The organism is Methylobacterium sp. D54C (assembly GCF_053345595.1).
Genome location: NZ_JBKFAK010000027.1, coordinates 1 through 57,671, shown reverse-complemented (window position 1 = coordinate 57,671; position 57,671 = coordinate 1). Strand labels below are relative to the sequence as shown.

General features: G+C 66.5%; 46 protein-coding genes. 28 read left to right on the top strand and 18 right to left on the bottom strand.

Annotation, left to right across the window (positions count from 1 at the left end; all coding sequences use genetic code 11):
• Positions 1-19: 19 nt before the first annotated feature.
• Positions 20-1,639: a cache domain-containing protein gene (locus tag ACLBYB_RS28655; protein ID WP_447700812.1), complete on the top strand. Its 1,620-nt coding sequence runs from the start codon at positions 20-22 to the stop codon at positions 1,637-1,639.
• 245 nt (positions 1,640-1,884) lie between these two features.
• Here ACLBYB_RS28655 and ACLBYB_RS28650 read toward each other — a convergent pair whose 3' ends face one another.
• A complete protein-coding gene (locus ACLBYB_RS28650; protein ID WP_447700811.1) occupies positions 1,885-4,569 on the bottom strand; it encodes an MHYT domain-containing protein in 2,685 nt (894 codons plus the stop codon).
• 473 nt (positions 4,570-5,042) lie between these two features.
• On the opposite strand from ACLBYB_RS28650, the gene ACLBYB_RS28645 reads away from it, so the two are divergent.
• Entirely contained in the window at positions 5,043-5,537 is a 495-nt protein-coding gene (locus ACLBYB_RS28645; protein WP_447700810.1) for a hypothetical protein, read from the top strand.
• Between the two features lie 2 nt (positions 5,538-5,539).
• Positions 5,540-5,980 carry a DUF421 domain-containing protein gene (locus tag ACLBYB_RS28640; RefSeq protein WP_447700809.1) on the top strand — a complete coding sequence of 147 codons (441 nt, stop codon included), beginning with the start codon at positions 5,540-5,542 and terminating at the stop codon, positions 5,978-5,980.
• Between the two features lie 432 nt (positions 5,981-6,412).
• Here the strand turns inward: ACLBYB_RS28640 and ACLBYB_RS28635 are convergent, their stop codons facing one another.
• Positions 6,413-7,618, bottom strand: coding sequence for an L-dopachrome tautomerase-related protein (locus ACLBYB_RS28635; RefSeq protein WP_447700808.1), 1,206 nt, complete (start codon positions 7,616-7,618; stop codon positions 6,413-6,415).
• A gap of 306 nt (positions 7,619-7,924) precedes the next feature.
• Here ACLBYB_RS28635 and ACLBYB_RS28630 point away from each other — a divergent pair, with 306 nt between their 5' ends.
• Entirely contained in the window at positions 7,925-8,623 is a 699-nt protein-coding gene (locus tag ACLBYB_RS28630; RefSeq protein WP_447700807.1) for a glutathione S-transferase family protein, read from the top strand.
• Between the two features lie 180 nt (positions 8,624-8,803).
• On the opposite strand, the gene ACLBYB_RS28625 is transcribed toward ACLBYB_RS28630, so the two are convergent.
• Complete coding sequence (locus tag ACLBYB_RS28625; protein ID WP_447700806.1) at positions 8,804-9,442, bottom strand: glutathione S-transferase family protein; 639 nt, start codon at positions 9,440-9,442, stop codon at positions 8,804-8,806.
• Between the two features lie 492 nt (positions 9,443-9,934).
• Positions 9,935-11,398: an MFS transporter gene (locus ACLBYB_RS28620; RefSeq protein ID WP_447700805.1), complete on the bottom strand. Its 1,464-nt coding sequence runs from the start codon at positions 11,396-11,398 to the stop codon at positions 9,935-9,937.
• Between the two features lie 721 nt (positions 11,399-12,119).
• Between ACLBYB_RS28620 and ACLBYB_RS28615 the strand changes: the two genes are divergently transcribed.
• The 9 genes from ACLBYB_RS28615 (at position 12,120) to ACLBYB_RS28575 (ending at position 23,490) form a co-directional block, all read left to right on the top strand.
• On the top strand, positions 12,120-12,788 hold the full coding sequence (locus ACLBYB_RS28615; protein ID WP_447700804.1) for a helix-turn-helix domain-containing protein: 669 nt from the start codon (positions 12,120-12,122) through the stop codon (positions 12,786-12,788).
• Between the two features lie 160 nt (positions 12,789-12,948).
• Positions 12,949-15,240 (top strand): TonB-dependent siderophore receptor, encoded by a 2,292-nt coding sequence (locus ACLBYB_RS28610; protein ID WP_447700803.1) that lies wholly within the window; start codon positions 12,949-12,951, stop codon positions 15,238-15,240.
• A 3-nt stretch (positions 15,241-15,243) separates the two neighbouring features.
• Complete coding sequence (locus ACLBYB_RS28605) at positions 15,244-16,104, top strand: alpha/beta hydrolase (protein ID WP_447700802.1); 861 nt, start codon at positions 15,244-15,246, stop codon at positions 16,102-16,104.
• Between the two features lie 71 nt (positions 16,105-16,175).
• Entirely contained in the window at positions 16,176-17,207 is a 1,032-nt protein-coding gene (locus ACLBYB_RS28600) for an ABC transporter substrate-binding protein (protein WP_447700801.1), read from the top strand.
• On the top strand, positions 17,204-18,256 hold the full coding sequence (locus ACLBYB_RS28595) for a FecCD family ABC transporter permease (protein ID WP_447700800.1): 1,053 nt from the start codon (positions 17,204-17,206) through the stop codon (positions 18,254-18,256). Before ACLBYB_RS28600 ends, ACLBYB_RS28595 begins: the two co-directional genes overlap by 4 nt.
• A 22-nt stretch (positions 18,257-18,278) precedes the next feature.
• Positions 18,279-19,067, top strand: a complete 789-nt coding sequence (locus ACLBYB_RS28590; protein WP_447700799.1) for an ABC transporter ATP-binding protein — start codon at positions 18,279-18,281, stop codon at positions 19,065-19,067.
• A 295-nt stretch (positions 19,068-19,362) separates the two neighbouring features.
• Positions 19,363-21,603 (top strand): TonB-dependent siderophore receptor, encoded by a 2,241-nt coding sequence (locus ACLBYB_RS28585; RefSeq protein WP_447700798.1) that lies wholly within the window; start codon positions 19,363-19,365, stop codon positions 21,601-21,603.
• A 40-nt stretch (positions 21,604-21,643) separates the two neighbouring features.
• Positions 21,644-21,925 (top strand): iron transporter, encoded by a 282-nt coding sequence (locus tag ACLBYB_RS28580; protein ID WP_447700797.1) that lies wholly within the window; start codon positions 21,644-21,646, stop codon positions 21,923-21,925.
• On the top strand, positions 21,922-23,490 hold the full coding sequence (locus ACLBYB_RS28575; RefSeq protein WP_447700796.1) for a PepSY-associated TM helix domain-containing protein: 1,569 nt from the start codon (positions 21,922-21,924) through the stop codon (positions 23,488-23,490). Before ACLBYB_RS28580 ends, ACLBYB_RS28575 begins: the two co-directional genes overlap by 4 nt.
• Before the next feature lie 388 nt (positions 23,491-23,878).
• On the opposite strand, the gene ACLBYB_RS28570 is transcribed toward ACLBYB_RS28575, so the two are convergent.
• Together ACLBYB_RS28570 and ACLBYB_RS28565 are read right to left on the bottom strand one after the other, a co-directional pair.
• Entirely contained in the window at positions 23,879-24,523 is a 645-nt protein-coding gene (locus ACLBYB_RS28570; RefSeq protein ID WP_132368190.1) for a hypothetical protein, read from the bottom strand.
• A 4-nt stretch (positions 24,524-24,527) separates the two neighbouring features.
• Entirely contained in the window at positions 24,528-25,172 is a 645-nt protein-coding gene (locus ACLBYB_RS28565; protein ID WP_447700795.1) for a hypothetical protein, read from the bottom strand.
• A 93-nt stretch (positions 25,173-25,265) separates the two neighbouring features.
• Between ACLBYB_RS28565 and ACLBYB_RS28560 the strand changes: the two genes are divergently transcribed.
• Positions 25,266-26,249 (top strand): hypothetical protein, encoded by a 984-nt coding sequence (locus ACLBYB_RS28560; protein WP_447700794.1) that lies wholly within the window; start codon positions 25,266-25,268, stop codon positions 26,247-26,249.
• A gap of 37 nt (positions 26,250-26,286) precedes the next feature.
• On the opposite strand, the gene ACLBYB_RS28555 is transcribed toward ACLBYB_RS28560, so the two are convergent.
• Positions 26,287-27,468, bottom strand: a complete 1,182-nt coding sequence (locus ACLBYB_RS28555; protein ID WP_447700793.1) for a glycosyltransferase family 4 protein — start codon at positions 27,466-27,468, stop codon at positions 26,287-26,289.
• Positions 27,468-28,508, bottom strand: a complete 1,041-nt coding sequence (locus ACLBYB_RS28550; protein ID WP_447700792.1) for a glycosyltransferase family 4 protein — start codon at positions 28,506-28,508, stop codon at positions 27,468-27,470. Before ACLBYB_RS28550 ends, ACLBYB_RS28555 begins: the two co-directional genes overlap by 1 nt.
• A gap of 93 nt (positions 28,509-28,601) precedes the next feature.
• Here ACLBYB_RS28550 and ACLBYB_RS28545 point away from each other — a divergent pair, with 93 nt between their 5' ends.
• From ACLBYB_RS28545 to ACLBYB_RS28515, 7 genes are all read left to right on the top strand, one after another.
• On the top strand, positions 28,602-30,653 hold the full coding sequence (locus ACLBYB_RS28545) for an HAD-IIB family hydrolase (RefSeq protein WP_447700791.1): 2,052 nt from the start codon (positions 28,602-28,604) through the stop codon (positions 30,651-30,653).
• Entirely contained in the window at positions 30,643-31,527 is an 885-nt protein-coding gene (locus ACLBYB_RS28540; protein WP_447700790.1) for a glycosyltransferase family 2 protein, read from the top strand. The genes ACLBYB_RS28545 and ACLBYB_RS28540 overlap by 11 nt, the downstream gene beginning before the upstream one ends.
• 22 nt (positions 31,528-31,549) lie before the next feature.
• Positions 31,550-32,695 (top strand): glycosyltransferase, encoded by a 1,146-nt coding sequence (locus ACLBYB_RS28535; protein ID WP_447700789.1) that lies wholly within the window; start codon positions 31,550-31,552, stop codon positions 32,693-32,695.
• Positions 32,696-32,736: 41 nt separating this feature from the next.
• On the top strand, positions 32,737-33,678 hold the full coding sequence (locus tag ACLBYB_RS28530; protein WP_447700788.1) for a glycosyltransferase family 2 protein: 942 nt from the start codon (positions 32,737-32,739) through the stop codon (positions 33,676-33,678).
• Positions 33,675-34,733, top strand: coding sequence for a glycosyltransferase (locus tag ACLBYB_RS28525; RefSeq protein WP_447700787.1), 1,059 nt, complete (start codon positions 33,675-33,677; stop codon positions 34,731-34,733). The genes ACLBYB_RS28530 and ACLBYB_RS28525 overlap by 4 nt, the downstream gene beginning before the upstream one ends.
• Positions 34,734-34,924: 191 nt before the next feature.
• The gene (locus tag ACLBYB_RS28520; RefSeq protein WP_447700786.1) at positions 34,925-35,467 is read left to right on the top strand and encodes a class I SAM-dependent methyltransferase; all 543 of its coding nucleotides are present in this window, start codon (positions 34,925-34,927) and stop codon (positions 35,465-35,467) included.
• Between the two features lie 354 nt (positions 35,468-35,821).
• Complete coding sequence (locus tag ACLBYB_RS28515) at positions 35,822-36,205, top strand: transposase (protein ID WP_447700785.1); 384 nt, start codon at positions 35,822-35,824, stop codon at positions 36,203-36,205.
• A 56-nt stretch (positions 36,206-36,261) separates the two neighbouring features.
• On the opposite strand, the gene ACLBYB_RS28510 is transcribed toward ACLBYB_RS28515, so the two are convergent.
• The 4 genes from ACLBYB_RS28510 to ACLBYB_RS28495 all read right to left on the bottom strand — a co-directional run bounded on the left by ACLBYB_RS28510 (position 36,262) and on the right by ACLBYB_RS28495 (position 42,595).
• Entirely contained in the window at positions 36,262-38,547 is a 2,286-nt protein-coding gene (locus ACLBYB_RS28510; RefSeq protein WP_447700784.1) for a TonB-dependent siderophore receptor, read from the bottom strand.
• Positions 38,548-38,811: 264 nt separating this feature from the next.
• Entirely contained in the window at positions 38,812-39,159 is a 348-nt protein-coding gene (locus ACLBYB_RS28505) for a hypothetical protein (protein WP_447700813.1), read from the bottom strand.
• A 194-nt stretch (positions 39,160-39,353) separates the two neighbouring features.
• Entirely contained in the window at positions 39,354-42,290 is a 2,937-nt protein-coding gene (mobF, locus tag ACLBYB_RS28500) for a MobF family relaxase (protein WP_447700783.1), read from the bottom strand.
• The gene (locus ACLBYB_RS28495) at positions 42,287-42,595 is read right to left on the bottom strand and encodes a hypothetical protein (RefSeq protein WP_447700782.1); all 309 of its coding nucleotides are present in this window, start codon (positions 42,593-42,595) and stop codon (positions 42,287-42,289) included. The genes mobF and ACLBYB_RS28495 overlap by 4 nt, the downstream gene beginning before the upstream one ends.
• Before the next feature lie 412 nt (positions 42,596-43,007).
• Here ACLBYB_RS28495 and ACLBYB_RS28490 point away from each other — a divergent pair, with 412 nt between their 5' ends.
• From ACLBYB_RS28490 to ACLBYB_RS28480, 3 genes are read left to right on the top strand one after another with little or no spacing between them, the layout of a single operon-like run.
• Positions 43,008-43,412 (top strand): hypothetical protein, encoded by a 405-nt coding sequence (locus tag ACLBYB_RS28490; RefSeq protein ID WP_447700781.1) that lies wholly within the window; start codon positions 43,008-43,010, stop codon positions 43,410-43,412.
• A gap of 3 nt (positions 43,413-43,415) precedes the next feature.
• Positions 43,416-44,216, top strand: coding sequence for a chromosome partitioning protein (locus tag ACLBYB_RS28485; RefSeq protein ID WP_447700780.1), 801 nt, complete (start codon positions 43,416-43,418; stop codon positions 44,214-44,216).
• On the top strand, positions 44,213-44,794 hold the full coding sequence (locus tag ACLBYB_RS28480) for a hypothetical protein (protein WP_447700779.1): 582 nt from the start codon (positions 44,213-44,215) through the stop codon (positions 44,792-44,794). Before ACLBYB_RS28485 ends, ACLBYB_RS28480 begins: the two co-directional genes overlap by 4 nt.
• Here ACLBYB_RS28480 and ACLBYB_RS28475 read toward each other — a convergent pair.
• The 6 genes from ACLBYB_RS28475 to ACLBYB_RS28450 form a co-directional block, all read right to left on the bottom strand.
• A complete protein-coding gene (locus ACLBYB_RS28475) occupies positions 44,791-46,455 on the bottom strand; it encodes a type IV secretory system conjugative DNA transfer family protein (protein WP_447700778.1) in 1,665 nt (554 codons plus the stop codon). The genes ACLBYB_RS28480 and ACLBYB_RS28475 overlap by 4 nt on opposite strands.
• Before the next feature lie 201 nt (positions 46,456-46,656).
• Positions 46,657-47,067 (bottom strand): hypothetical protein, encoded by a 411-nt coding sequence (locus ACLBYB_RS28470; protein ID WP_447700777.1) that lies wholly within the window; start codon positions 47,065-47,067, stop codon positions 46,657-46,659.
• Positions 47,068-47,504: 437 nt separating this feature from the next.
• The gene (locus ACLBYB_RS28465; RefSeq protein ID WP_447700776.1) at positions 47,505-50,867 is read right to left on the bottom strand and encodes a DEAD/DEAH box helicase; all 3,363 of its coding nucleotides are present in this window, start codon (positions 50,865-50,867) and stop codon (positions 47,505-47,507) included.
• A complete protein-coding gene (locus ACLBYB_RS28460; RefSeq protein ID WP_447700775.1) occupies positions 50,821-51,573 on the bottom strand; it encodes a hypothetical protein in 753 nt (250 codons plus the stop codon). The genes ACLBYB_RS28465 and ACLBYB_RS28460 overlap by 47 nt, the downstream gene beginning before the upstream one ends.
• 805 nt (positions 51,574-52,378) lie before the next feature.
• Positions 52,379-54,160, bottom strand: coding sequence for a DUF6538 domain-containing protein (locus ACLBYB_RS28455; RefSeq protein WP_447700774.1), 1,782 nt, complete (start codon positions 54,158-54,160; stop codon positions 52,379-52,381).
• A 419-nt stretch (positions 54,161-54,579) separates the two neighbouring features.
• Positions 54,580-55,152 (bottom strand): hypothetical protein, encoded by a 573-nt coding sequence (locus ACLBYB_RS28450; protein ID WP_447700773.1) that lies wholly within the window; start codon positions 55,150-55,152, stop codon positions 54,580-54,582.
• Positions 55,153-55,779: 627 nt separating this feature from the next.
• Here ACLBYB_RS28450 and ACLBYB_RS28445 point away from each other — a divergent pair.
• From ACLBYB_RS28445 to ACLBYB_RS28430, 4 genes are read left to right on the top strand one after another with little or no spacing between them, the layout of a single operon-like run.
• Positions 55,780-56,205 carry a hypothetical protein gene (locus tag ACLBYB_RS28445; RefSeq protein ID WP_447700772.1) on the top strand — a complete coding sequence of 142 codons (426 nt, stop codon included), beginning with the start codon at positions 55,780-55,782 and terminating at the stop codon, positions 56,203-56,205.
• Positions 56,202-56,423 (top strand): hypothetical protein, encoded by a 222-nt coding sequence (locus ACLBYB_RS28440; protein WP_440761538.1) that lies wholly within the window; start codon positions 56,202-56,204, stop codon positions 56,421-56,423. Before ACLBYB_RS28445 ends, ACLBYB_RS28440 begins: the two co-directional genes overlap by 4 nt.
• Positions 56,423-56,890, top strand: a complete 468-nt coding sequence (locus ACLBYB_RS28435; protein WP_447700771.1) for a hypothetical protein — start codon at positions 56,423-56,425, stop codon at positions 56,888-56,890. The genes ACLBYB_RS28440 and ACLBYB_RS28435 overlap by 1 nt, the downstream gene beginning before the upstream one ends.
• The gene (locus ACLBYB_RS28430) at positions 56,881-57,063 is read left to right on the top strand and encodes a hypothetical protein (protein WP_447700770.1); all 183 of its coding nucleotides are present in this window, start codon (positions 56,881-56,883) and stop codon (positions 57,061-57,063) included. The genes ACLBYB_RS28435 and ACLBYB_RS28430 overlap by 10 nt, the downstream gene beginning before the upstream one ends.
• Positions 57,064-57,671 lie beyond the last annotated feature (608 nt).

Here is a 57,671-nt window from a genome sequence, read left to right as displayed (position 1 = left end):
CCTGATCGCACTCGGTGGCATGGCGGCGCTAATCGCGCTCGCAGGCTGGGATATGTCCCAGACGGTCACGGACGCACGCGAGTTGAAGACGCGCGACCTCGTCGAGACCGCGCAAGGGGTGCTCGCCTACTTCGAAGCCGAGGAGCGCGCCGGCCGGATGACCCGCGATGCCGCACAGCAAGCGGCCGTAGCGGCAGTTCGGAACCTGCACTACGCGGGCAGCGAGTACTTCTGGATCCAGGACATGCACCCGCGCATGGTGCTGCATCCCAAGGCCGAGTTGATTGGCAAGGACATTGGCGGGATCGTCGATCCGGCTGGCAAGCACCTATTCGTCGACATGGTCGAACAGGTGAAGCAGTCGGGCGCGGGCTTCGTCCCATACCTTTGGCCGAAGCCCGGCCTGGATCAGCCGGTGGCAAAGATCTCCTACGTGAGAGGCTTCGCTCCGTGGGGATGGATCATCGGATCGGGCATCTATGCGGACGACACGGCGGCGCAGATGCGCCCGACCCTGATGCGTCTGCTCGGTGGCGCGGCCATCATTGCTATGATGATCGGTCTGCTGGCTACCCTGATAGGGCGAAGCGTAGCGCGACCCATGCGAGCCATGACGGCGTTCATGACCGATCTCGCCGCGGGGGACCTTACCCGAGAGGTGCCAGGCGCGGAGCGCCGAGATGAGATCGGGGCGATGGCGGCGGCCGTGCAGGTGTTCAAGGACAACCTCATCCGCACACGACAGCTGGAAGAGGAGACGGCGCAAGCGCGAGCATCAGCCGAGGAGCATCGCAAGCGCGCCATGCGCGAGATGGCCGACGGGTTCGAGGCGGCGGTCGGTGGCGTCATCGGGATGGTGTCATCCTCGGCCACCGAGCTTCAGGCGACCGCCGGAACCATGAGCGGCACCGCCGCCGAAACCGCAGCCCAGTCGTCCGCCGTGGCCGCGGCTGCCGAAGAGGCAGCCTCGAACGTCAACACCGTCGCCGCGGCGGCGGAGGAACTGGGCTCCTCGGTTCAAGAGATCGGCCGGCAGGTCGACGGGGCCGCCGAGCTGGCGCGGCAGGCGGTGGGGGAGGCCGATCAAGCGGGCACGCTGGTCCATGAACTGAGCACGGCCGTCGCCCGGATCGGAGACGTCGTGGGCCTGATCTCGAACATCGCAAGCCAGACCAACCTGCTGGCCTTGAACGCCACCATCGAAGCGGCCCGGGCGGGGGCGGCCGGGAAAGGGTTCGCCGTGGTGGCCGCCGAGGTGAAGGCGCTGGCCGAGCAGACCGCCAAGGCGACGAGCGAGATCTCCGGTCAGATCCTGCAGATCCAGGTGTCGACCGGGCAGGCCGTCGCCTCGATTGGCGGGATCACTGGGCGGATCCGCGAGATCAGCAACGTCGCCACGTCGATCGCCGCCGCCGTGGAGGAGCAGGGGGCTGCGACCCAGGAGATCGTCCGCAACGTGGCCCAGGCGGCATCGGGTACGGGGGAGGTCACGGGCAACATCGCCGGCGTGGCGGGGGCCGCCGAGGAGACCGGAGCGGCGGCGACCCAGGTGCTTGGAGCCGCCTCGGAACTGTCGCGCCAATCGGAGCACCTCACGGCCGAGGTCGCCCGCTTCCTCGCCACCGTGCGCGCAGCCTGAGCTGCCCCTACCTTTCCTATCGCGCCGTCAATTGGCTGAACGTGTGAACGTCCGCTTCCGCTTTATCTCTGAGTGGAAGCGGACTGGCGGAAATCCACCCACCCCAGTCATCCCGACGAGCCTACTGCCGAGACAGAAGCTGGCCGAAAGCTGCCGGTCCGCTTCGGAGTTAGTCTGCCGCAAAAGCAGACCGCGACGTGGTCCGACGAGGCCTATCCCAGATAAGTCCCAGCGCTACGAATGGCTCATTCGCCAATCACCGTGGGCAAGGTCAGCAGCCGCAGCTGCTCGACCAAATCGCTTGAGCTGAGATCGCCGGCATTCAGGACTTGGCTCGCCCCACGCAGCGCCAAACGGTCCTCCGCTGACAGCGTCCGCCCCGTCAGCACCATGACGGGAGTCGCAGCGCAGCCGGGCAGTTCGCGGAACCGCCTCAGGAAGGTAAAGCCGTCCATGACCGGCATGTTCAGGTCCAGCACAGCGACCTGAGGCGGTGTGGAAGCCGCACTGCGAAGGGCTTGCTCGCCGTCCTCCGCCTCCGCGACGCTCCACCCGTCGTCTTCGAGGCTCTGCCGCATCGACAGGCGCGCGATGGGATCGTCCTCGACGATCAGGACGGCACCGCGGGTGTTCGTCCCCGAGGATCGATAGCGATGCATGACCCCGCTGAACCGCGTCCAGTCCACAGGTTTCAGCATGTAATCGGCCGCGCCGAGCGAGGCCGCGAGATTGCGTTGGTCTACCGCGGTCACCATGACCACGGGGATCGCGCACAGCTCTGGGTCGGCCTTGATCTGGCTCAGCACCGACCAGCCGTCCACGCCGGGCATCATCACGTCGAGCAGGATGGCGCGCGGTCGGAGCCGGCGAGTGAGGTCCAGTCCGGTCTGACCATCGGCAGCGACCCGCACCCGGAAGCCCTCGCGGCGCAGGAAGCGCGTCATGAGTTCGCGCTGGGCCGCGTCGTCGTCGATGACGAGGATCAGTTCTCCGCCCGTCCCCGCATCGACCGCATCGTCCGCGATCTCGATCGGCTGCGGCTCAGCTCGGCTGTCTGGGGGCCTGACGTAGGTCGTGGGCAGGGTCAAGGTGAAGGTCGAGCCGGCACCGCTGCGGCTGGCGACGGATACGGTGCCGCCCAGCATCTCCGAGAAGGCCCGCGTCAAAGCCAGCCCGAGCCCCGTCCCGCCGAACCTGCGCGTGGTCGAGCTGTCCGCCTGCTCGAAGCGCTGGAACAGGCGCGCGGTCTGCTCGTCCGTCATGCCGATGCCGGTGTCCGATATGGCGAAGACCAACCGATCGCCCTCCGGATGATCCACCTTTCGTCGGGCCGAGAGGTGGATCTGTCCGCCCTCTGTGAATTTGGCGGCGTTCGATAAAAAGTTGAGAAGGATCTGGCGGGTCTTCGTCAGATCCGAGTGCATGTCGCCAAGATCAGCCGCGAGTTCGAGCGTGAGCGTGTTCCTCTTCTTGGTCATCAGGCTGGCGACCGTGGCAGCCAGATCCCGCAGCATCGGTTCGACCGCGAAGCTGTCGGCGTAGACCTCCATCTTGCCGCTCTCGATCTTGGACAAGTCGAGCACGTCGTTGATGAGGCCCAGAAGATGGCGTGCGTTGCCCTCGATCTTGCCGATGTCGCTGGCGATCGCGTCCGCCTCGGCGCCGTCCTCGACCTCTTCGATCAGCATCTCCGCGTAGCCGATGATGGCCGAGAGCGGCGTGCGCAGTTCGTGGCTCATGTTGGCCAGAAACTCACTCTTGGCACGGTTGGCGGCCTCAGCGGCGGCTTGTGCCTCCTCGGCCGCGTCGCGCGCATCGCGCAGCGCCGCCTCGTGCGCGTGCCGTTCCGTGATGTCCTCGTGCACGCCCACCCACTCGCGCACCGCCCCACCCTCGTCGCGCACCGGCATCGCGCGGGCGAGGAAGTACCGCCAAGTTCCATCGGCGACGCGCACGCGATGCTCCACCGCGTAGGGCGCGCCCGTCCGCACCGCCTCCGCCCAAGCCGCCGCAGTCGCAAGCACGTCGTCGGGGTGGACGACGTGGGTCCAACCGTCCCCGCGCATCTCGGCGAAGGTCTGTCCGGTCAGGGCGGCCCAGGCGGGCTGATCCTCCTCAAAGGCCCCTTGGGCGCCGGTGGTCCACATCACTCCGTTGACGGCCTGCACGGCGGCGCGGAAGCGCTCTTCGCTGCGGTGTAGTCGCCGCTGCACCCGGCGCTGATCGAGTGAGGCTGCCAGCATGCCCACGAGCAGGATCAGGAACGTCGCCGCGGCGACGGCGAGGGCGAGGTTCTGCTGACTGTCGCTGAGTGTCACGGTGTGTGCGGCATGGGCGCCGACCTCCTCGGCGGTGAAGGTCGCCGCGGCCATGCCGGTGTAGTGCATGCCGGCCACCGCCAAGCCCATGACGCAGGCAGCGGCCAGCTTCTGCCAAGGGCGGCTGCGGCGGAACGCCAGCCAGAGCGCGGCCGTAGCGGCCAGAACGGCGATCGCCACTGATAGGACGACGATGGCCGGGGCGTAGGCGAGATTGCCCGGCACGTGCATCGCCGCCATGCCGACGTAGTGCATGCCCGCCACGCCGAGGCCCATCAACGGTCCGGCGACGGCCAACGCTCGCGCTCCAGTGCCCTGTAAGACGACCCAGGCGAAAGCCGCGCCGGTCACGCCGATGGCGAGGACGAGCGAGAGGAGCGTGAGCCCGAGATCGTAGGCGGCGGGCAGACCTATCTCGAATGCGAGCATGCCGACGAAGTGCATCGCCCAGATGCCGCCACCCATGGCGACGGCTGCACCGCCGACCCAAGCCCAGCGTGGCCCAGCCCTACCCGGCACCCTCGCGGCGAGGTCGAGGGCGGTGTAGGCGGCGAAGACCGCGATGGCGATCGAGAGGGCGACGAGGAGCGGGTTATAACCGGTGTGGATCATAGGCGGGCTCACACACGGGTTCGGGCCATCCCCAGGTAGCGTCTACGAGCATCCCGCCGAGCGGACGTGCGCTCGACACCTCTACAGACATCTCAATGCGTCTGCGCGAGCCTCTGGCGGCATGGCGCAAACGTGATCGCCAACGCAGCACGCGCGTTTAGGATGCTCTGTCGCCGCAAATGCCCGTCCTGTTTGACGACAGCTAGGCGCTTGGATGATCGAGAGCCCTGAGGGCTGAGGCGCACCTTGGCTTCGGCACAGATCTGCAGCAAAGCCTTAGCCGACGCGTCCGTTCGCGGTGCTCAGCGAGTTGCCGCGGCCCGGAAAACGGTCACGCTTATGATGGCTGCTGAACGGCTCGGTTCAGCACCGATTGTTCGGTATGCGCCAGATCCCGCCCCCTGAGTGTTTGCGCGGAAGCAGCCGCACCCGGAAGGACGCACGCCTTGGAAGTCATCCACGACGATCCTCCGATGCCAGTGGAGATCGCGAACGGGTTCTACCCGGCCTTCGAACAGCGCTGGCGGTGGGCCGAGATGGCAGGCCGGTTCGCCATGCTCGGCTTCGTGCTGATCTGCGCCGCCGGCCTGCTCGGGCATGGGCCGTTCAGCGAGCGCGCGCTGTCCAACGGCGACGGGTCGATCAGCATCCGGTACGAGCCGGTGGTGCGCTTCGGTGCCCCGACGATCATCAAGTTCGACACGAAGGTTCCCCCGGGGGGCGACAGGGTCGCGGTGACGATCGCCAAGGACCTCGTCGACCAGTTCGGCCTGGAGAGCATCACGCCCCGGCCGGCGACCTGGGAGGCCGCGGGCAGCGGCATCCGCCTCGTCTTCCCGGTCCAGGCTGGCGAGAGCCACGCGCTGATCCGCTTCGCCGGTTCGCCGGCTTTCCGGGGCGGGGTGAACCTCACCGCCCGCCTCGATGCCGGCAAAACCTTGTCGTGGTCGCAATACGCGGTGCCCTGAGCGTGAACACCGTCCTCAAGGCCGCCGCGGCCTACCTCGTCGTCCTGTTCGCGATCCGGCTGATCGGCCGGCGCACGGCCAGCCAGCAGGCGCCCATCGACATGGTGGTGCTGTTCCTGTTCGGCGGCCTGAGCGTCAGCGCCATCCTGGGCGACGACCACTCCTTCACCGGTGCGATGAGCGCCCTGTTCACCGTCGGGCTGATGCATGTCTCGGTGTCATGGCTGAAGCTGCGCTTCGTCTGGTTCGAGCGGATCGTCGATGGCACACCCATCGTGGTCTATCGCGACGGCGACTGGGACGAGATCAGCATGCGGCGCCTGCGGATGCAGCAGGCCGACGTCCGCACCGCCGCCCGCCAGCAGGGTCTCGACGACCTGGAGAAAGTCGCGGTCGCCATCGTGGAGCGGGACGGCAAGGTCTCCGTCATCGAGAAGAGCTGACCGGTTCGAGGCAGGCGTGTCGAACAAGCAGACGGGATCGAACCAAGCCAATCCAGTCGCTGATACTGCTGTCGGCGCCTCGCCAAAGCGGCCGTTCATCAATCGTATGCCCGCTTCGGCTCGGCGTGGAAAGCCGTCTGGCCGGCTATGGAATAAAGCTCGAAGGAAGCAGATGGTGGTTGATCTCGGCGCCGCCGAGAAGGGTGCAAATGCTCCGGCGCCGAGTTAGGACTTCGTTCTTCCAACCTTGCCGCTCCAGGAGAATCGATCACTCAAAGTGGCTGCCGCAAAGCGACGTGTCTTTGCGACGGTGATACAATTGCCCGAATAAAGTTCCAGCGGATGCCGTGTTGCGGGTGTCTCATCGAAAGGAGCCCGCCGCGGCGGTTACTGGGCGGGCCCTGGTGTCGCGATACAGGATCCCGCGTGTCTTCAGCGGGCGGTTCCCGAACCGGTCGACCCTGTGACAGCGGCTTGGTTAGCCTTGATGGCCCACAACTCGGTCGGCAAGCTGATAGGAGCGCCGGGCTTGTAATCCGCCGAATCCTGGATGTGGGACGTCGTCACGTAGATCGTGCCATCGGGCCCTTCGCTGAACGTATCCGGCCAGCGGAGCCTGTCGTCCTGAACCAGCGTGGTCAGACCACCGTCCGGATTGGTCAGGTCGCGGACCTTCACTGCGTTGTCCTGCGGTGAGGTGACATACATCCGCCCGTCCTTGCGGGCGATCAGTAGCCCGTCGGCCGGTCCGTTCTCGCCGACCGTGGCGATCTTCCCGCTCAGGGTTCTGTCGCTCAGCAACTCGGGCACGAATGATGCCGTGGCCCAACCTGTCAGTGCTTCAGTTGGGAGGCTGTAGAGGGTCTTACCCTTGATAGCCTGCCAGTAAAGCGTCTTGCCGTCAGGTGAAAGTGCAATACCGTCGGCGGAGAACTCGACGCCGCGCCCATCGGGGCGACGTAGTGGCTTGCCGTCGTACTGTATGGTCACGCTCTTGTCCGGCATCGTCGAGGGGTGGCCGGACAACACGCGTTTGGCTGAACCGCTGTCGAGATCGACCACGATCAACGCCCCCTCAGCCCCGGAGTCCGTCAGGTAAGCGGTCTTGCCATCGGGCGAGATGCGTACGTCGTTGATGTAAGAGGCCTGCATCACCGTGTTGGTATCGAACGGGATTGTCTTCACGACTTGATCGGTCTTCAAGTCGATACCGACGAGCTTGGCTCCGTCCTTGACCACATGCGCCATCGCCGGTGCGGCTGCGTCGACAACCCAAAGACGATCCTGGCCGTCGGCGACGACACTCTGAACGCAGACGAAGTGGGTTTTGGGATCGACCTCGTCCTTTCTAGCATTGCGCCAGCTATTCCAGTCGTCGTTCGGATAAGCGACCGGCTTGCCATCCTTCAACTCGGCAACCGAGACCGGAGCGTCCTCACTCCAACGCGGGAAGTTGACGAACATACGTCCGTCTCGGCTCACGGTGATCCCTGTGACCTGATGCGCAAAGCTCGCGATCTGGGTGAGGTTGCCTTCGTTTGGAGCGCGACTTTGGGCTGCGGCGGGCCCCACCAACACTGCGGTGCTGGACATCAGGACCAGGACCAGACCGAAATGGGCGCTCGCTAAAAGTTTCATAGTGGGCACTCTCTGAGAGGTATGTCAGCCAACTCCTCAGCACGATCTCGGCTCCCCGCCACGGGTAAGCGCTCGCACCGGGCAAAAATCGGGCGTATGCCCGGTGCCGGGGTTGCGCATCTTCCCTCACCGCCGCTGGGAACGTCATCTGCGTTTCTCCAGGCGGTCGTTCGCCGGATCTCCGGCACGTTCGGCACGTGCGGCAGGTTGGGGAGCAGGCACGAAGCCAACGTCTGAGTCCCTCTGTTGCCGCTTAGAACCAACCCCACCTGCCGTGACGTCGAAAGCACGCTCTGCTGAGGATTTATGGACAAGCTTACCCTCTACACCTCGCCGTCAGCCTTCCCTAACCCGCAGCGGGTGCGCCTGCTGATGCACGAGAAGGGTATTGCGCAGCATGTCGAGGAGCGTGTGCTCGACATGGCACCGGTCGGTGAGCAGCGCGGCTGGCGACATCTCAAGCGCAATCCGTGGGGCGAGACCCCGACCCTTGAGCTGCCGGGTGGCGGTTATCTGGCCGAGAGCGTCGCAATCGCGCGCTACCTCGACGAGAGCTTCCCGGGCCGCAAAATCCTGGGCGAAGGCGCATTGGAGCAGGCACAGGACGTGATGTGGAACGACCGGATCTGGGTGCAGATCCTGTACCGGCTCACGACGCTGTTCCACGTGGTCCATCAGGGCCTGGGGCCGAAGCTGGAACTGACTAGCAACCCGCAATGGGGCGAGCATTGCCGTAAGGAGGCGCTCTCTCATGCCGGGCTCGTCGACCGACACCTGTCGGACGGGCGAGATTGGATCCTCGGCGGCGAGCACCCAACCTTCGCCGACATCACGCTGTGCACGGCGATCGCGTTCTCAAAGTTCGGTCCTGTCGCGACCCCGCTGGATGAGCGTTACGAGCAGATCGACCGGTTCTGGCAGCGCTGGAAGGCGCGCCCAAGCTTCCGCCTCGCCTATGCGGACGGCGGCGGCCTTGAGGAATTGAGTGAATATCGGCCAGCCTGATTGGCGCATGAACCGGCGCAAGGGTCCGTCTTGCGCCGGGCCGCCAAGCTCAAATGGCGAATCCAAGAACGTGAGGCCGAACCCAACATGGGTGGTCGGCAGGCGTGGTCGCTCACACCAAAGAGCGCGTGTGATCGCGATCACTCCTGGTCTTGCGGGGATCGGTAGCCCCCCGTCCGGTTATGTCTCCCCCCAGATCGCACGAACCCGCTCCACGGCAGGGCGCGCGACCATCCGCTCGTAATGTTTGGCAAGGTGAGGTGGGAGCGCGATACCCTCCTGCGGTGCCCAACGCGTCGCGTAGAATAGCGCGGTATCGCCGATCGTGAGGGTCTCGCCCGCCACGTAGGCCCTCCCGGCCATTTGCCGATCGAGGATGGTCAGAGCCGCGTCGATGATCGCACGCCCCTGTTCCTTCACCGAAGCTTGCCCGAGCTTGAGCGTCTGGTGGAGGATGTCCTGGGGCTCGTAGTTCGCCGTCTTGAACAGGCGCCCGAACCCCTGCAGATGCAGCGTGCCGACAGCGTAGTCCATGATCTCGATGCCCTGGCGCTCGGCCTCGGGGTCAGCGGGGATTAGCCCCTTGTCGGGGTTCGTGCGCGCCAGCCACGTGGCGATGGCGCCATACTCGGTCATGACCGTCCCATCGTCGCGCACGAGGATCGGGACCTTCCCCTTCGGGTTGATCGCCGTGAATGGTTCCCGTCCGGTCTCGCCTCCGGCCACATCCATTTTCACGCTGTCGTAGGGGATGCCGATCTCCTCCAGCAAGATGTGGATGCCGATCGCGCAGGTATGGGGACCCCAGAAGAACTTCATTGTCCGTTGCTTGTCCTGGATGATTGGGGACGTAGCGGCACTGTCGGGCGGTGGTCCTGCCCCATGCGGTTCAGTCGAGCTGCAACAGGTCAGGAAAGCGAGAGAGCCGCGATCAGGTTCCGGCGTCGATACGGCGGTCCGGCAACTGCCATGCTGTCTACCAGCGTCCGCTTCACGGCCGCTTCTCGCACGCATTGGACCGCCGGAATGGGCGCGAAGCCGAACGTCCGATTATGCGGGCAATGACGATCCGGCATGACGGGGTCTGGCCGAAAGCAGTTCGTCCGCTTTCGCGTTGACGATGTGCGGAAGCAGACGTCGTTACGGCGAGTTGCGGTTTGCGGCCCCTTCACCTCAGTCCTTTCCCGCCGACTCGTTCCCACAGCTTGCGCCTTCGCAGTCGGGGATCAGCGCGACGTCGTTAGCCGTCCTCGGTCTCGGCGCAGGCCGCCCAACTGCGCCGCGCGCGCTCGCCCAGATCTCCAGCAGATCCTACAGGCGGCGCAATGGAAGGGTCCAAGCGAGCGCGGCGTTGAGGAAGGCGAAGACCGCGACCGTTGCGAAGGCGGCGGAGAAGCCGCCGGCGATATGGTCTGCCGCCCGGATGAGCTCAGCCTCAGGCAGCCCCGCCAGGACAGACGGCCCGTGTCGAACCGCGTCCGCGAACGCTTCGGAGGCGCCGTACCGGCTCAACGCCGCGAACAGGACTCCCGCCACCAGCGTGACACCGATCGCCGAGCCGACCGAGCGCGACAACTGCACGGCGGCCGATGCTGCGCCCAACTGGTCGGATGGGGCCTGGGACTGCATCGTGATCTGGGCCACCGGCATCGCCGAGCCCTGAAACACGGCCACAACCGCCAGCAACGCCGGGAGGCCCCAGGGCCCGAACACCGCGTTGGCGGGACCGGATCCGAATGCCACGAGCAGCAGACCCAGCGCCGCCGCCGTCTGTCCTACCGAAGGGAAGACGGCCACGCGCCCGGTGCGCGAGACTAGCCACCCGGTGATCAGTGAACCCAGCCCGACCGTCGCCGTCAGAGGCAGCATCATCAAACCGATCTGCCCGGCCGACGCACCATCCACCGCCCGCAGGTGGAGCGGCAGGATCGTCGCCTCGCTGACGAGCAGCGCGCCGGAGCAGGCGGCCATGGCGTTGGCCCGCCACATGGCCGGGCGGCGCAGAAGTTTCAGCGGGAACAGCGGCCGCGCCGCCCGCCGCTCCCACCACCCAAGCAGCACGACGCAGATTAGAGATAGCGCGATCTCAGCCAAAGCGGGGAAGGCCGTGGTGACTTCGACACCCTGCAGTCCCTCCAGCGCCAAGAGGAGCGGCACTACCGCTCCGGCAAACAACAGCAGCCCTGGCCAATCAAACGCGCCCGACCCGCCGCCGCCCCGGGCGGGCAGGCGTAGCGCCAGCAGCATCGCCAGCAGGCCAAGCGGCAAGTTCACCAGGAACACCGAGGGCCATCCGAACGCCTGCGTCAGCGCCCCGCCGGCCACCGGCCCGAACGTTGACGAGGTCACGATAACCGCGGCCATCACGCCCTGCGCCTGGCCGAGTTGATGGCGCTGTACGTTCTCGGCCAGGAGCGCTTGGCTCAGTACCATCAGGCCGCCGCCACCGAAGCCCTGGAGTATCCGCGCCCCGGTCAACGACAGGATGCCTGGGGCGCAGGCGCAGAGCGCGGACGCAGCGACGAACAGCGCGAGCGCCGTCAGCAGCAGACGACGCCGGCCGAGGGCGTCCCCGAGCCGACCGTAGACGGGCGCCGCCACGGTGCTGGCTAAGAGGTAGGACGCGACAACCCAGGTCACCCGCTCCACCTCGCCGAACGCGCCGGCCATGGCTGGCAGGGCCGCAGCGACGATAGTGCCGTCCACGACGGCGAGGAATGTCGGTAGCAGGATGGGTGGAAACACCTGCCGGAGCGGTGGGTTCGTTGGCGTCATTCCAGAGCCGGATCCGCTGCGGTGGGCCTTGTGACCCGATACGGCTGTGTAAACGCAACGTCGAGATGGCGGTCAGCAGCGACCTGCCATCACCTGCTGCGGTCGGGCGGCGTCAACGACGCCCGACGGCTTAAATCGGCAGGCCTTGGCCGAAAGCAGTTGGTCCGCTTCCCAGCACAGGCGCAGATGAAGCGGACGCCGTCAGTGCGATCCTCGATGGCTAAGCGCGTGTCGCATCCGGGCGGCACCAACTGATCGAACAGCCATCTATGGCGATTGCCCGTCGCACCCCGCAGCGACGTCACAAAGCCTTATCCGAGGATCACACCGCATCGCGTTGTCGTCTCCACTAAACGTCGCGCTTTCAGCCGGCGCGGGGCGGGACGCTGGTCAGTCTCGTCGCGAAGATGTACGGATGCGTCACGAACGATGTAGCGGAAAGCCAAATCTTATCTGTTATGATTCTAGACCGACTGCACTTCGGTCATCATGACTGCGCTCCAAGTCCATGACCGACGTCTCTCATAGCATCCTGCTTCCGAAACAGTTCACGACGCTGCTCGGCGGCGACATGATCGTGTCGACGGGGGAGACCGAGTTCCAAGAGGAGAAGCGCGTCCTGACCCCGTTCAAGCGGGGTCTAACCGCCGCGATTACCCTCGAGGGACGGATGTCCTGCCGGATCGACGATCGCCCGCCCATCGCGGTCGAAGCCCCCTCCGTGAGCCTGGTCCTCAGCGCGTCCGAGCACCGGCGCGAGCAGGTCTTCGCGGCCGGACAGACTTTCCGCTACGCCCTCGTCCACCTCTCGGCCGGGATCGTCGAGACGCATGTCGGCGTCCCGCTCTCGGCGCTGTTGGCGCAGGTGGTCGAGCTTGGGGGGCGGCACGGACCCGTCTTCATCACCGCGGCCGCCGACCAGGCCGTCCGTTCGCTCGCCGCGCAGATCATGGTGTGCCCGCTCCGCGGGCTCGCCCGCGACCCGTTCCTGCTCGGGAAATCCCTGGAACTTGCGGCCTACGCGCTGGAGCGGTGCCTGCCCGCGCCCGATACGTTGGAGGCCGCTGGCGGGCTGTCAGCGAGCGAGGTCGAGCGTTTGACCGAGGCCCGGGACATCCTCGTGCGCCGCTACGCCGAGCCGCTGAGCGTGCCGCGGCTCGCCGCAGCGGTCGGATTGAATACGAAGACCCTTGGAATCGGCTTCCGGCGGCTATTCGGGACGGGCATCCCGGAGTTTCTCCAAGAGTACAGGTTGCAACTCGCCTACAATATCCTCGCGGCGGGCGAGGCGGGCGTCGCCGAGACTGCCTACAGGGTTGGCTACACGCCCGCCTATCTCTCCACGCTCTTCCGCAATCGTTTTGGCGTATCGCCGCGCGAAATGCGCTGATCACAGATCCAAATTATTCCAAATCGTATCGAAAGAGAAAGCCACGATCCCGAAAGTCGCGGGAATTGCTCAGCTTGGCTTTCGATCCGTATGACCGGGGCCTGCCCGAGCGTTCGAAAGCCTTCGAATGCCCCGGCGTGACCCAGCGGGACGGTAGGTCGTGTCGAAGTTCACCCATCGCCGCCGGGAGGCTTGGCCCTCGTTGCTCGTCCTCGGTAGCGCGCTCGCGGCCGTACCTGCCTCGGCGGCACAGGCCGCGCCGGCCTCGGCAACACAGGCCGCGGAGGTCGAGCTCGACGCGCTGTCCGTCGAGGGGACGGGTCGAAGCGCCTACGCCTCCGTTGGCTACGCCCCCCCGCTCACAGCCACCGGCACGAAGATCGCGACGCCGATCGGGCAGACGCCGCAGTTCATCACGGTCGTGCCGCGGGCGCAGATCGAGGCTCAGGCCTCCGTTACGGTGAGCCAAGCCTTGCGCTACGAGCCCGGTCTCGCCGCCGAGACGCGCAGCGGCGACCGCTCGGACAGCGTCTTCATCCGCGGCTTCGGTGGCTTCGGCGGCAACGCCAACTACGTCCAGTTCCTCGACAACCTGCGCCTGCCCAAAGGCGTCAACTACGCGATCCCCTCTGTCGAGCCCTACCTGCTGGAGCGAGTCGACGTAATCCACGGGCCGGCCTCGGTGCTCTACGGCCAGTCCAACCCAGGCGGCCTGATCAACCTCGTGAGCAAGCGCCCGCTCGCCGTCCCCTACAACGAGGTCTACACCCGCCTCGGCAGCTACGGCCGCGTAGAGAGCGGCTTCGACCTGAGCGGCCCGGTCGATCCGGAGGGGCATCTCCTCTACCGCGTGGTCGGCCTCGGTCGCGACACCGACAATGCCGTCAAGGACAGCCCCGACCAGCGCGTGATGATTGCCCCGATGCTGACCTGGCGGCCCGACGGCGCGACGACGCTTTCGGTCCAGGGTCTTTACCAGCGCGACCCCAACAGCTTCCAATCGAACTGGATGCCCGCCCTCGGGACGTTGATTCCGACGGCCTACGGACGCATCCCGTACAACTTCCAGGTCGCCGATCCACGCTACAACAGCTTCCGGCGCGACCAAGCGGCGCTCAGCTACCAGTTCGAGCACGTCTTCGACGATACGTTCGCGGTGCGACAGAACTTCCGGTACTTCCAGCTCGACACCGACTTCAAGGCGTTCTCCGTGCCGGCGAGCGGCACCGTCTACGCACCCGCGGCTCAGTGCGGGGGCCGAGCCAACCTGTGCCTCGCGCGCACGCCGCAGCGGTACGTCGAGAGCCTCGACGCGGTCGCCCTCGACAACGAGGCTGAGGCCCGCTTCTGGACCGGCCCGCTCAAGCACACGGTGTTGACCGGGCTGGGCTACCTCTGGACCGGACCGACGGCACGGTACGGCACGGGCGCGACGGGCTACGTCAATACCCTCGCCAACGCCGCCTACGGCTCGTTCGCCGTCCCGGGCCTTACGACCGAGCAGCGGCAGGATAACAGCCAGCTCGGCATCTATGGAGAGGACCAGATCCAGTTCGGGAACTGGCACCTGCAGGCGGGGGTGCGCCACGACTGGGCGCGCAACTGGTCCAAGACGACAACCCTGTCGACGGGCAGGTCAACGATCGCGGAGACGGACAGCGAGGCGACCACGGGCCGCGTGGGCCTGCTCTACCAGTTCGAGAGCGGCCTTGCGCCATTCGCCGACTACGCCACCTCGTTCGAGCCGCAGGCCGGCACGGGCTTCGGCGGCACGGCGTTCAAGCCGACGACGGGCGAGCAGGTCGAGGCCGGCATCAAGTACCAGCCGCCGGGGGTGGACGCCATCGTCCAGGTCGCGGCCTTCGACCTGACCCAGTACAATGTCCTGACCACCGACACCGCCCACCTCAGTACCAACACGGCGGTGACCGGGTGCAGCAGCACGGTATGCCAGGTCCAGACCGGGGCGGTGAACTCGAAGGGCGTCGAGTTCAGCGGCAAGGCCTCGCCGCTGCCGGGACTCGCGCTCATCGCCTCGTACGGCTACGCCGATGTTCGGGTCACCCGCAGCACCGTGGTGACGAGCGGGGTCGCGGTGCGGGGCAAGCGGCCGATCGGCGTGCCCGACCAGACGATCGCCGGTTGGGGGGACTACACCCTTCAGAGCGGGCCGCTGCGCGGCTTCGGCTTCGGCGGCGGCCTGCGTTACATCGGGTCTTCCTACGGAGACGCGGTCAACTCGGCCGCCTACAAGGTGCCCGGTTACCTCCTGGTCGACGCGCAGGTGCACTACGATTTCGGAGCGTTAAGCCCGTCGCTCCGGGGGCTAACCGCGGCCGTGAACGCCACCAACCTGCTCGACAACCACTACGTGTCGGCCTGCGCCTCGGCCAACCAGTGTTTCTACGGCACGAGCCGCACGGTCCTCGCCACGATCTCCTATCGGTGGTAGGCGATGTTGACTCGACCTGAATCGTCGTTCCCGGTCCGCGTGCGCCTTCCCAATACCGAGAGCTGGGATATCCGCTCCCGGGCGGGGCGCGCCTACCGCATCTTCCTCGCGTGGCCCGACGCCGAGCCGCCGCCTGGGGGCTGGGACGTCGTTTACATCCTCGACGGGAACGCGTGGTTCGGCACATTGGTCGACAGCCTGCGCATGCAGGCCCGGCGGCCCGAGGTGACCGGAGTGCGCCCGGCCATCGCCGTGGGCATCGGCTACCCGACCGATCTGGTCCTCGATGTGGACGGCCGCCGCTACGACTTCACCCCACCGTGCCCGGATGGCGCCGAGCCCGCAGGAGATCCGTCCGTCGGGGGCGCCGACGCCTTCCTCGCGTTCCTGGTGGATGAACTCGGTCCGATGGTCGATGCCCGGTTTGGCCTGCGCGCGCCGCATCGCGTCCTGTTCGGCCACTCGTTCGGCGGCCTGTTCGCACTCCACGCGCTCCTGTCGCAGCCGGAGGCCTTCGCGGCTTACGCCGCCGCGAGCCCTTCGCTCTGGTTCGACGGAGGGGCGCTGCTGCGGTCGGCTGCGGCCGCCCGGCTCCTGGACTCGACCGCGGTGATGATCACGGCGGGAGAGCTGGAGGAGCGCTCGCTTCGTGGGGCGGGTGGCCTCCGACCCGGCGCCGCCCGAGGCTCGGACCGCGCCATGATCGGCAACGCCCGAGCCATGGCCGAGCGCCTGCGCGGCCGCGAGGCGGGCCCGAGGGTCCAGTTCCACATCTTCCCAGGCGAGAATCACGTCTCCGTGGTGCCGGCCGCGATCAGCCGGGCGTTGCCCTTCCTCCTCGCCCGCCCGGAGGCCACGCGGTGAGCCCCTGCCGCCTCGCCTGGGCCGGCCTACTCGCCGCATTTGCCCTCGCCGTCCCAGCCGTTGCGGCCCCAGTGACGGCGATCGACGGCCTCGGTCGCAGCGTCACCCTGGCGGCGCCGGCCCGCCGCATCCTGCTGGCGGCTGGGCGCGACCTGCCGGCTCTCGCACTCATTGACCGTGACACTGTCGGACGCCTCGTAGGCATCGGGCGCGATCTCGAACGGCAGAGCCCAGACGTCCACGCGGCTTACGCGCGGCGTTTCCCGGCGCTCGCCGCGTTGCCGACGGTCGAGGCGGGAGTTGGCGGCTTTCCGGCCGAGCGCGCGATCGCGCTGGCGCCCGATCTCGTAATCCTCGGCCGCGCCCAGGCCGGCCCCCTCGACGCCGATGGGAGCAACCCGCTGCTGCGCGCGCTGACGGCTGCGGGGATCGCGGCTGCCGTGATCGATTTCCGCGAGCACCCTATGCGCGACACGGCTCCGGCGATGAGAGCGCTGGGCCGCTTGCTCGGCCGGGAGCAAGAGGCGGAGGCGTTCCTCGACTTCGTGGCGGCCCATCTTGCGGCGGTGACGGAGAGACTGCGCGGCGTGCACGAGGCCCCTGCCGTGTTCCTTCACACCCACGCGGGGGCGATGGCCTGTTGCTTCTCCCCCGGCCGGGGGACCTTCGACGACGACATCCGCGCCGCGGGCGGGGCCAACGCGGCGGCCCGACTCTTGCCGGGGGCCACGGGCCAAGTCAGTCCTGAAGCGCTCATCGGCCTCGACCCGGCGGTCTACGTCGCCACCGGCGGCGCGTACGGCTCCGGGCGGGGCGGGCTCTCCCTCGGCGACGGCATCGACCGCGAGGCGGCGCGCACCTCGCTTTCCGCGGTTCTTCGCGCACCGAGCCTCACCGGGTTGTCGGCCGTGCGGGCTGGCCGCGCCTTCGGGCTCTGGCATGGGTTCGGAGCCTCGCCCGTCAACGTCCTGGCCGTCGAGGTCATGGCCAAGTGGCTGCATCCGGAACTGATGGAAGGCATCGAGCCCGAGGCAACCCTCGCCGAGATCAACGCCCGCTTTCTCGCGGTGCCGATGGCGGGCACCTACTGGATCGACCCGTGACCGTCGGCCTCTCCGCCACGCCCGACCCGGCAGCAGCCTACGCCCGGACGCTTCGGCGGCGGGCAGTGTGGCTGGCATTGGCGATCCTCTGCGTCGGGCTTGCGTTCCTGCTCGACATGGCGACGGGTCCCGCCATGCTGCCGCCAGGACACGTGCTGCGCGCGCTGTTCGACCCGGCGGGCGTCACGCCCGCCGAAGCGGCGATCGTCCGGGCAGTCCGACTGCCGCCCGCGGTGACGGCGCTGCTGGTCGGCGCCGCTCTATCGCTCGCAGGCACCGAGATGCAGACGGTCCTCGACAACCCGCTCGCGAGCCCCTTCACCCTGGGGCTGGCCTCGGCCGCCGCCTTCGGCGCGGCGCTCTGCATCGTGGCCGGCATGGGCTTGCCGTACCTGCCCCGCGCGTGGGTCGTGCCCGCCTACGCCTTCGCATTCGCGCTCGGGGCGGCCCTGCTGCTACAGGGTCTGTCACGACTGCGAGGCGGGCGCGACAGCGTCGTGCTGTTTGGCATCGCACTGTTCTTCAGTTTCAACGCCCTGGTGGCCTTGCTCCAGTTCGCGGCGTCCGAGCAGGCGTTGCAGCAGCTCGTGTTCTGGACGATGGGAAGCCTCGGCCGCACGGACTGGGCGCAGATCGGCGCGCTGGCCGCGATCCTCTCCATCATCGTCCCCCTGTCGCAGCGCTCGGCCGCAGATCTGACGGCCCTGCGCTTCGGTCATGAACGCGCGCGCACCTTCGGCATCGACGTGAGCCGGCTGCATCTGGCCGCCATGCTTCGGATCAGCGTTCTGACGGCGGCCGCGGTGGCGTTCGTAGGGACGATCGGCTTCGTCGGGCTTGTTGGGCCGCACCTCGCGCGACTGCTGGCCGGCGAGGACCATCGCTTCCTGCTCCCGACGAGTCTGTGCACCGGCGCCCTGCTGCTCTCGCTCGCCTCTACCGCGAGCAAGCTCATCGTACCCGGCGCCATGCTGCCGATCGGAATTGTGACCGCGCTAATCGGGGTGCCGTTCTTCATGATCCTGATCGCGCGCAGGGTGGCGTCATGACGCCATGCCGTGAGATTGCACCATGATGCACGATGGGTCGGCGGGGCTCGCGATCGCCGACCTGCGGGTGGGCTATGGCCGGCACGCGGTCCTGCGCGGGGTGACGCTGCCGATGATACAGCCTGGACGACTTACGATCGTCGCTGGGCCGAATGGCGCGGGCAAGTCGACGCTCCTGCGCGCGCTCGCTGGGCTCGTTCAGGCCGCGGGCTCGATCCGGCTCGACGGGCGCGAGATGGTCGGCGCCCCGGCGTCCCGCCGAGCGGAGGGCGTGGCGTTCATGCCGCAGGCGCTGCCCCCCGATCTCACCTTCACCGTGATGGAAGCCGTCGTCTACGCCGCCAGGGCGGGCAAGCCGGCGCACGGCGCGCCAGCACCCGTCCAAGCGGCGGCCGTCCTCGATCGGCTCGGGCTCACGGCGCTCGCCCGGACCCGGCTCGATCGGCTGTCGGGCGGACAGCGCCAGTTGACGAGCTTGGCCCAGGCGCTCGTCCGGCGCCCGCGGCTGCTACTCCTCGACGAACCGCTCAGCGCGCTGGATCTGCGCCACCAGCACGCCGTCCTCACGGTCCTGCGCAGCCTCGCCGCGGACGGCCTGATCGTGTTGGCAGTGCTGCATGACCTCAGCCTCGCCGCGACGTGGGCCGATCGCGTCGTCCTGATCCATGGCGGGGGCGTGGCCGCCGACGGGCCGCCGGAACGAGCCGTCACTGCGGCGACGCTGGCGGAGGTGTACGGCGTCGCCGCGACGGTGCGGCGTGGCGACGATCGCTCCACCAGCATCGTCGTGACAGGACTGCTCGACCCGTAGCCAATCGTAAGACGCACGGTGCCGCGCCCTAAGCCAACGCCTCCCACGCGTGAGTGCCGCGAAGCAGCTGTGCTGTTTCGGTCACGACCCACAGCCCCTGCCATTCATGGCCTTGCACGCGTTCGTGATCGCGCCTATCCCGGCGGCAGAAAAGTCAAGCAAAACAGTAGTTTAGCTTCTTTCTAATCTGCGATCTGCATCCCCGCTGGGCGTCCTCCCGGCGAACGCGGGCGGCTGCCCGCAGCGCGAGAGAGACACGGTGTTCATGCGTCGAGATCAGGCACAACGAGGCACTGTGCGTGCTCTCACCCTCGCGGGCGTCTCGCTCGGCATCCTGATCCAAGCCCTTCCGTTCAGGCCGATCGCCATCAGTGCCGCCCAGGCGCAGGACGCGACCCCGTCGCGCCCGCGGGCGCGCAACCCCGCCGATCAGACCGCACAAGCCGGAGTCGTGCTGGAGGAGTTGAGCGTCACCGGCCAAGGCGGTGGCGGGCGCCGCCAGGAGGATCCGCTCGGCCCCATCGACGGTTTCGTGCCAACCCGCTCGCTGACCGCGACCAAGACCAATACGCCGCTGATCGAGACACCGCAGTCGATCACCGTCATCGGGCGTCAGCAGCTCGACGCGCAGCGGGCCCTCACCGTGCCCGAGGCACTGAAGTATGTGCCGGGCGTCTACGGTGGCACCTACGGCCCAGGCAGCCGGATAGACTTCTACCTGATCCGCGGCTTCACCGCGCAGGACACCGGGCTCTACCTCAACGGGCTGCAGCTCCTGCAGTACGGCAACGGGACGTTTCAGGTCGATCCGTTTGGGCTTGAGCGGATCGAGGTCTTGCGCGGGCCGGCGGCCGTCCTGTTCGGACAAGGCGGACCCGGCGGCCTCGTCAACCTGATCAGCAAGCGGCCGCCGCTCGAGGAACTGCGCTACGTTGAGGCTGGCGGCGGCTCCTACGGGCAGAAGTATCTCGCCTTCGACGTCGGCGGTCCCGCCGACGCGGAGGGACACTGGTTCTATCGGCTCACCGCCCTCGGCCGCAACGGTGGTACACAGCTCGACGGTACCGACGATAACCGCGGCTACATCGCCCCGTCGTTCACCTACAAGCCGGACGGGGCGACCACGTTCACGGTCCTGACGAGCTTCCAGCACGATGAGACCGGCCGCATCGGCGGCTTCCTGCCCTACGTCGGAACGGTGCGTCCACAGGCCCTCGGCCTGCGCATCCCACTCAATGTCAACATCAACGATCCGCAGGCCAACCGCTTCCGACGTACGCAGGCCTACGGCGGTTACCAGTTCGAGCACGTCTTCGACGAGGTGTTCACCTTCCGGCAGAACCTGCGCTACTCGTTCACCGAGAGCTACGACAACACCCTCATCTCCGGCAGCTACGTCGCCGGCACGAACCAGACAGTGCTCAACCGCTACCGCTCGCAATCCTCTGGCCGTGAGAACCTGTTCAACGTCGACAACCAGCTCGAAGCCCGCTTCGACACCGGACCGTTCCGCCACACGATGTTGTTCGGGCTCGACTACAAGCAGGCTCAACTCGACGGCACCAGCGCGCGCAGCTCGACCACCGCGAACCTGCCGGCGCTGCGGATCAACTTCCTCGCCCCGGTCTACGGGGTGCCCACCCCGATCCCGACGCCCTTCAACGTCACGGGCACCTCGTTCCAACAACTTGGCATCTATGCCCAGGACCAGATCCACATCACCCCGGAGCTCAGCATCATCGCCAGCGGGCGGGGCGATTTCACCGAGAACGACGTCCTCAACAAGCTGACGAGCCGGACCAGCGAGCAGCGCGCCAACGCGGCGACCCAGCGCTACGGCATCGTCTACGACTTCGACTTCGGGCTCGCCCCCTACCTGAGCTACGCGACGTTCTTCAACCCGGTGATCGGGACGGACTTCTTCAGCCAGCCGTTCAAGCCGGAGACGGGCGATCAGTACGAGGCCGGCGTGAAGTACCAGCCTCCTGGCTCGCAGCTTCTCGCCACAGCCGCAGTGTTCGACCTGATCCGCACCAACGTGTCGACGACGGACCCGACCAACATCAACAACACGATCCAGATTGGCGCGGTGCGCTCGCGCGGCGTCGAGCTGGGGTTGCAGGCCAACGTCACGCCCGACTTCAACGTCACCGCATCGTTCACGAGCTACGACCTGAAGACGGTCGCGGACGGTTCGGCCGCCAGGATCGGCAAGACCCCGGTCAACACCCCGCAGACCCTGGCCTCGGCGTTCGCGGACTACACGATCCCGACCGGACCTCTGGCCGGCTTCGGCTTCGGCGGCGGCGTGCGCTACATCGGCATGTCCTACGCCTCGGTCGACAACTACTTCACCGTGCCGGAGGTCGTGTTGTTCGACGCACAGGTGCACTACGTGCGCGACGGCTGGCGCTTCGCGATCAACGCCACCAACGTGGCCGATCGGCACTACGTGGCGTCCTGCATCTCGACCGGCAGCGGGTGCTACTACGGCGACGCGCGCCGGGTGATCGCGAGCGCGAGCTACAAGTGGTGAGACGCCCGTCGGTCTCCGCTTCGCGGCGAACAGCTTTCCGGTGACGGCCCGCGCTTGTCTCGCGGTCGCAGCCCGGATCGCCCTGGCGGGCTTCGGCGGCTATGGTCTGGCAGGTCTCGCCACCGCGGCGCTGGCGCTCGCCCTGCCGATGGGTCGAGCCGACGCTGCGTCGACGGCGACGATGCTGAGCTTTGCCGTCTACGCTGCGGCTGTGCTGTGGACGTTCGGGGTCCGCCGCCTCGCGACCGCCGCGCTCGGCCTGCTGCTGCCGGCCCTCGCGCTCGGCGGCCTCGTCGGGGCACTGTACGGAGGAGCTGGATGAAGACGACGTTCCGGCAGTCGATGGCGTGGCTGCACGCCTGGTCCGGGCTCGTGGTCGGCTGGGTGCTGTTCGCAGTCTTCCTCACCGGCACCCTGAGCTACTACCGCACTGAGATCTCGCAGTGGATGCGGCCGGAACTCCGCGCCGGTCACGCGGTCGATGTCCAGATCGCCGCGGAGCGCGCCGTCGACGCCCTGCGCGAGCGCGCCCCGGACGCGCGGTCCTGGTTCATGACGCTGCCGACCTCTGAGATCCCCGCGACCCGGATCGTCTGGCGCACCGCCCCCGGAGCCCCGTTCTCGGTGGCACTGCTCGACCCGGCCACCGGTAGCGCGCTGACCGCACGGGATACCCGCGGCGGCGACTTCCTGTACCGGTTCCACTACGAGCTTCACCTGCCGCCCCTGTGGGGACGCTGGATCGTCGGCGGCTGCGCCATGGTGATGCTGATCGCCCTGCTCAGCGGGATCGTCACGCATCGGCGGATCTTCGTCGACATGTTCACCCTCCGGCCCGGGAAGGCGCCGCAGCGCGCGTGGCTCGACGCACACAACGTCACCGGCGTGCTGGCGCTGCCGTTCCACCTGATGATCACCTACACCGGTCTCGTCACGCTGATGCTGTTGTACATGCCCTGGGGGGTGGACGCGGCCTACCGCGGTGATCGCGAGCGATACTTCCAGGACCGCGGCCAGACGATCGTGGCCCGTCCTCCGGCCCATGACCCGGGGACGCTCGCGCCGCTCGGACCGATGGTCCGCGAGGCGGTGCGCCTCACCGGCTCGGTGGCAACCTTCATCGCGATCCACAACCCGCGCGACGCGCGAAGCACGGTGGTGGTGACGATGGAGGAGCCCGAGGGCTTGGCTCACATCCACCCCGCGGTCGGCTTCGATGGGGTGACGGGCACCTTCCTCGCCACGACCATGCCGGCCAGCGCCGCGACCACCGTGCACGGGACATTAATTGGCCTGCATGAGGCACACTTCGCACGCTGGCCGCTGCGCCTGCTGTTCTTCCTGTCGGGCTTGATGGGCTGCGCCATGGTGGCAACCGGCCTGGTGCTGTGGACCGTCGCGCGTCTACCCAAGCCCAACTCTGCGGCGCGACTGCCGCTGGGCCACCGGCTCGTCCACGCGCTCAACGTCGGCACGGTGGTCGGCCTGCCGATCGCCGTGGCGTCCTACTTCCTGGCCAACCGGTTGCTGCCCGCGGCGATGCCTGCTCGTCCCGAGGCCGAAGTGCAGGCCTTCTTCGCCGGGTGGTTGTTGACGGCCCTTCCAGTCGCGTTCCTCGCGCCGGCTCGGGCATGGACCGTCGCGCTAACGACGGCCGCCGCCGGGTTCTTCGCCATCCCGATCGTCGGCGGCGTCACGACGAACCGTCATCTCCTCACAAGCTTGCGTGAAGGCGACACGGTGTTCGCGGCCTTCGATACCACCAGCTTCTGCGTCGCGGCCGGGTTCGGGCTCGCTGCTTATGCATTGGCCAACCGTCGAGCTGCCCCGCAGCGGCTGAGAAAGAACACTTTCCAGACAGGTGTCGGATCGCAGTCGTCGGTCTGACGGCGATGCCGGTGTCTAGGGGGTAAGCTCTGTGATGGAGTGGCATCGCCTCGGGCCACGTCTGCTTACGGGCACGAGCAAAGTGCTGTGAACGACCGGGACGGGCGCCAAGCCGAATGTCCGGTCTGGCGCGCGATGGCGAGCCGGCGTGACGTAGTCTGGCCGCAACCCGCCAGTCCGCCTCGGAATGTCGCCGCCCGACATGCAGACATTCTCCTCCCTGCTGGACCGCAACCCACCGCCGAGCGTTGGGTCGTGCGAGACTGTGGCCCGTAGGCAAAGGACAGCCTCGGAGCTTCTGGGCTAGATAGGTCGTACGCCCTGCGGCCGGGTTGATCACGATAACGCTTCAGATGCCGTCGGCCGAGACGGCGTCGCGAAGCCTTTATCAGCTACGCGTCCACGCAGCATACACGGCCCCAGTCGCCGTATCGGGCTTCGCCGCTCCGATGAAGATCACGACCGGGCCATGGGAGTCGCGCCGGGGATCATAGAAATCGAGCAGACCGGGATGGAGGCGCTGAATAAAATTCGGATGCCGGCCGCTCCGGCGTAGCAGGTGGTCGATAACGACCTGATCGCCATGCACGGCATTCGGCACGGGGCCGCAGGAGCCCGGACTCATCCAGCGGTCGGGGTCGGCCGCGAAGGTCGTGTAGAGCGACGCGAGTTCGTCCCCGGACCAGCGCAGCAGCGCGCTGGAGAGGCGCCCCGCGTGGAAATAGTCCTCCATCGCGGCGAGACCGGGCTCGGCTAGGGCATCGGCCGGGCCGGTCAGCACCGTATCGAGGTCGCACAAGAGGGCCGGACCCGTGCTCAGACCAGGCCGGAACGCCTCCATCTTCGCCCACCAGGCCGGCCAAGCATGCCGGAGCGGGATCGTCTCCACGCCCTGAACAGCCACCGGCAGGTCCGTAAGACAGACGATCCGTTCGAAAGCCGGGGCATGGCGGCGGATGCCGCCTGCGAGGCGGGCGACCCAGGTGGCGTCGTAGCGCCCGCCGTCCTTCAGGACGGTGATCAGCGTAGTCATGACGTTATCGCTCGGTCAGAGATGGCGGATGCACACGGATGCGTCCGGCGGCCTCGGCCTCGGCGAACCATGCGCGCTCGGCCGCCCAGGGATGACCGGGCCAGCCGTCGAACCCGAAGCCGAACACCTGCGCCGGTCCTGCGCCGGCCGGGCGGCCGAGCAGCAGCGCGAGCGTCACGAGGAAGCCGGTGCTCGGGTTCGGGCGTCCCGCCGTGCGGGGCCTGAGCAGAGCGTGAGCCTGCTGGTGCAGCGTCTCGGGCAGGAGGAAGACCGGGCGGCCCAACGGTTGCAGCCGCGCCAGAAGTTCGCGGGTCCAGCAGATCGGCTCGGGGACGTTGTGCTCCGCCGGCAGCATCGGGAAGGGCAGGATGAAGGCCTGCGCAGCGCGGACCACCGGACGCTCGAGAAAATTCCGGTCCGCCAGCCATTCCCGCGTCTGGCCGCCGCGGTTGACCAGTGCGAGATGGGTGATGCGGCGGCCGCCAGCGGCGCCGAAACCGGGCGCGTTGTTGAAGCGGACGACGCTATCGGCTGCATCGATCGCGGCTCCCCACGCACCCGTTCCGGACGCGTTGCCCACGATGGCGAGGGACCCGTCGGCGGGCAGGCCGGCGCGTCCGGCGGAGAGGGGGTCGACGTCCGGGAGCACGTGCGGCAGGGGTTATGGGAACCGCGAAGGTAAGGCGCGGGCCCGGCGCATCCAGGCCCCTCCGGCCTGATCGCGAGCGCGGAAGAGGGGATCATGCGGCGATGCTTCGTCTGTGCGGCCGCCATGATCGGGCCGAGCGACCGGACCCTGTCCTATCCGGATGGTGAGCGCCGCGCCTTCCCGCTGGCCTGCAACGCCTGCGGGGTCCTGCTCGTGGAGAATGGGGATGCGGAGGCGTGCCGCGCGCATCTGGCCCGAAGCCTCGCCGGTCCGGTCTTCGCGCTGGACCGGGAGGCGCCCTACGGCCTCGACCTCTACACCCTGCGTAGCGCTGCGACCCGTTGGCGGCTCGGCGCCTGTCCCCGCGACGAGGCCGGCCGCGCGGAACTCCAGCACCCCCACGGTACCCGGGCGGCCGAAGCCGAGCTGTTCGCCCTCGAAGCCGCCGACGGACGCCCGGTGTCCCTCGGTCTCATCTGCCGTCCGGCGGACCGGGACGCGGTCCTGGCCTCGCTGCCGGTGCAGGCTGGCTGGACGGACGACGTCGTGATCCTGGTCGACGGGCCGGCCCTGGCGGCGGAGCCGGTCATGGTCGCGGGCTTCGCCGCGGGGGCGGTGCGCGTGGCCGCCCGCCCCCTGGACGGGGATTTCGCCGCGCAGCGCAATGCCCTCCAGGGTTTCGCCCGCCACGGCTGGATGCTGCAGCTCGACGCCGACGAGGCGCTCGAGCCGGCGACCGGCCGCTTGCTGCCCGCCTTGGCGGCCCTCGCCGAGGCGGACGGCATCGTCTCAGTCGGCCTCGCCCGGGCGAACCGGGTCGATGGTGTCCTCTCGGACGTCTTCCCGGATGTCCAGTATCGATTGAATCGCACCGGTCTGCTGTACGCCGGTCGCGTCCACGAGCGCCCTGTTCTCGATGGCGGCTGGCCGGGGAGCCTCATCGCCCTGCACGGTTGGATCGAGCACCGCCTCAGTTCGGCCCATGTACGGACTCGGTCGCGGCGCTACGAGGCGCTCGATCCCGGGCGCGGACGTCCGGAGGAGGAGGCCGCGCTGCTGCGCCCCTACGCAGACTGACGGGTCGGAGCGGGCCGGATCTGCTGCGGCTGCACGATCAGCCGCGCGCCGCCGCGATCGCCCGTTCGTAGAGCGCCAGGGTCTCGCGCCCGAGGCTCGCCCGGCTGAAGCGCCCGGCCGCCGCCAGGGCGCGGGCGCGGTAGGCGCGGCGCAGGTCCGGATCGGTGAGGAGCGGACGCAGGGCATCGGCGAGGGCCGGTCCGGTCGCGGCCGAGGCCAGGGGACCGGCGCCGGGCGCGCCGACGAAGGCGCGGGCGCTCGCATCCTCGGCGCAGGCCACGACCGGTCGGCCGTAGGCGAGCGCCTCCTGGTAGACGAGTCCGAAGCTCTCGTAGCGCGAGGGCGCGAGCACCGCATGGGCCTCGGCATAGGCCTCTGACAGCGATCGGCCGTCGATCCGACCCCGAGCCTGTATGTGCCGCCGCGCAGCCTGGGGCAGATCGGCCGGGAGATCGTCTGGTGGGACCCCGACGAGGTCGAGCCGAAAGGCGGGCAGAATGCCCTGCGCATGCTCGGCACCGAGGATCGCGGCCGCGCCGAGAAGGGCGCCGAACCCTTTCCGCGCCTCCGCCCGCCCGACGAAGAGCAGGCGGATAGGTTCCGCCGCCTGGGGATAGGGGGCGCCGCGCGCAGCAGCAGCCACTTCGGGGGGAAGGCTGAGACCGATCACCGCTTCGGGCTGCCGTCCGGTCAGCCCGTAGGCCCGAGCGATCACCGCCCCGTGCGCCGCCGTGTTGGCGATGAGCCCGGTGCTTCCCCTGGCCTGTCGGCGCTCCAGGCCGTCGGCCATCCAGCCGTCCAGGCGGTTCCGCAAGCTGCCGGCCGGGTCGCGTGTGAAGGCGGCCGGCGTCGAGCTGCGGGTCACCAGCGGCAGATCCCGACGGCCGGCGAGCAACGCGGCCGGCGCGTACCAGTTCGTTGCCTCGACGACGTCGAAGGACACCTCGTCGTTGGCGGCGAGGACGGCGCGCCGGAACGCGAGCGGGGCGGCGAGATGACCGGCCGATCCCCAGAGGCGCAGGCGCGCCAGGGGGCTTCCGGGCGCCAGGGCGAGGCCCGATACGGCAACGCCGCCCGTCCGTTCATGCCCAGTCCGGTCGAGGGTGAAGACCGTCACCGCCGCGCCGGCCTCCGCGAGGCTCTCGGCGATCTCCCGGGCGGCAGTCGAGAGGCCGCTCGGGGATGGCGGGTAGTCCCAGGTCAAAAGGGCTGTGCGCATCAGGCGGCGCGTAGGCGCTGGTAGAGGGCCAGGTAATCCCGCGCCATGCGCTCGGCGGTGAACCGTTCCTCGAACCGGCGGCGGACTGTTGCACGGTCGAGCTGCCCGATGCGGGCGAGGGCTTCGACCGCCTCGGCCTCGGTGGAGACGATGAAACCCGTCACCCCGTCCTCGACGATCTCGGGGACCGAGCCGCGCTCCCAGGCGACGACCGGGGTCCCGCAGGCCATCGCCTCGATCATCACGAGGCCGAAGGGCTCGGGCCAGTCGATCGGGAACAAGAGCGCCCGGGCGCCCCCCAGGAGCTCGCCCTTCCGGGCATCGTCGACGGGCCCGAGATAGGTCGCATCGGTGCCGAGGAGGGGCCACACCCGCCGATCGAAATAGTCCGGGTTGCCCACATCAATCGTGCCGCCGAGCCGGATCGGCAGGCCGGCCGCGCGGGCGACGCGGATCGCCACATCGGGGCGCTTCTGGTCGGTCATGCGGCCGACAAAGGCGACATGGTCGTCCGGTACGGCGCGGAGGCTGTAGCGGGTCCGGTCGATGCCGTGATGCACGATGCCGGCCCGGTTGGAGGCCGGGATGCCGGTAGCCTGCGCGGCCGAGATCGCCGCCACCGGCAGGTCGGGGAAGCCCTGGAAGAACAGCGCCCGGTCGAGTTCGTCGACCCGCCAGTGGATGGTGGTCAGGCTGTGCCGGCGGCGCCCGCCCAGGAGAGCCGCATGCGCGAACTCGCCATGGCAATGAACGATGTCGAATGCGTCCAGCCGCCGACGCAGGGCCTCCAGTTGCAGGGCGTCCAGGGCGGCCGGCACCCCGGGTGCGACGCGCCCGTATTGCCGTTCCAGAGCCGCAAGGCTCGGGTAGTCGCCGACACGCGGCAAGTCTGTCGCACTGTCCGAAGAAGCAAACAATGTTAGTTCCACGCCCAAGCTTCGCAGCGCCGTGCTGAGATCATGCACAACCCGCTCGGTGCCGCCGTGATGGTCTGGGGGAACGGGAAAGATGTTCGGTGCGACCTGGGCGACGCGAAGCACGGCAACCTCTTTACATATGTTAATCCGGGGCGCGGCGATCGCTTTACATAAGTTAAGTGCCCAGGGTCGCTCGAGAGCCATAGCGTACGTCTGATGTTCGTTCTGCACATCGCCCTGCAGGGCTGCCTGCGCGGCGACAGCGTCGTCTACGGGCTGACCGCCGACACCGGCGGCCATATCCGCTACCTGCTCGATCTGGTTTCGGCCTCCGTGCAGGACCGCGATCTCACGCGGATCGTGGTGGCAACCCGCCTGTTTCGCGGCTCCCTCGGCCCCGCCTACGCCGTGCCCGAAGAGCCGATCGCCGACAAGGTCACGCTCGTGCGGCTCGCGAGCGCGTCCCCAGACTACCGCGCCAAGGAGGCGATGCACGCCGAGGTCGCGTCCTTCGCCGAAAATCTCATCTCCTGGATCACCGCCCAGGACCGGCCGCCGGATCTCATTCACGCGCATTACGCGGACGCGGCGACGGTGGCGGCCCTGGTGGAGGATCGCCTTGGCATCCCCTTCGTGTTCACGGCCCATTCCCTCGGACGCGTGAAGGCGACGATGCTGGGCGCGGTCCCCGTCCAGCCCGATCTCGCGCGCCGAATCGCCGCCGAGGAGGAGGCGCTGGCGCGGGCCCAGCTCGTGATCGCCTCCTCGCGGGACGAGGCCGAGGTGCAGTACGCCGGCTATGCGGCCTACGATCCCGGGCGCGTCCGTGTCCTGCCTCCGGGCAGCGACCTCGTCCGCTTCGCCGCGGCCAAGCCGCATCCCCGGGTCGACGCCGCGATCGACCGCTTCCTGACCGATCCGGCCAAGCCGGCGGTCCTGGCGCTCGCCCGGCCGGTGGCGCGCAAGAATCTCGCGGCGCTGGTGCGCGCCTACGGCGAGAGTCGTGCGCTCCAGGCCCGCGCCAATCTCGTGATCGTCGCCGGGACCCGCGACGATATCGACACCCTCGATGGCGACATGGCCGCGACCATGCGCGACCTCCTGGTCCTGATCGACCGTTATGACCTCTACGGGCGCGTCGCCTACCCCAAGACCCATCGTCCGGAGGATGTGCCGGCAATCTACGCCCATGCTCGGGCTCGGGGCGGCCTGTTCGTCAACCCGGCCCTCAACGAGCCCTTCGGCCTGACGCTGCTGGAGGCCTCGGCCGCCGGCCTGCCGCTGGTCGCCACCGACAGCGGCGGCCCCAACGACATCGTCGAGACCTGCGGCAACGGACTCCTGGTCGATCCCCGCACCCCCGGGGCGATCGCCGAGGCCTGCCTGCAGATCCTGGGCGATCCGGCCCTCTACGCGCGCTGCGTGGCCGGCGGCGCCCGGGCGGCGGCGGCCTACGACTGGGACCGGCACGCCGCGCGCTATCACGTGCTGCTGCGCGCGCTGCTGGCCGCGGAGCCGTCCATACAGACACCCCGGCAACTGCTCGTCTGCGACATCGACAACACACTGGTCGGCTGCGATGCGGCCATGGGGATCTTCCGCCGCTGGCGCAGCCGCCAGGCGGGGCTGGCCTTCGGCGTCGCAACCGGCCGGTCCTTCCACAGCGCGATGGCCGTGCTGGAGCAGCAGGACAGCCCTCGGCCGCAGGTGATGATCACCTCGGTGGGGTCGGAAATCTACCACCTCGACGCCAACGGCGTGACCTACACGGCCGACGCCGCGTGGCGCCGGATCATCGCGTCCGGCTGGGATCGGTCGGCCGTGCAGACGGCTTTGGCCGGGCTCGACGGGCTCACCCCGCAGGGCCCGCTAGAGCAGCGGATCCTGAAGCTGAGCTATTTCGGCGATCCGGCGGCCGCGCGGCGCGTCCGCGCGTGCCTCGCCCAGGCCGGACTCGCCGCCCGCGTGATCCACAGCCACGGCCGCTACCTCGACATCCTGCCGGAGGCGGCCTCGAAGGGTACCGCGGTCGATCACGTCCGGGCGCTCTATGACCTGCCGGAGCACGCGGTGTTCGTCGCCGGCGATTCCGGCAACGACATCGAGATGCTGGGCGCGCGGGTGCAGGCGATCATCGTGGCGAACTATTCTGACGACCTCGCAAGCCATGCCGCCCTGAAGCACTCCTACGTGTCCCGCCGGACCCACGCGCGGGGCATCATCGAAGGGGTGTCGCACTTCCGCCGGATGCTTGCCGATGTCTGCTGAACACGGGGGGGAGCCGGGTCCCAGCGTCCTGACCCTGGTCCGCGGCCGGACCGACCGCCTACGTAATCTGATGCGGGGTCTCGCCCGCCAGACGCTGCCCCCGCGGGAACTGGTCATCGCCTGGATGCAGTCGCAGCGTGCACCGGATCTGCCCGATCCCGGCTGCCCGGTCCGACACCTCCACGTGCCGGGCGAGCCGATGCCGCTGGCCGCCGCGCGCAACCGGGCCGCCGAGGCAGCGTGCGCTGAACTCCTCGTCTTCCTCGACGTGGATTGCATCCCGTCGCCGGGACTGGTGGCAGCCTACGCGAACGCTGCCGGGACGACCTGGGGGCTGCTCCTCGGCGAGGTTCTCTACCTGCCCCCGGGGGCGGTCGCCGACGATCCCGATCCGGCGTTCCTCGATCGCCTCGGCCGGATCCATCCGGCCCGACCCGCCCTTCCAGATACCGGCCTCCGTCCCGAGCCCGACGCGGGACAGCTCTGGGGGCTGTCCTTCGCGCTGCCGGCCGCGTCCTGGCGCGAAGCCGGCGGCATGGACGAGGCCTTCGTGGGCTACGGCGGCGAGGAGACCGACCTCGCCGCCCGGCTCGCCGCGTCCGGGCTGCCGACCTTCTGGGTTGCGGGCGCCCGCGCCTATCACCAGCACCACCCGGTCCACGTCCCGCCGCTGCAGCATTTCGCGCCGATCCTCGCCAACGCGACGCGCTTCCGGGCACGGCACGGGCGCTGGTGCATGACCTACTGGCTCGGCCAGTTCCGGGCGGCCGGGTTGATCGATTGGGACGCCGACGCCCCCGCGATCCGCCTGATCCGCCCGCCGACTGGACCCGAGATCGCCGCGGCCCTGCGGCCCGACGCCCTGTACTCCTGAGATCGAGCCCGACCCCACCCTCATGAAGAAGCCGATCGCATTCTTCGTTCATCACCAGGGCCGCGGCCATGCCAACCGCACGATGGCAGTGGCCGCCGAGTTTGCCCGAGACCGGGCCGTCTCGGTGCTGACCGCCGGCCCGCACCTGTTCGACGGCTTCGGCCGTGACATCGAGATCGTGGCGCTGCCCAACATGATCGGCGCCGCCGTGCCGACGGCGCGGCTCTACGCCGAGCCGACGCCCCAGGTGATGCACTGCGTCCCCCTGGGTCTCGACGCGATGCGCCGGACCATGCGGGCTATTCTCGACCATCTCGACGAGCGCGGGATCGGCCTGTTCGTGGTCGACGTCTCGGCGGAGATTGCGCTGCTCGCGCGCATTGCCAGCGTGCCGGCGGTGCAGATCCGCATGCACGGCGACCGCTCCGATATCGGCCATGTCGGCGCCTATGAGGCCTGCGTGGGAATGCTCGCCCCCTTTGACGAACGGTTGGAGCAGGACGATTACCCGGCGCAGCTGCGCGCCAAGACCTTCTACAGTGGCGGCCTGTGCACCAGCGTCGACCGGGTGCCGGAGCGCGCGGAGGCGCGCGCCAAACTCGGCCTCGATCCCGCACGAGAGATCGTCGTCGCGGTGACCGGCGGCGGCGGCAGCGGCACGCCCTACGCGCCGCTCACGGTCGCGGCCCGGGCCGAACCCGATACCCTGTGGCTCACCCTCGGGCCGACCCACCGCGAGGGCCACGAGACCGATTTCTCCAACCTGCGCGAACTCGGCTGGGTGCCATCGGTGACGGATTACCTCGTCGCCGCCGACATCGTGATCGCCTCGGCGGGCGACAACACGATTCATGAGGTCGCCCGGGTCGGCGGTCGCCTGATCGTCATGCCGGAATGGCGCTACTTCGCCGAGCAGACCCGCAAGGCCGAGGCGCTGGTCCGCCTCGGCGCCGCCGTGCAAGCGCCCGTCTGGCCCGGCGACCTCCAGGGCTGGCGCGACCTCCTCGCCCGAGCCCGCGTCCTGGACGTCACCGCCCTCCGCGGCCTCTATGCCCCCGATGCCGCCGTCCGCGCCGCCGGCTGGCTCGAGGGGCTGACCGACGCGCTCTGGGACCTCGGACCCGCCAGGGTCGAATCCACCCCGCTTCAGGACATCGCGGCCGAATGAACGCCTCTTTCTCCCTGGGTCGACCGGAGACCGATCACCCCATGCCCACCGTTTCCGTCGTGACCCTGGCGAAGGGCCGGCCGGCGCATCTGCGCAACGTGCTCCTCGGCCTGCAGCGCCAGACGCAAGCCCCCGCCGAATTCATCGTCGCGGTGATGCAGGACACGCCCTACGACCTGCCCGTTGTCGGCTTCCCCGTGCGCCAGATCCTCGTGCCGGGCGGCGAGCTGCCCCTGGCGGCCGCGCGCAACTGCGGCGTGGCAGCGGCATCCGGCGATGCCGTGGTCTTCCTCGACGTCGATTGCATCCCCGCGCCCGAACTCGTCGCCGATTACGCGCGGGGGCTTTCCGAGCTCGATGGGCTGCTGATGGGCGAGGTGCTGCACCTGCCCGAGCGCGCCACGACGGAAGCCTGGGACTACGCCGGGCTCGAGGTCGTGGCGGAGAAGCATTCCGACCGCCGCGGCCCGCCGGCCTCCGGCATCGAGATCTGCAACGATTACCGCTGCTTCTGGTCGCTCAACTTCGCGATCCGGCGGGCGACCTTCCTGGCGACCGGCGGCTTCGACGAGCGCTACACCGGCTACGGCGGCGAGGACACCGACTTCGGCAAGATCCTCGACCAGGGCGGCATCCCGATCGCTTGGATGAAGGGCGCGCGCGCCTATCACCAGTACCATCCGCACCACATGCCGCCGGTCCATCACCTCGACAGCGTAGTGCGCAACGCCGAATTGTTCGAGGCCAAGTGGGGCTATCGCACGATGGGCCACTGGCTCTATGCCTTCAAAGTGATGGGCCTGATCGACGACACGCCCGACCAACCGATCCGCATCCTGCGCCGGCCCGATGCCTCCGATCTTGCGCTGACCGGTCAGCAGGGTCACCAGCCCTACACCAACGCGGCCTCGGTGATCCGCGCCATCGAGGCGAGGCGGGACGCCGAGACCCGAGCGGATGCGCCCGCGCCGGTGACGGCGTGAGGATCGCGCTCCTCGCCCATCTCCGCCACCCGATCGCCCCGCCCTTCGCGGGCGGCCTCGAAGCCTACACCTGGAGCCTCGCGGACGGCCTCGCCGCCCGCGGCCACGCGGTCACGCTGTTCGCGTCTGGCGACAGCGACGCGCGCTTCGCCCTGGATCCTGTGATCCCGGTCCATCATGAGCGGAGTCATGCCGGCCTGGAGCACCGGGGCGATGGAGGGCTGAAGAGCCATCTTGACGCCAGCTACGCCGCCGCCTGCGACCGGATCGCCGCCGGAGGCTTCGACGTGCTCCACAACAACAGCCTGAGCCGATTGCCCCTGGAGAAGCGGCGCACCGCCGCGACGCCGACCGTCACGTCGCTGCACGTGCCGCCCTACGATGCCCTGCGCTGGTTCGTGCAGGCGAGCCCCGCCCCGGGACACCGGATCACCGCGACGTCCCGGGCGCAGCTGGATGCGTGGTGGCCGGACGGGGCGCCCCCGGAGGCATCGGTGCTCCACAACGGCATCGATCCTGTCGCCTGGCCCTACCAACCGCGCGGCGACGGCAGCGCCGTCTGGTGCGCGCGGATCACGCCGGACAAGGGCGCGCCGCACGCGATCGCGGCGGCGCGCCGGGCCGGGCTTCCGCTGACCCTGTTCGGCCCGATCGAGGAGCCCGGATATTGGGAGGAACAGGTCGCGCCGTTGCTCGGAGGATCGATCCGTTACGGCGGTCAACTCAGCGGCGCGGATCTGGCTGCGGAGGTCGGCCGCGCCTCCGTGTTCCTGGCCACCCCGTGCTGGGACGAGCCGTTCGGGCTGGCGGCGATCGAGGCGATGGCCTGCGGCCTGCCGGTCGCCGGTTTCGCCCGGGGCGCCGTCCCGGAGGTCGTCGGCGAAGCCGGATCCCTCGCTGACCCGGGGGACGAGGAAAGTCTTGCCGGCGCCATTGGCGAGGCGCTCGCGATCCCGCGGCCGGTCCCGCGCGGGCGTGTCCTGCGCCTGTTCACCCGCGCACGCTGGCTCGACCGATGCGAGGCGCTCTACGCGCAGGCCTGCGCCGTCGGGTGACCCCACCGCACTCCCCGCGTGTCTGCCCCTCCTGCGCCTTTCCAAAACCCTGAAACCAGAGTGACATGACCCGTCAGGACCTGATCGCCGCCCTGTGGCACGGCCGCGACCCCTTCGCGGATCCCCCGGCCGACCTACGCGCCCGCGACCTTCAAGGCTGGCGCAGCATCCACCCCTACCTCGCGGAGGCGGTGATCGAGTTCCAGCCCCGCGTGGTCGTCGAAATCGGAACTTGGAAGGGAGCCAGCGCCCTCTTTCTCGCGCGATCCATGGCCGAGCACAACGTCGCCGGCACCGTGATCGCGGTCGATACGTGGCTCGGAGCCGTCGATCATTGGGCGGACGAGGCGCTTTTCGCGGAACTCGCCACCGAGCATGGCTATCCGAGCCTCTATCGAACCTTCCTGGCCAATGTGCTGCGCGAAGGCATGACGGACCACATCGTGCCGTTACCGCTCGACTCGGTGAATGCCGCGGAACTTCTGCGTCTGCGCGGCGTGACCGCCGACGTCATTCATCTCGATGCCGGGCACGAGGAGGCGTCCGTCGCGGCGGACCTGCGCGCCTGGTGGCCGGTCCTGCGACCTGGAGGCCTCCTGATCGCCGACGATTACGACCGCCTGGGCGGCCGCTTCCCGGGTGTGACCCGGGCGGTCGATGCGTTCTGCGCCGAAGCCGGGGCGCGGGGACCGTGGTCACTGCAGGGCAAATGCAAGTTCACCAAGCCGGACTAGGGCCAAACCAGTGCTTCGGCTGTAGGCCGCCGAGTCCGTCTCCGGTAGGCCGCCCTCGACTTGGCGGCAGAGCAATCAGTCCAGAGGCGATGTCTGCTTTCGAGATGATGGCGGCACGACCTTTTCGTCCGGATTGGGCGCAAGGCGGAACGTCCGGTTCTGCGCGCATTGTCAATTCAGCATGACGTAAGCTGGCCGAAAGCAGCTGGTCCGCTTCGATGATCCTCCGCTGATTTCGCGGTTTACCTACATCACCACGGCCCGCCCGCCTTCGCGCACATTTTGATGAGGGGTATTGTCGATTGATTGGAGCCGTTCTAATTTGCGCCAGTGTCTTCGTGCGGCCCAAACCATATGCCCGATCAGAACAGCTTGTTCTGGCTCAATGACGATCAATGGACAGTGATCGAGCCTCATCTCCCAACCAAAGCCCGTCAACTGGACGACCGGCGCATACTCTCCGGCATCATCTACGTCTCACTGAACGGGTGTCGATGGGCGGACTGCCCCAGGGCCTATGGGCCTCTTGGCTCTACCTATCGACGTTTCAGTCAATGGCGACATCGAGCGTTTTGGAGGGCTATGCGGGCAGCGCTGTCGAATGCTGGCTGGACCACGGAGGCGAAGGCTCTGGACCCAGTGGCAGTAGCGCGAGCTCGACCGAAGCGGCGGGGCCTCCGGGTCGATCGCAAATGGCGAGGCGGGGTCTCAGCAAGCGGTCGGCAGGCACCCGATTAGCGCCTGCCGGAGTCTTCATGGACAGCATAGGTTCGCACGCTGCCATGGGCGCACCATCACCATTTGTAGCTGATGCTGGCAATGACACGGCGTGCGTCGCCGTAGAAGCACGAGTTCGCCGTTTGGCAGGATGAGACGAAACGCCGGTCGGCAATATTCGTGGCGTTCACCTGGAAGCGGAAGCGGTCCCAATTGTAGTGCACCTGAGCATCGAACAGCACATAGTCTGGGACCCGCAACGTGTTGGCGACGTCGGCAAATGACCGGCCGAAATAGCGCACGCCGCCACCAAATCCGAAGCCGCGAAGTTCACCAGTCGGGATGGTGTAGTCGAAGAACGCATTGGCAAAATTTTCAGGGATGTTCGTTGGCACCTTGCCGATGATGCTAGCGTTGCCGTCCCGCTCGTTCGTCAGACCATAGACAGTGTACGAAGCGGCGACGTTGAGGCCATCGAGTACGTTGGCGACGAGTTGCGCCTCGAAGCCGGTTGAGCGCACTTCGCCGAGTTGCGCTTGGAACAGCGGTGCGTCTGGATTCGTCGTGAGGACATTCTTACGATGGATGTCAAAGCCTGCAAGCGTTAGGAAGTAGCCCTGGCCCGGCGGCTCGAATTTCACACCACCCTCGATCGACTTGCCAGTTTCCGGCTTGAAGGTCTGGTTCGAGACATCGGTACCGATCAGGGGCTGGAACGATGTCGAATAGCTGACGTAAGGCGCCAGTCCAAAGTCGAGGTTGTAAATCGCCGCAAGTCGGTAGGTGGTGCCGTTGTCGCTGCGGCCATTGTTCAAAGCGCCGTTCGTGAGCTTGTCAGTCACTCGGTTGTCGGCGAAGTCCTGACGACCGCCGAGCACGATGGTCAGGCGATCATCAATCTTGATCTGATCCTGTAAATATATGCCCAGCTGCTTGAAGGTATCAAAGTTGACCTGATACGGGCCCGGAACCCCGATGGCGGGGCCGAAGCTCGGAGCAAGGATGTTGAGGTTGGGCGCGGAGTAGAACGGATTGGCCGCGAAGTTGGTGCCCTGATTATCGCTCAGGCGGTAGTCTTTGTAGTCCAGGCCCATCAGCAGGTCGTGGCGGAAGTATCCATCGAAGAACCGCGCCTCACCCTGATTGTCGACCTGGAATAGGTTGACCCGATCCTTAACCAGAAACTGGTAGCGCGCGAGCTGTGTCTGTGTCGCATCCGTCGCATCGTAGCCAAGCTGGCCGATATAGGAATTCTGATAAGTGTCTCCGAACGAGTAGCGCAGGTTCTGGCGGAAGGTCCATGTATCGTTGAATACGTGCTCGAACTGGTACCCGAGGAACGCTTGGTCACGTTGGAAGGTATTGATGTTCGGATCGCCGACGTTGAGCGAGCGCTTGATCCGAAGACCGAGTGCCTGCGGTCGCACCGTGCCGTAGTAAGGCAGGAAGTTTGCCGTCACGCCTGTGTTGTCGCGCTGGAACGCGGTCAACAGGGTGAAAGTGGTCGCCCCATCTGGCTTGTAGGTGAAGGAGGGCGCGATGAAATAGCTGTCGTCCGGAACGCCGTCGACTTGTGTGCCGCCGTTGCGAGCATAGCCTGTAAGCCGATAGAACCACCGACCTTCTTTATCGCCTGCCGGTCCGCCGAAGTCGAAGGCTGCATAACGTTGGCCGAACGAACCTCCGCCGACCTCGACATAGCCAAATGGATCGAACGTTGGGCGCTTGCTCACTTGGTTAATAATGCCGCCGGGTGAACCTGCGCCGAATAGGACAGCCGCGGGACCGCGCAGTACCTCAACACGCTCAAGCCCAAAAGTATTGTAATTGAAATAACCGAAGCCAAAATTAAGGGTTTGAAGGCCATTTAGGTATATACCAAAATCGCTGACATTGAAGCCGCGCAGATAGACAAATGTATTGCGCGAATCAAAGCCGAATGATCCTGAATATGTGCCCGCGGAATATTGGGTCGCCTGGACAAGCGTTTGAGCGTTTTGAGCGTCGAGCTGTTGGCGGCCGACCACAGTGATGGATTGCGGCGTCTCGACCAAAGGCGTGTTGGTCTTCAGCGTTGTGACGGAACGCTTGGCTACGAAGCCGTCGATCGGTCCGTTTGGGTTTTCTGGCGCGCCAGGCCTAGGTTGGCCTGACGGCACTGGTCCGTAACGCTCTCCGGAACTGCGGCTCTCGACACTCAACTCATCTAGCTGAACGCTCGCTCCGTTGGCTGAGCCGCCGCGACGAGGCGTGTTCGCCTCTTGCGATAGCGCTTGGCCAGCAGCGGAGCTGAGTATCGCAACTGAGACACTTGCAAGTGCAAGCGAACGCAAAGCTCCAAGTCGAGAGTTCTCGGTCTTCATACCAGCATGCCCCAGCGCATCTTGGACAGCCGTTCGCGGTCGCCGCAGGAGAGTGCGGCGTCGGAACGGTCCTGTTTAAAATTGTTATAAACTGCTGTTTTGGTTGATTTTTCCCATTCACCGATACGGTGAAGGTTGCGATCTAACAAGTCGCTCAAAATCGAACGATGGGGGTTGTTGCGCGACAGTGACAGCAGCTTGCAGCTGCGCTGACGGCGGCTAGCTCATGGCAGTCGCAGCATCCCCGTGTAACCATGCGAGGTGCTAGATAGCGGCGTTCCCGAGCATGCCGTCGAGCGACACCTCGGCCTCCCGCATTTGGTTATGGTCGGTATCTCCGCTGATGATGCGCAGGGCGTTCTCAAGCCCGCCGGCGCGGCGCATTTGCAAGGCCTGGATTAGCTCCAGATTCTGCTGGGTGGCCGGCGTCAGGCTGAGCGTCTGCTGTGGAGAAGCGTCAGCAGCTCGTTGCATGACCAATATGGGCGCAAAGCCCAATGTCCGCTGTTCGGTGCAGACCAGCGCCAAACTCTTGCCTTTCGCTGTCTGCACCCCAATCTGGCGCAACATCAGTACGACCTGTTCCGCGCTCGGCTTCTGTCGTCGCTTCATCCCCAGCTCCCCTGGTCCAGGCTGATCCTCTCAATCAGCTCGGTCCAAAGCCAGCCGGTCAGGTCAAGCGCCGCTGCTGGACGATCCTGTTCCAACCTAAGCTGGGTGACCTGTTCCGCGGGCCCAATGGGTGATGCTGGTCAGTCGGGATCACCACGCCCATGGCGCGTTCGGTCATGCCCCCAAGCCGACGTTCACCGCTCGATCCCGTGCTCGCGACCACGTTCCGGATCGAGGCGGCCGAGATGGCGCGCGAGCCGCGTCACCAGGCGGCGGACCGCCGGGGCCGGCGCGCGGCTTAGCCGACGCCCGTAGGAGTCAATCAGGCGCCAGGCCGGGACGATCACGTGTCCGACCCCGAGCCACGCCGCCGCCTCGCGCAGCGCCCGTGCCGCGCGCACCGCCCGGCCGACGTCGATCCCTGCAGCGACACGTTCGGGCAGCCCAAGCTCCCCGTCGCGCACGAACGCGACCCGGTCGGCGGCGTAGTCGACCACGTTGGCCTTCACGTGATAGCCCCGCGCTTCCCGGAACAGCCGCTCAAGGATCATCGTGTCGGTGGCCGGCATCCGCGGATCCGCCTGGCGTTGTCGGCACAGGGCGTCGAGTCGGTCGCGCTCGACCACCACCTGCGCTTCATGCCGGTGCCGGGTCAGACCGACATAGACTTCGCGCGCGTCGGTGCCGGCCCCGAGGTACACCACCGCCGCGGAACAGGTCCGGCCCTGCGCTGCATAAGCTGTACCAGCGTAAGCGTGTACAACTTTGGGGTGTGTCGGCCGACTGCCGAACCGGGGGGTACGCCGCAACTCGTCCCACGCTGCCTCGATCACCCGTCCGTCCTCCAACGCCAGGCGCAGACGCGCACTCCCATCCGGCTCCGCCGCGATCGCCTCGACCCGGGCGCGGGTACCGTTGCGCAGGCCGAGGTGCGGCAGACTCTCGCCGAACCGGAGGTGATCGCCGAGCGCGAGTGCGAGCGGTACCAGCCGATCCTCGCGGTCGCGCGACGATGGGGTGATCAAGTCGGGGCCGAGCCGGCCCTCCGCCCGCAGCGCCGCCCGCGCCCGGGCGTTCAGCGCCGTCGCGTCGGCGTTGCGCCGTGTGACGATGAGCACGTCGTCGCCGTAGCGTGCGCGCTGCTCGGTCCACGCCGCGATCACGCGCGTCTGTGCCGCCTCGGCGCCCGCGACCAGCTCGACCCGATGCTCGGCCGCGTAGGCGCGCAGGCCCGCCTCGGCGTCGCCGCGCGCCATCACCACCGAGGCGGCGCGCTGCCAGTCCACCGTCTGACGGCGCACCTCGCCGAGCACCGCCGAGCGCCCGACTATCTCGGCCACCGCCCGCAAGGCGCTGGCGCCCGCGACCGAGGCGAGTTGCCGTCGATCGCCGATCAGCACGACCTTCGCCCCGGACGCCTGCGCCGCGCTCAACACCGCCTCCAGATCGCGGGTCGACACCATCCCGGCCTCGTCGACCAGCACAAGGGTGTCGCGGTCGAGCGCCGCGGCGTCGACCTGGGGCACGGCATCCGACCTCACCGTCTTGGCGTGGTCGTGGCGCCAGCGCGCGATCGCCTGCGCCGGGATCCCGGTCGAGCGTCCGAGTTCATCGGCCGCGACCCAGGATGGCGCCAGGCCGATCACGCGCATCCCGGAGGCGTGCGCGGCGGTGACGAGGACCGCGGCCGTCGTGGTCTTGCCGGTGCCGGCTCCGGCCTGGAGCAGCGACACCCCATCCGAGCCGGCTGCGTGGCGCACGGCTTCGGCCTGTTCCGCGCTGAGGCGACCGTCCCGGACCAAGGTCGTCGACACCGCCTCGAGAGCGATCCAGCTCCGTTCCAGCGGGCGATCGGCGGCGCGCAGCATCGCCGCCTCGCATGCGGCGATGCCCGGGCTGGTCCAGCACGCGCTCGCCCCCGGCACCATCTCGGCGGCCGCCAGCGGCAGCAGCGTGCCGTCCCGCTCCATGCTGGCGAGTTCCGCATCGACCACCCCGACGCCAAGGCCCTGCACGCCCGCGATCTCCAGGGCACGCTGGAGCAGATCCCTGCGAGTCACGACGCTCTCGTGCCGGAACAGGTCCGAGGCGGCGCACGCCACCGGGCCGTCGCCGGGGATCTCGGGCGAATCGAACGGTGTATCGCGTTCTGCCGCGCGTGCGGCCGAGATCGCGAGGATGGGATCGAGTTCGGGATAGCGCGCAGCCACCCACGGATCGACCGCGCAGGCGGCGAGTTCGTCATGCCAGCGCGCCTCCAGCTCGGGGCCGGTCGGCAGCTCGTCCTTGCCCCGGCGGGTGGCGAGAGCGGCGACCTCGCGCTGGGCGGAGGTGGCCCCGGCGCCGGCATAGGCGAGGATCTGCTCCGCGCGTTTGGAGAAGGCCGCCAGCAGCGCCTCGGGCGGTCCGGCAACCTCCCACTGCCCGCGTCCGGCCTCGCGGTAGCGCAGTCCGAACCGTTCCCGCAGGTCCTCCGCCAGGGCTGCGCGGTACGCGGCACCGACCGCGAGCTGATAAGTGTAGAATTGTTCAACCTCGATGGTCAAATGCGTCTGAGATTTGTACCGCCCAGCACCTGCGTTCTTTGGTGCTCCTGCGACATTTATAAAAACACAGTGGGTATGAATATTTGGATCACCTTCCCGGGTCGTATAATGGTCGAAGCGACCGACGATCACATCGCTCGGCCGGTGCCGATCGACACCGCCCGCACCGGTCCGAACCGTGACCAGCCCCTCCGCCGCCACGAAGGCGAGTGCGCGCTCGACCGCGGCGCGGTGGGCCGCCTCGATCGCCGCACGTTGCTCGGGCGTTCCCGCCATCCACAGCACGGAGACGGACTTGCCCGGGGTCAGGGTGCAGTCCTGACCGGCCCAGTGACCCGCGCCGGCGCCGCGCACCAGCGGCTTGCCGGTGCCGGGATGATATCCGGCGCAGAGATCGCGGAACGAGGCGGCGTCGATCGCCGCGCCGTGGCGCACGACCGTCCCGCCGCTGCTCCACCACACGCCATCGCCATCCTTGGCATAATACTCGTCGCGCCGGTCCGGGCGCGCCTCACGCTGGCTATCGTTGGTGTAGTACAGCCCGGCCTCGGGGCCGGCCCCGAGCCGGTGCAGCGAGGCGGTCATCCCACCAGATCCGCCGTCGCATCGCGATCCCCGCCGTTCTGCCGGTAGCGACAGACCTTGGTCAGATCGATGCCCCCTGAAGGCGCGCCGAGTTCGCCTACGGCCTGAGCCATGTCGAGGATGGCGGCGTCGATCCGTTCCGCGCGCTCGATCAGCACCCGGTGGCGGATCGCGACCTCAAGGTGCTGGGCCACGCACTCGGCCGCCAGCTCTTCGGCAGACCATCCCTGATCGGCTGCCAAGGTGCTCAGACGGGCGGCGAGGGCGGCATCCAAAATGAGGGTGAACTTGATTTGGTCAGCCATCGGCGTACCTGCTGCGCGCGGAGCGAGGTCAGACGCCTGACACTTTCCGGGCCAATCGGCGAGGCGGTCGAGCCGCCTTGGTTAACGCGTCATCACTTCAGTGCGTGTGGTGTGATACCTCCATTGTTGCCGTACAGCTTGCCGTATCGTTGCCGTCCTATGCCGTGACCGTGTCGCCCTCTGCCGCAGTATCCCGTCTGCTGCCGTAGCCTAACGGGAGGTTGCCGCATCGAACGGGATCCGAACGGTATCCTGCACGGGTCCGCAAAGAGGCGCGGGCTACACCATCGGTATGGCCCAGCCCCCCCGCCTCGATCTACGCCGTCTCGCGCGAGACGCTGCCTCAACCCCTAATGCTCAGCGCGGGGCTCTAGCGCCGGGCGGGCGGCCTGCCACCGGCTTAATGCAGGCGGTGCGCGACAATCTCGACGAGCTGCTGGCCCTCAAGGCCAAGGGCCGCACCTGGGCCGCCATCGCCGCAGGGATGACCGCGCAGGGCTTCGCTACCGCCGATGGTCGGGCGATTACCGAGCGCAACCTTACTGGCGTCGTGGCTAGCGTGCGCCGCCAAACGCGGCGCTCGGCTGCCAAAGAGGCAGGACGTCGGGATCGAGGCGATATCAGGAACGAAGTCTCCCCGACTGCTACCTTGGGCTCTGCCCCTTCGCCTGCAACGGCGAATTCGGCCCGTCAACGCCCGAGCTTATCACCTGATCTCGTGAGGGAAGCCGCAACGTCTTTGCCTCCACGACCCGCCGAAGACGAGCGTCGCCGCGCCGCCCTCGCCCGCGCCCAATCCCTGCTCAAGAAGGACTGACCCATGGCCCGCGCCCCATCTACGCCCCCTGCTGCTTCCGGCCGCAGCGCAATCGCACCAGCGGGCGCGCGCCTTCTGTGTGTCGTTCAGGAGACCGGCGGTGTCGGCAAGAGCACAGTCGCCCGCGCGCTCGCCGAGGCGGTCGAAGACGCCCCCGTTTACGAGATCGAATCGAGCACGCGCTTGCTGGAGCTCGGCGAGCGCGTGCGGCACTTCCCGATCCGTGCCGACAGCGCTGAACTGATGAAGACCGGCGGCGAAGCGGCGATGGTCGAGTTTAACCCGGTGATCAACGCGCTCGTACGCGAGACGCGGCCGGCCATCGTCGATATCGGCGCCAATGGGGCTGCCCCATTCCTGGCCGCCGTCGGGCGAGCCGCCGGTCTGTTCGCCCGACGCGGCCGCGGGCTCGGTGTGCTCTTCGTGGCTGCCGCCCCTGAGAGCGCCTACGATAGCCTTGAGACACTGACTGCTCTGGCGCAGCCTTGGGCGGCGAAGCAGTTCGTCGTGGCCAACGAGTACCGCGACACGGTCGACATCGACCGGGTCCGGCAACTCGTGCCGGGAGCAAGCGTGACACGACTCCCACGGTTCTCCTTCGCGGCTGGCGTGCGCCCAGTGGTCGATCCGCTCGGCCTCGCGCTGATCCCGCAGCTCGACGAGGAGAAGCTGGCCGAGCAGCTACGCGACAAGGGCGGCGAGCCGGACTATGCGCTCGCTGCGACCACGGTCGGCGTTCTCGCCGAGTTCCGCCTGGAGGCGATGCGCGCGGTAAGGGAGTCGGCCGAGTGGCTGATCGGGTGAGCGATGCCCTGCGGCGGCTGCGCGAGCGGTTCGGTGAAGCCGAGGCACAGGTTGATGCCACGCAGGCGCGCGCCCGCGAGGCGAGCGCCCGCCGATTGCGGGAGATCCTCGCGAGTCCAGCGGCGGCGCGGGTGGCGGGGCTGCGTGACGCGGTCCTCACGCCGGCTGATCGTGCCGAGCTAGAACGAGCCGTGGCCGAGGCGCTGCCGCGCCGGCGCCTGCGCGCGCGTAATCGCCTCGGCGGCGCAGTGCGCCGGATGCTACGCCATGCGCGCTACCGCCGCCGCGGCCTGATCGGTTTGGTGCTACTCCTCGGCCCGGCGCTCGGCCTGGCGTGGTCAGCTCGGCGCAATACCCTGCAGGACGCCGTACCGGTGCGCCTGACCGGCGACTACAGCATGACCTGGACGCTGGCCGGAGGGCAGGTCCTGCGTAGGGACGAGTTCAAGGGGACCGACCTCGTGTGGTTCCGGCGCGATGGCAAGAGCTACCTACGCCGTTGGTTCGACGCGGCCGGCTACGGCGAGATCCAGATAACGGACGAGGATACCCGGAAGGCCATCACCGAGCGCCCTTAGGCGGCAACCGTTCCGGCGATCGCGTCCGCCAGCCCATCGAATCGAACATCATCATGACGCGTCTTGCGGATCTGCAGCGCGCGTTTGGGATGCAGCGGACAGTTGGGGAACACGACGAGGTCTGTCAGCGGCAGAGCTGAGAGCGCCTCGGCGGACTTCAGTCGCGCAGGCTTCGCGGTCTTAGTGACCGTCGTGCGACCGGGCTTGCCGTCCTGGGCTTGCTCGACCGTGCGGCTCTCCTCCAGCAAAGTATAGTCACCCATCGCCAGCGACCAGTGCTCGCGCTCCTGCGGATCGACGAGCGCCGGATCGGACAGTGTCACAACCTCGGCCGTGGCCAGCATCGTGCGCGCATCGGCCTCACCGTACAGGCCCTTCAACTGGGACCTGTCCTGCCAGAAGCTCCACAGGCTGGCGTTGTATCCGGGCAACTCGCCCGAGGCTACGACGATCTCCTCGAACCGGCCGAGAACCCTGGCCTCGTCGATGAACACGACCAGGCGCTCACTCGGTCTATTGCGGCGCACGCTCGTGAACAGCTCAGTTAGCAGCCAGCGAATGAATGGGGACAGGCCGCGCATGTCCTCGGTCGGCAGGGTGATGAATAGATCGACCTCACCCCGGCACAAGGCGGCAAGGTCGAGGCTGTTTGTCTCGGTAAGCCGTTGCAGGCGAGGGTCGTCGCACCACTGGAACGCCTGAGCAGCGGTGGAAAGGATTGGATCGCGGGTCTTGGGGTCCGAATCCAGCAGCGCGGCCGTTTTCCGCGCCGGATCGGCCGGCACGGCCTGCAGCGCTTGTGCGAACAGATTGATGTCGGCGATGTACTGAGAGACCCGCCGGGCGGTCGGCTGACCCTCGGCCCGCGCGGCGAGAAAACCGGCGACAATCACGTCGGCGGCCCGGTTCTGGAAGTACTGTCCGTCACCGCCCACCGTGTCCGGCAAAAGCGCCCGAGCGAGGCGCTGGAGATAGAGGATGTCATCGGGATCAAGGGCCAGCAGCGGGTTCCATGTATCGGTACCTCCGACGATCCCCTTCGGATCGAGGCAAACGACGCGGCGCCCGAGTTCACGCCGGCGCCGCGCGGTGGCGGTGTAGGCTTCACCCTTCGGATCGATCACCACCACGGGTCCGCACCACGCACTCGCCTCGGGCGCGAGCAGGTTTGGAATGAGCAAGCCGCTGGTCTTCCCGCTCCGGGGTGGGGCGATCGAGACGAGATTGCCCTTCACGGAGAAGCGGATGGTGCGCCCGGTCACCGGATCGGTACCGAGCTCCAGGCCGGCGCGCATACGGGTGCGCTCCGCCACACTCGGCCAGCGGGCGCCGCCATAGGTGTCATTGGGGTCTCGCTGCGGCCCCTTCAGCTTGGGGGTGCCGACCCAGCCGGCCACACCGCCGCCGACCAAGGTGATGATCAGCGCCTGCATGAACCCGCCGCCGGCCAGAGCCGGCGCTCGCCCGTTGAACATGGTTCGGTAGGTGTCGACGACGTGCACGCCGTATGAGGATACGGCCGCCTGAAGGAAAGCCTCTGGTACCTCGGCGACACCCGGCCACAACCGTAGATCAGTCCCGTGTTCGGCGATGCAGGCCAGTGGATACCCAATCACCACGATCGCCACGAGTAGCACGAAACCCAGGATCAGCCTGACCATTGTGATAAGCTCTCAGCGGTATGGCCTTCTGAACCTCCACGAAACGCGCGCTGCATAGTCGCGGCCAGAAGGATGAGACTCGATGATTGGAGGCTTAGAAGCTTCGAACGCGATCATGGCTCATGGTCTCTCGGTCGTTCAATGCCGAGGATCATCGACCCGGCAAAATCAGTTCGATCCGGGGCACTGAGCACTCACGGCCTATTTGATCTCACTATCTAATCGCGCCTGCAGTTTGTCGCGATGCGATTGCCAAGCATTTTCCATTATTTCATCTATTATATTACCATAACGTCCAATGAGATATTCCAACTCATCTGAATTCTGCTTAGCTATTCCAGTATCTTTTAGTACAAAATGAAATTCTTCAATTCTAATTCGTCGCGGCATACGATCGATATCGTTGATGTTCTCCTGTTCAGCGCGATGTCTTGAGTCGGCATACTCCTTGCCGGTCTTCTCGTTATCATCAACCGCGGCTGTGTTTTCAATCCGATAAGCCGATAATGGCTTCCTCGAAAAGCGCCGGCCGGTCATCACCTTTACGGCTTCGGCGACGAACTGGCCGAGTCGTGACTTTGCTTCGGCGTCGGTAAGATTGTGATAGGGCATTGAAAACTCTTTGTTTAAACAGAAGATGTGTTGGCGGGTAGGTCCCGTTGAACGCAAGCCAAATGCAGGCGCCACGATGCTTTAGCAGCGCCATGTAAACAAAACCTCTGAGTGATGCGAACAGCTTTCGAAATGTCGTCGGCACTCGATAAAGCCTGCCATACTCGGACGATGCAGGCACGCCGCACGCACGAGAAGGTCAAGCGCTGGAGCGCTGGAGGCTTAAGACGATGATGGATGCCATGAGGAACAATATGGCAGTGCGGGTCTGGCGACGAAAGTATTTCCAGGGAGCCCGGACGGTAGCCTCGTACGGAAGGTCGAGTGACCGGTCGTCTCACTCGATCAAGGCCAGGGTCTCGCTCTGATCTCCTTCGCCATCCGGACGGCGACGTCGGTTTACCGAAGACGGAGCCGGCGCGTTGGACGGATCCGGGTCAGCCCGAACAGACGACCAAAAGATCTACGTCGATGGTTTGTCGGAGGTAGGCCGAGGCCGAGCCAAGGACCATGGCTTGGTCATCGGTAATGGCCGAGCGCATGACGCCGGGTTGCACGATGATGATTTCCATCTCGACCGCCTTCATGCGGGCGGCCCTGGAGAGATCCGAGAGCCTTTGCATCGAGCCCTTCACGAAGCGCGAACGGGTCGTGTTGCCGTTGCCGGAGAGTTTCGAGCGCGAGATCATGTGCCGATACAGGCGCTCGAAGTTGCCGCGCCAGGCCGCGGAGCGGATCGCCTGGGAAGAGACTTCCACGACGTCCTTGATGCGCTCTCCCGGATCGGGCTTGCCGGAAAATTTGCAATGCACCAGGACGAGGCGGATGAGTTCCTCGGTCTCCTTCAGGCAGATAAGGTCCGCAGCCTCCCCCGCATCGTCGTCGTTGAAGACGACCTGAAAACCCTCGGCCACGTAATGCGCGCCGACGCGTGACTGGATCGAGCGTGGCCTCTCGACTCCCTTCTTCCAGGTCGACTCGACGTGGATGTCGACGTCCTTCCAGTCCCAAGGTTGAAGCTGTCGGTCCTCGATCCGGGCGGGGGCGGCATTGGTTTGTTCATACAGGAGATCGCCTTCGAGCTCCTTGAGGCTGACGTATCGGACGACCAGGGGATAGTCGTAGAGATAGTCGACCAGCGCCGTGCCGAAGCGGCCTTGCTTGAGCCGAAGATGTCCGGCGCCGGTGAAGCAGTAGCCTTTCTCGGCGTCGAGTTCCAAGGCGATGCTGTCGTTGAGTTCCCCGCCGGCGGAGACGAGGCGGAAGGCGATCCGCTCCGGCGTCGATGCGTCCGGCTCGTGCTCCCACTCGCAATAGGCCATCGGCACCTCGATGCCGTTCTTCACGATGAGGATGCGCTCATCGGATGTCTTCAGCGTCTCGGCGGGCCATTCGACCGAGAGGACCTGCTCGGCAGGGAAAGCTCCCTTCACGACCGTGGGGACGAGCAGGTTCTGGATGATGTTGTCGACGTTGATGTTTGGGTCGAGGAGCTTCCTTCCGACCGGTCGGCACCACCTCACCCATTGCGGGATGGTGCCCTGCGCCTTGGACCAGACCCGGCCCTTGGCCGAACAGCCGGGCGATACCACAGCGCCGCCCTCCCAACCCCTGCCGTCGAGGTTCGACTTGGTTGCCCCGGTCGTTTCCGTCAGGGTCAAGGCGGATCGCACCTCGGCGCCGGTGTACATGGCGAAGCTCATGTTCCGCCGCCCGTGCTTTCGCAGGCCGATGTTGTTGAAGATCAACCTGTTGATGCCGCCGAGCGAGCGGAAGATATGGTCGCCCGAGATCCGGACGGTCGCCCCGACGGCGGTGGCCAACCCCTCGTGCATGCTGCTCTTGTCGGACGAGTTCAGGTGGAGAAGGCCCGTCTCCTCGTCGTGATACAGGACGAAGAGGTTCCATTGGCGATCCGCCAGCTTCTTGCTCCTGGTCCAGCGGACGCGCTCTTCCGTTCTCGTGACGAAGAACAGCAGCGAGGATGCCGGATTGTACCAAGCCGCGTGGACATAGGTCTTGTCCGGAATGCCTTCATGGAAGGATTTCGGGCTGAACGTTTCGCACCTGTAGGCGATGGTGCTGAATTTCGGTTTCAGGAGGGTCTTCGAGATCCGGAAGCCGTCGAGGTTCTCCTCCGGGATGAGGGTATCCGAGTTGCGGAGGAACTCGATCAGCTCCGCGTGCTCCCGAGCCGCATTGGAACTCGCCTCGCTCAGCAACTGGTTCCAATCGGCGCTCTCGCTGTAGAGGCGTTCGAGCTTCGAGGAGACCCTGGGATCGGCGATGTTGGCGATGACGGTGGCATCGCCGATGCGCTCGCCCAAGCTGCGGGTGAAGCGGCCCGTGAACTGTAGCAGGACCGGAAGGCTCTTGTGCAGGTCGTGGAGCACGGCGACTTTAAGTTCCGGCAGGTCGAAGCCCTCGCCGAGCATGTTGACGCAAATGACGATGCGGCTCGCCCCGGAACGGAGGGTGGCGAGGTGGCGGTCGATCTCGGGTCGCGCCATCTCGGAATGAACCAGGATGGGCTTCATCTCGGGCGCGAGGCGCCGGTACAGGGCGACGAGATCGTCGCCCCTCGGGATGCGGGCGCACCTGGCCATGAGGAGGTGGTTTCGTCCTGCCGCAAGGTCGGCTCGCAGCGCCGTCAGCGCCTCGGCGGCCATCTCCGCGTCGGCCTTCTCGGGGTCAACCTGAAACACCGACAGGAATCGGATCGGCTTGAAATATCCGTCCTTCTGGGCGGCCGAGAGCGGGTAGTTGAAGATCACGCGGCCATCGACGAGCTTGCCGTCCTGCCGGAACGGCGTGGCGGTGAACTGGACGATGCGGTGATTCGCGAAATGGCTTCGGAAGGCGCTCCACGTGTCGGACGCGACGTGATGGGCTTCGTCGACGAACAGGGAGTTCGTCATCGCGGCGATATCCGGGAAGAGCGGTCGCGTCGCGGCTCCCGTCATCGACGCCATGACGCCGATCACGACGTTGCAGCCGCGCAGCAGTTCGAGGTCCTCCTTAGAAGACGGTTCGCGCGTGATGACGGCGACAACGGGGTTATGGGTATCCTGGCCGATCAGGCCGAGCGTCCTCAGCAATCCGAGGCTCTCGAACTTCCGAGCGGTCTGCCACCGAAGGGCATTCGAGGGGACGCCCACAAGCGTCGGACCGCGCCGGTAGTTCACGACGGTGCAGAGCATCGTCTCGGTCTTGCCGGTACCTGTCGGCATGACGACGGTCGCCGGCTCCATGGCGAAGACGCTCCAGTGCATGCCGATCGCGTGCAGTGCGCCGATCTGGGGCGGCCGGAGACCCTCGTCTCCCTTCGCCACTCGGTTGTCCGCATCGGCGACCTCGGTCTTGAAGCGGAATGCGTCGCGCCACGAAGCCTCGATGTCTAGGGCGACGGACTCGGGAGCATCTGCGAAATGGGCGCTAAATTCGGCCAGACGCCGGTGCCACTGCCAGCGAGCTGGGCGGTCCGGTTGTTCCTGAAGCAGCACCCCGGTGACATCAGGGGGCACGGTCGATAGGCGCTTATCGGCGACGACCACCACCTCGCCGTCCGTCAGGTGGTGCAGGACCACGTCCCGCTTCGATGAGATCCGGAGGCTGGAAACACGCTCCACCGCTCGCTCGGACGCAGGGACGAGGAGACAGAACCTTCGACCGATGCGCCTTGTTTCCTCGAAGCGGACGGCAGGCAAATGCAGCTTAAGTGCGCCCGGGTTGCGAGAGTCTCCGCCATCGGCATCACCGGCGACCGGTTTGCCTGGCGTAACGTGTTCTTCGAGGGACATCTTCGCTTCCCGAATTCACGAGCGCCGCCGTCACCCGGCAACGCGCTTGCTTGGCGATGGCCTGCCCTTGGCTTTTCCAGCGTCTCGCCCGCCCTTCAATTCCCACGACGAGGTGCGCTTGCCTGGAAGCGGCGCCCTCTTGCTTCCTGTTGGACGTCGCGGCGCGCGAATTGGCCCTGACAATCTCGTTCATGACCGCGCGCGCCACGAAGGCCCTGCGTGATGTCGTCGAAGGCGTCGTCCCCCCTTGCCGGCCGCTGACCAAGCGGCCCTCGCGCGGCAACACCTTGCGCTCGGAGGCGTCCGTCGCCTTCCAGTCGCAGGGGCGCACAATCACGACGACGACCCGAATCGCGGAGCGGGCACGGCGGCCCATCGCTTGCTTGTACTTCAATTGGTACCCGCGGCTATGCAGGTATTTGGGGCTCATCAGCGCTACGAAAACGTGCGCAGCCCATTGCGTGCGCGAAAGCTTGGTATCGAGCCAGTCTCCGACATAAATGTCACCGACGAAGCAGGTCTTGATCTGATGGCTTTTCAATTGCTCGGGATGGATCTGAAGCTTTGACTGTGTGGCGGCATTGGCGCAGCAGTACGATACGAAGATCCGAACCCAGGGCTTTTTCGCACTTAGGGTCGGCAGGAGCACCTTCAGAGGGGCGGAGGCGCGCGAAGGCCCGACCGCCTTTTTGGCACGCCATCTCACCTTGCCGGTCCTGGCCGCTATTCCCGACGTCACGACAGCCCCCCCGAGTACGGCGGCCAAGCTCAAATTCAAACCACGCGAGCTCGTTTTGTTCCCTTCGTTTAGCTCTCGCGCCTCTCATGGACCGAGTTTCTCGTCGCGGCCAATAGAGCCGTCACGAAGTCCTGCTCCGAAGCGGAATAGAGGCTTTCGCTCATCGTCGGTCGAAGCTCAATGCCCAGGCAAACTCCTCTGATTGTCAAACGGCGTTGAATTTTGACCATGGATCGGAGTGGGCCCCTGACGCTGGGCGGATTAGGCTGGCCTGATTGACCGGTTTGCTGCGTCTTCGGACGACAAAGACCATGTCCCGACATAGCTCCCACAGCATCGCGTTTAAGCGTCAGGTCGTACAGGTGTACCCGTCTGGCGAGTCGCTGCACGGCTTGGCCAAGCGCCATGACCTCTCGCGCGACCTCGTGCGTGTCTGGGTGCGGAAGGACTAGATTGGCGCGCTCGATGACGATGCGGCTACTGCCGACACGATCCAGGTGCCAGTGGGGGTTGAGTACTCCCTGATTGTGGGCGTCGAAAATGCACAGGGCACCGCTTCCGCTTTTGGCAATCTGACTCTCAAAGGCGAACCTCAGACGGACACATTCGGTCGTTCTTGCCATGCTGACCAAGCCGAACTGACGTTCGTAATTTTGAGCCAACGACGAGTTGCCCGTTGTCGCACATCCATGTACAACAACGCAGCTGTAACGCTGTTTAGTGCCGGCACATCAGCGAATTACGCGGGCTGTTGCTTAGATGAGGATCTCGGCTACTGACCTGAACCTCGTACCGCGCCGAGAAAAACCCATTCGAGCTTCTGGATTGACCGTCGCAAGAGTTTGATGTCGACAGGCTTGGGTTGCCGCTTAGCCCCATACCTCCCGGTCGTACCCGGGTCCGAATGGCCCATCAGAGCCTGCTTCACCTCGATACTGGTCTTGGCGCGATCGAGGGCGTCCTTAAATGCGTGCCTGAAAGAGTACAGTGACTTCTGCTCGCCCTCAATGCGGATTGTTGTCTTCGAAAAATCACTCCAAAAAGCAGAAAAATAATTCGACGTCAGAGAGACGTCGCCAGACCGATCTTCAACTGCCTTCCAGAGCGTGCGCCAGCCGTTTGTCTTGGCCACCTCCACAAGCTCTAGCAGCCCAAGCGTGATGAGCTCCGACCGCACCGGAACATAGCGCTCACGCGAAAATGCCTTGATGGCCCGCCCGCCCGCGGTGGTGACGCGAAAGCAGAGGACGTCGGCATCGGGGTGCTTACAGACCGTGTCGGGCCCGAGCTGCAGGATCTCCGACGAGATCAGGCCGTGTGTGCAGGAGATCAGAGGCAGCCAGAACTGCAGCTCGCCGCAGGCCTTCGCCCGCGTGAGCCGCTCGCCTGATCGGAAGATGGGATGCGCGAAGATCCGTTCCAGCTCCTCCCGCGAGTACGAGTCGCGCTGGTCCTCGTCCTCGGGAACGTCGATGTAGATCCCGCCCTCGATGGCGCGACCGACCCAGCCCTTGCCGGCGGCGGTCGCGACCATCGTCGTGATGAACCCGACCTTTTTGTTGACCGTCGCGACCTTGTAGCCGGCGTGGTCGGTGAGGTGATCGCGGAAGCGGATGACGTGATTGCGCTCGACGAGGCCCACGTCCGAAATCCTGCTCAGATCCTCGAAGCGCTTGATGGTCGCCCGCATGTCGTTGACGAGGTGGCCGTCGACCTTTTTCTTGAGACGAACCCGATCCTTGATCCACTCTTCGATGCAGTCGTCGAGCGACTTACCGCAGCCGCGTGCCGCGTCGGACACGGTAGCTACGACGGCCGCGGCCTGAATCGCCTCCGGCTGCCGGCGCCACGGGCCGATGATCGTATCCGGGTGTGGATGCGCGACGCGCTGTCCACCCTCGCGCGCGAACACCACGTTCAGGGCTTCGAGCTCTGCCGTGAGACAGGCCCGCATAGTCTGCTCGTGATAGGGAGAGGCCAGTGAGATCGTGATGCCGAGGCGCCGGGCGTAGCTCTGAAGGTAGCCGGCCCGCTCGCGGCCATACTCAGCGACGCCCAGCACGAGCAGGCGCTTCCTCAACGCAATCCGCTCCTTGATCGCCGCGGCATCAAGCCACACGGCCTGGGGAGATGCCCCCTCTCCCACGAAGTCGCGACCGCGCATGGTTTTCGCCCGCAGCTGCAGGTCTTCGTCGAGCCAGGTCGCCTTCAGCCACGCGACGAAGGCCTCCCAATCCGGCCAGGTCCAGCCATCGTGCTGGGCGGGTGTGACCTCGAAGCCGAGTTTGAGCCTCGCCTTTGTAAACTGCTCCTCGACCTCACGGTCGATCTGGGCGGCCCTGAGGCGTGCCTCCGTAGGCAAGCGGGTCTTGAGCGAGCGCTGGATGCGGGTGGTGGCGAAGGCGGCGGCGACGTCATCGGGGATGCGGCGCACGTACTGGAACACGCCGTTGCGGCGGGTCACATGACAAGGGAGGGGCACGCTGTCGTCGTCCATGTTATGCAGCTTGTGATGCATTCCGGCCCAGTTGCAAGCCGGATGGTCGACGATCATTAAGCGTTTGCAGCGACTTAGCTGATTGGTGGTGGGCCCGGCAGGACTCGAACCTGCAACCAGACCGTTATGAGCGGTCGACACTAACCGATGATCTACGAGTTGTTTTTTATGTGACAGCCGACAGAATAGCTCCCGAAATGATTGTATATCGTTGGGGTCATGTCTTTGCGCATTGATTCATGTGTATCGTAGCGACAAACGTCAAGATCTAAAATAATTCTGACGCCAGCCTCCACGATGAATTCCAAACTTCTCAGTTTTGTTCCTTTTGGTAAGCCAAATATGACGAAATAACTATCAGCTAAATCTGATGTGCTAATTATTTTTCCATTCGACTCTAAAACGTTCACGTTCTTTGCGTTAATACTGTAATCTTGGCGCTGATTATCAGAGCCAGGATAGGTAAGAAGGTCGTTTTAGACACTTTCTCTTGAGTGAGAAGCGTAGCTGGAATTGGCTTCGACCAAATAACGCAAATCTGGCTTGTATGATGTCGATGCAAGCGTGTCCAAATAATCATTTTTTGATTTATAGAACGAGAGCCATACTGCAAAATCTTTAAATGGACTGTCGTCTGTCTTTATAGCTTTTGGATCAACATATTGATTGCGGGCCACAGCACTTGCATAAGCCTTGCAAAATCTTTTAGTATCTTCAGAGCATGTGTTTGTGAGCTCTATGTAAAGATTTGGCTTGCCAATCTTAAAGAGCATTCTGTCAAGATTGTTGACCGATTTCTGGCTATTGCTGAGTATGCTCTGTGATACCTCTGTCGATCTTGCTTTATCTGCGGCGTTGCCGTTCTGCTCAAGTAATTGAATGATTGCTCCGACAATCATAGAAGATATAATGCCAGCCAATGAGAAATAACCCCATTTAGTTATCGCTTTCGTATCTTTGTCCTTAAAATCCCCTAGTATTCCTACTATACCAAGGATACCAGTCACAATCCCAGAGCAAATCTTCAAAATTGAAAGCATATCCAGCATACTATTGCCTCAAGTTTGAAAATATGAATTGATCAACTCTGTTAGTGGCATACTTTCTAGTTCGTCATGCCGCCGAAACTTTCCTCAGGCGTACCCCGCAGCCCCTCGCCATTCTCATCGATGAAGATGACGCCGACGGCTCTACCAAAGGCGCAGCAGGAAGCCACCGGCCAGCACACGACGATAAGGGTCACGGCGGACACGGCGATCTTCTACGCCGATCCGGAGAAGCGGTTGGGCCTCCGCCGCTTAGGTCGAGGCCGGAAGGCTACGACCTTCAGGTCCGAAAGGTGCTGGGTCAGGCTGTCGGGCAGCTTAGGCTTCGTCCGCCTCACTTCAGATAGCCCCTCGCCTTCAGGTGCTCGGCTAGAGCCTCGCGAAGCACTTCTGGCCGCGTCGGCTTCGGATCCGGTTGCGCGGCGATCAAAGCGTCTAGGGGGGCCACGTGCTCGGGCTGCACCCGCACCTGGATCTGGATGCCGGTCTGCTTCCCGCGGGTTCTACCCGTGCGCATGTGGTACCATAGTTGACGTGCCTCGCGGCCAGTGGTACCACAATGCCGGTCCGGCGGGAAGGTGGAAGCTCCCGCACCGGACCTAACCCCACCACTCTGTTGAGGAGAGCGGCATGGCTACCCACGCCCATAGCACACGCACGTCCTTATTACGCCTGTCCGGCAGTCAGGGCCTGAGCAAATTTGCTCAGACCGAGCAAAACGCTCGAAGCTTATTAGGCGCGGCGCCCGGCCGGCAGTCGGGCCCCGTCACCCTTGCCATCGCGGCCATGCGCGCCGCGGATCCAGATCTGGATCGACAGCACCTCCGCGAGCTACGTCGCCGGATCGCCGACCGCATCGAGGCGGACATCGCATTATTAGATGATCTCGATGGCGACGCGGACTTTGAGGACGGCGCCGACCTCGAAGCCGAGAACGAGCACGGCGGTGACGTTCAGGATGAGCCGCACGATCCCGAGGAAGACGGCGACGTTCATGAGATCGCTACGGCGGTCGCCGGCTTCGACGGCACCAACTACAGGAGGGCGCGGTCATGAAGGAGCGCAATCCGGCCTTGCACCCCCTCTTGAAGCTGGAGGGCGATATCGCGGATGTGTTCCGCTACGGGCAACTCCTGTCCGTCGTGGCGGGGTGCGAGCACCAAATCGACAACGCGATGCTCAACACCATCGCTACGCCGCTGATGGAAGCCGGCAAGCGGCTGAGCGTCTACTATCGGGAGGCCGTCACTGCGGCGCAGGAGGGTATCCAGTGATGGCCTCCACCCGCCGCGCCGCCCTCGGCGCCATCCTGGCGGCCCCACTGGCCTCTGTGCCCTCGGTCGCCGCTGAAGCCATCCTGCCGGACCATGAGGCCCGGTTTCTCGCCATCGCCCCGCAGTTGGTCGCGATGTTGGACGAGTACGATCGTCTCGCGTCGCACTACAAAGCGGCCTACGAGGCTTGGTCTCAAGCGAGACGAGACTTCGTCATTCCGCAGTGGCCAGAGGCAGAGAAGCTGCCCGAGTGGCGGGCATACATTGTCGCCCGAGAGCCGGCGGACGCTCTCTTTGTTCGTATCGAGGAGCTTTACGACCCAACCGAGGAGTCGGATGCGCAGGCGTTCACGACGCTGCCGGCGATCATGGCGCGTCTCCGCTACGCCCTGACTTTCGAGGAGTGGACCGACGAGGCGATGGCCGATGTGCGCGAGTACCTGCGGAGGCATCCGCTATGCGCCTGATCTACGCCTTCCTCGCGGTCCGGATGCTCCGGCTTGCCCGCTTCGACCTGTTCCGGCACGAGCGGCTGATGGCTGACGCGGATGCAGCTCTCGCCCGTTCACGGGATCGGGTGCGGATCGCCGAGGCCCTGGCCGCTCGGGCTGACCTGCCGCCTCGGGCGCTGCTGCGGTGACCAAGGGTGGGGGATCGGTCCCCCACCTTGCGCTCCGAACAGACCGGAACGCTCGGTTATCTTATGTTCAGTCCGGCGCGAACGGACCGGGGCTGAACGGGGCACAGTCCCTCAACATCCACGCCCGCCCTTCGGGAGGGGGGGCGAACGTCAGGGCGGGCGTGGCGGTCGAGGGAAGGCTCGACGGCCGGGCTGAATGCAAAATGCATGCTCCACACCCACCATTATGGGGGTTTGAGGGGTCCACCAGGCGGCAGGCGTGGAGGTCGACCGGAGTCGACGGACCCCAAATGTAGAACCCGACCGAAGCGTTCGATCACGTTTCTGTGTCCGTGCGCAGCCGGTGCGAACGACAATCGGCCAACGCATCCACGCCCGCCGCGACAGCAGAGGGGCATATCTGCGGACGAGCGTGGGCGGCCAGCAAGACGGTCGTGAACTCGCCGGCAAGTTGAGAGGTAGCCCGGCGGCCTTGCCAAAAGTAAGCGATGTTCCGACCCCATCTTCTGTGGGGCGATCTGACCGGGCAATTTGACGATCCGCACGAGAGGATCGTTTTGTGTCTCGACTTGACCGTAGACTTGAGCCGGAGGGGACGGTCCGGCGTT

Coding starts and splice junctions, on each gene's coding strand:
- ACLBYB_RS28560 (WP_447700794.1), top strand. CDS start 25,266: ATGCGGCGATGCTTCGTCTGTGCGGCCGCCATGATCGGGCCGAGCGAC.
- ACLBYB_RS28445 (WP_447700772.1), top strand. CDS start 55,780: ATGGCTACCCACGCCCATAGCACACGCACGTCCTTATTACGCCTGTCC.
- ACLBYB_RS28485 (WP_447700780.1), top strand. CDS start 43,416: ATGGCCCGCGCCCCATCTACGCCCCCTGCTGCTTCCGGCCGCAGCGCA.
- ACLBYB_RS28605 (WP_447700802.1), top strand. CDS start 15,244: ATGTTGACTCGACCTGAATCGTCGTTCCCGGTCCGCGTGCGCCTTCCC.
- ACLBYB_RS28655 (WP_447700812.1), top strand. CDS start 20: ATGGCGGCGCTAATCGCGCTCGCAGGCTGGGATATGTCCCAGACGGTC.
- ACLBYB_RS28440 (WP_440761538.1), top strand. CDS start 56,202: ATGAAGGAGCGCAATCCGGCCTTGCACCCCCTCTTGAAGCTGGAGGGC.
- ACLBYB_RS28455 (WP_447700774.1), bottom strand. CDS start 54,160: ATGATCGTCGACCATCCGGCTTGCAACTGGGCCGGAATGCATCACAAG.
- ACLBYB_RS28435 (WP_447700771.1), top strand. CDS start 56,423: ATGGCCTCCACCCGCCGCGCCGCCCTCGGCGCCATCCTGGCGGCCCCA.
- ACLBYB_RS28620 (WP_447700805.1), bottom strand. CDS start 11,398: ATGACGCCAACGAACCCACCGCTCCGGCAGGTGTTTCCACCCATCCTG.
- ACLBYB_RS28545 (WP_447700791.1), top strand. CDS start 28,602: ATGTTCGTTCTGCACATCGCCCTGCAGGGCTGCCTGCGCGGCGACAGC.
- ACLBYB_RS28470 (WP_447700777.1), bottom strand. CDS start 47,067: ATGCCCTATCACAATCTTACCGACGCCGAAGCAAAGTCACGACTCGGC.
- ACLBYB_RS28555 (WP_447700793.1), bottom strand. CDS start 27,468: ATGCGCACAGCCCTTTTGACCTGGGACTACCCGCCATCCCCGAGCGGC.
- ACLBYB_RS28590 (WP_447700799.1), top strand. CDS start 18,279: ATGATGCACGATGGGTCGGCGGGGCTCGCGATCGCCGACCTGCGGGTG.
- ACLBYB_RS28630 (WP_447700807.1), top strand. CDS start 7,925: ATGGACAAGCTTACCCTCTACACCTCGCCGTCAGCCTTCCCTAACCCG.
- ACLBYB_RS28495 (WP_447700782.1), bottom strand. CDS start 42,595: ATGGCTGACCAAATCAAGTTCACCCTCATTTTGGATGCCGCCCTCGCC.
- ACLBYB_RS28475 (WP_447700778.1), bottom strand. CDS start 46,455: ATGGTCAGGCTGATCCTGGGTTTCGTGCTACTCGTGGCGATCGTGGTG.
- ACLBYB_RS28505 (WP_447700813.1), bottom strand. CDS start 39,159: ATGAAGCGACGACAGAAGCCGAGCGCGGAACAGGTCGTACTGATGTTG.
- ACLBYB_RS28465 (WP_447700776.1), bottom strand. CDS start 50,867: ATGTCCCTCGAAGAACACGTTACGCCAGGCAAACCGGTCGCCGGTGAT.
- ACLBYB_RS28515 (WP_447700785.1), top strand. CDS start 35,822: ATGCCCGATCAGAACAGCTTGTTCTGGCTCAATGACGATCAATGGACA.
- ACLBYB_RS28645 (WP_447700810.1), top strand. CDS start 5,043: ATGCCAGTGGAGATCGCGAACGGGTTCTACCCGGCCTTCGAACAGCGC.
- ACLBYB_RS28635 (WP_447700808.1), bottom strand. CDS start 7,618: ATGAAACTTTTAGCGAGCGCCCATTTCGGTCTGGTCCTGGTCCTGATG.
- ACLBYB_RS28570 (WP_132368190.1), bottom strand. CDS start 24,523: ATGACTACGCTGATCACCGTCCTGAAGGACGGCGGGCGCTACGACGCC.
- ACLBYB_RS28575 (WP_447700796.1), top strand. CDS start 21,922: ATGAAGACGACGTTCCGGCAGTCGATGGCGTGGCTGCACGCCTGGTCC.
- ACLBYB_RS28535 (WP_447700789.1), top strand. CDS start 31,550: ATGAAGAAGCCGATCGCATTCTTCGTTCATCACCAGGGCCGCGGCCAT.
- mobF (WP_447700783.1), bottom strand. CDS start 42,290: ATGACCGCCTCGCTGCACCGGCTCGGGGCCGGCCCCGAGGCCGGGCTG.
- ACLBYB_RS28450 (WP_447700773.1), bottom strand. CDS start 55,152: ATGCTGGATATGCTTTCAATTTTGAAGATTTGCTCTGGGATTGTGACT.
- ACLBYB_RS28430 (WP_447700770.1), top strand. CDS start 56,881: ATGCGCCTGATCTACGCCTTCCTCGCGGTCCGGATGCTCCGGCTTGCC.
- ACLBYB_RS28625 (WP_447700806.1), bottom strand. CDS start 9,442: ATGAAGTTCTTCTGGGGTCCCCATACCTGCGCGATCGGCATCCACATC.
- ACLBYB_RS28530 (WP_447700788.1), top strand. CDS start 32,737: ATGCCCACCGTTTCCGTCGTGACCCTGGCGAAGGGCCGGCCGGCGCAT.
- ACLBYB_RS28650 (WP_447700811.1), bottom strand. CDS start 4,569: ATGATCCACACCGGTTATAACCCGCTCCTCGTCGCCCTCTCGATCGCC.
- ACLBYB_RS28540 (WP_447700790.1), top strand. CDS start 30,643: ATGTCTGCTGAACACGGGGGGGAGCCGGGTCCCAGCGTCCTGACCCTG.
- ACLBYB_RS28510 (WP_447700784.1), bottom strand. CDS start 38,547: ATGAAGACCGAGAACTCTCGACTTGGAGCTTTGCGTTCGCTTGCACTT.